We start from the raw sequence: 57,671 nt of genomic DNA on the forward strand, positions 1-57,671 counted from the left end.
CCGTGGGGCACTCTGTTCAATCGGCGATAGAATGAGCAATTAAACCTATTTTTTTCAGGTAGCTCGCCATGAAAAGCTATATCGTGAAAGTGGCCCTTCGGGGGGATCAGTCCTATGATCTGGCGTCGATTCAGACTGTCAGGCAGGACTTCTTTAGCGGCTTTTCACTATAGGGATTTCGGGAGCAACGGAACAATAAACGCCGTTAATCGGTCAATTTAAATAGCCAAAAATCAGGCGGTCAACTTACATCATGAATTGCTATTTTTAGCCATCCCTCTACGATAGCCAAATGACCTATACTCATCTTGGCTATCTTAAATGAAAATTGCTCGCATCTATCAAGAGTCAGCACATCTGAACAAGATTTAACCCGCCAGGCTGGGATTGAGAAGATGGCCGTGGCCAGTGGTTTTTATATCGCGGGCATTTACCGGGAAAAAGCATCGGGAGCCAGAGCTGACAGGCCAGAACTTCTCCGTATGATTGCCGATCTTCAGCCCGGCGATGTGGTGATAGCCGAAAAGATTGACCGTATCAGCCGACTCCCTCTCCCGGAAGCCGAAAAACTGATTGCTTCCATCAGAGATAAAGGAGCCCGGCTGGCCATTCCCGGCATCGTGGATTTGTCCGAACTGGTGGCTGAAAATGATGGTGTATCCCGCATTGTCCTTGAATCTGTCCAGGAACTGTTACTGAAAGTAGCCCTTCAGACTGCCCGCGACGACTACGAAATACGACGGGAAAGACAGCGACAGGGCGTCCAGCTCGCTAAAGTCGCAGGTAAGTATGCAGGCAGAAAGGCCGACCTCGTAACCCACAAACGTATCATTACCCTCCGGCAGTCAGGGTTAACCATTGAACGTACAGCAACACTGGCCGGATGTAGTATCAGTCAGGTCAAACGTGTCTGGGCAATCCATCAGTCACAAAAGAATTAATGATCCATGAGCATTCACTAAGGACAGTTTGATATGCCAGTAAATTTTCTTTCGGAAGAGCAGAGAACAAACTACGGTAATTATCATGGTGAAATGACAAAAGAAACATTAGCTCGCTATTTTCATCTTGATGATTTTGACAGGCTTAATATTTCTGAAAAGCGAGGTGAACATAACCGGCTGGGGTATGCAGTATTATTATGTATTGTTCGTTACCTCGGTCGCTTTCCTGATTTAACGGCAATAATACCTGGCGCTGTTATTGATTTTCTGGCAGAACAGTTACATATTGAAAGTGGTAGTGAACAGATTGATATTTACAACTACTGAGGTGATGTGATTAAACGCGCCGTTCGCTGACGCTTGGTAATCCCTTGTCCACTGGTTTTTTCCTCTCTTTCTCTCGCTGCGCGCGTCTTAATAACCTAATTTAACGAAAATGACACTTAATAATCAATAAGTAAATATGATGTTTTCTTTGTGTTCAACGAGATGATATTGTATAAAAAATGTTACAATTCTTGTCGTGCCAAAAAAGCTTTTCTTAATAGTATTTTTAGATAGTGTCGTCATAAGTAAATTCATGTAATAATAACCCTATATTACATGAATGGATGAACCATGAGCACGCCCGCACACCGCCGTCACGATATTTCCGATCATATTTGGAGTTTGCTTGAACCTCACCTACCGGGGCGTAAGGGGGCCTGGGGGCGTGTGGCTTATGATAATCGATTATTTATTAATGCCGTGTTCTGGATTTTACGGACAGGCGCACCCTGGCGAGATTTACCGCCTGATTATGGCGACTGGAAAATACGCATCGCCGTTTTTGTCGGTGGCGGGACAAAGGCGTATGGGAAGGACTGCTTGAAGAACTCATCTTTGAACCCGATTTCGAATGGCTGATGATTGACGCCAGTCATATTAAGGTTCGTCCCCATGCCGCAGGGGCAGCAGGAGGCAATCAGGATATGGGGTGCACAAAAGGGGGCTCAATACAAAGATACATCTGGCCGTGGATGCGCATGGTATGCCGATCAGAGCGTTTATTACAAGCGGTCCCACAGCGGATTGCCCATAAGCTGAGGCCTTGATTGACGGAATAGATGCAGAACATTTATTAGCGGATCGGGGTTATGACAGTAATACCGTTGTTGAACAAGCAAAAAAACAAGGCATGGCAGCGCAAATTCCCGGCCGAAAAAATCGCAAAGTGAAACGAGAATATGATCGGGACCTCTATCGACTCAGGCATTTAGTTGAAAATGCGTTTCTTCATCTTAAACGCTGGCGGGGTATAGCGACCCGTTATGCTAAAAAGAGTGCCTCATTTCTTGCTGCTGTTCAGATCCGCTGTCTTGTTCTTTGGTTAAACATCTTATGACGACATAATCTAGAGTCTCACCTTAAACAACATTTTTGGCGGGATGACTGATCAGGGTTTTCTCTCAAAGTTTACAGATCTGGGGGTTCTTCCGATGGACCCGTAAATCCGAAGAAATACGCGATAAAGTGATAGGCACGTTCATTGAGCGTGAATACTACCTTGTTTAACCGATCTAACTATTGGAAACATGACCGGAGTAGTCGCATCGGCATTGGAGCCGGAAAATTCAGGCCACTGCGGTAATTAAAATTGGTTTAACATGTTTTGAATTCTATTTCCTGAGACGTCCCCCGTTAGCGATATATTGACAGTGTGTTATTTATTTTTTAATAGGCCATTACCATGAACACTATCACACTGATTGGATAAAATCATGGATTATTTTTATTCATTGCTCTATTAATTTATGAAACGATTGAATCATAAATTAAAATAACGATAAACCATGTGAATACGCTATATATCACACTGAACTCACTGCTTATGAAAAGATTTTTTATCTTTAGAACTGTACTTTTTACTTTGATTACTTGCTATTTCTAGTTGGTTGTTCTCTAAGATCAGACCTTGGTGAATTGATTGCTACGCTAGATAAGCGAGTTTTCACTGCTAATACAGGGATTACTTAATCGAAAGACTAATGGCGAGAAAATCAGAATGAATGAAGCTTTGATAACCAATAAAAAAATGAGCGCATCTGTTCGTACACGCATTAAAATACCTATACATACACGTACTAGTAAATTAAAACTTAATGCCGAGATAGTCACATTCTCTAACCTTTGCGATATAGGTGAACATCTTGCAATCATCTTTGCTCCTCTCAGTGATGTACCATATGTTCGCGTACATTCTGAATGCCTGACAGGTGATGTTTTCGGCTCTGAACGTTGTGATTGCGGAGAGCAACTGGACGAAGCGATGACAATTCTGGGTGAGCAAGGAGGCATATTACTTTACCTCCGTCAAGAAGGACGGGGGATTGGATTATACAATAAACTAGATGCCTATCACTTACAGATTTCACAGGGACTTGATACATTTGCAGCTAATCAGGCCATTAATTTCCCTGACGACTTAAGAAATTTTCATGTTGCTGCAGAAATGCTACAGGCACTTGGTATCTCCGAGATAGCACTTATTACCAACAATCCTGACAAAGTTTCCCAGCTTAAGAAAAGTGGGATTCAAATTCACCATGTATTACCAACGGGCGTGTTTGTAAATAAGACCAATCAAAGCTATTTACGCGCAAAAATTGACAAACATTATCACACTATCAATCTTGGAAAGGAAGTCTAATGATAGCTCATTATTCACCGATTAGCGGAATTTCTGCCTACCGTGATAAATACGTCCTGACTGCAGGTTATGATAATCAAATTATTTTGTGGGATGCTAAAACTAAGCGCCCTGTTGCCCGTGCTATGCACGACCATCTGGCCAATCAGGGAGCCTTTTCACCCGATGGTAACTATGCTGTTACATCATCATCAGATTACAGTGCCCGACTCTGGACGATTCCTGATTTACGTTTAGTCGCAGTACTTGCTGACCATGATGATGATGTAGAAATGAGCGTATTCCATCCGCATAAGCCGATGATCGCTACTGCTTCACGGGATCATAATGTCCGAGTATATGATTTTAGCGGTAAACTGCTATATCTGTTCAAAGGTCATTCAGCCGATGTGATTTCTGTAGCCTGGATGTACAATGCTGATGAACTCGTCTCATCAAGTGATGATGGGACAATTAAACGTTGGTCGTTAGCAAAGAACGACCTTGTAGCAGATATTGACCTTAACGGCATCGAAACTGATACTATTGCCATTGCCACTGATGGGCATATTTTTGCTGGAAATGACGAGGGGGAAATCATTTCTATTGCGCCTGATGGTATGCAGGAGATCTTCACAGCACACAACGCTGGGGTGAAACGCCTGGTACTCGATCACCATCGAGGGCTGTTGGTTTCTCTGTCATATGACCGCACTATGCGGTTGTGGCAAGTTGATGTATCCGGCCAGTTAACGGAGTTAATCAGTGCAATATTTCCTCCCGAAGTATGGCCACGTTCATGCTCTTTTGAGGGAGATGATCACCTTGTCTTCGCCACTTTTCAGGCGAGCTATCGGCAGTACAACTGGAAAACCGGCCTTTGGGATACAGCAGAGTTGGCTCCGACACACGGGGTAAATGCTGCAGTTGTGATTGATGGTCAACAATGGGCGGTTGGTGATGCGGGTATTGTCTGGGTCAATCAGTGTGAACATACCCGAATCGGTAGCCTGTGCAACTTCCTTGTGCCTGTCGGTGACATGATTCTAACCGGAGGTCAACTTGGAAAAACCTTTGATGCCTGTAGTGGACGTGAACTGTATCAGCACCGTTCACCACTGAACTGCGGAGTGGCATTCAAGAATAATGGCACAGATTATGCCGTTATCGGAACTTATACCGGCGAAGGTATTGTTTTGCGTATCGACCGTTCTCCGGACAGGCATTTGCAAGTCACTCATATCACTGATTTACCGCTCCATGCGAATGCAGTTAAAGATCTCGCGATTTCAGATGATCTGCTTTTTTCCATTGCAGCGGATGCCTCAGCTACTTGGTATCGTCTGTCAACGCTTGAACCTCTGTACTCCCTAAAGCATGCCCATGAAAAGATTGCGAATGGCTGTACCGGTCTTGGTGAAGGCTATTTTGCTTCAGTCAGCCGTGATCTGAAATTACGGATATGGTCACCAAGTTATGAAGCTGATGTCATTGCTACGCCACACACTCACTCCATTAAATGTGTAACAGCAAGTGTTGAAGGTCGCTATGTTGCAACGGGCAGTTATAACGGCCGTATCTCTATTTATGATCGCCTAGACAATATCTGGGTGTTTAATGAACGGATTACAACATCAGGAGTGTCATCTCTCCGTTATGATGTGACCACACAACGGTTTATCGCAAGTTCCTACGACGGTAATGTTTACATTATCCCGTTCACTCCGCAGGATTACATATGAACAGTGATAATAAGCAGCACTACATTGATACGCAACGAGTTATTTCGCCTGTTGATAAGCTGAAACTGATGGCACGAGAGTATGAAAAAATACTACGTTCTGATTTTCTGGCGAGTTATCTCGAAAAACGGGATTCTTGGACAGAAGAAGCTGCAATGCAGCAGGCTAGTATTATTCTGCATAGCCAGCTGGCTCATAAATCTGACGTACTGGATATCGGAGCAGGACGCGGGCGGGATACTCAATATTTATTGTCGCAAGGCCATCATGTTACCGCTGTTGATCTCGTTGAACTGCCGGAGTGGTCATCACTGACACAACGTTTTGGTAATCAGGTGCAGTTCCATACCACTCCTGTGACAGAACTGACTGGCGAAGCGCTCTTTGATGGGGTGCTCGATAATGGTTGTCTGCACCATCAGCATCCTGATGAATACGCGATTTATCTCAAGCGGGTTCACACTCTATTGCGTCCAACTGGCATATTTACCCTCTCGGTATTTGAATCAGAGGGAACGGGGCGGTTGTATGTGAACCAAGCGCAGCGACTGTATCGAGAATTTACCGAGTCGGAACTGAAGAAATTATTACATGCTGCCCATTTTACGCTGGTCAGTGAACATCGAGTACCGCGTCCAGCAATGGGGCTGAACTATCTGGTTATTACAGCCGGAAAGTCAGGAAATTATCTGAGATAAAGCGACTTTTATGAAACCGATACTTACCGATAATCCTAATTATCTCAGTGATCGCGCAGCGATGGCTCTTCCCGATGATCGCTTTGTAGCACGGTTACCCGCAACTGTATTTTCGATGCACAGTGATCTGTTATCACTCAAGCCAGCGGAATGGGTAGAGATTATTCAGAATCCATCAGTTCCCTTCGGACGACGTTACGCAGCAGGTACTTTGCTCAGCTTCGCCGGAGATCCCCGAATTCGCCCGCTTGATCCTGACATGTGTGATGTCCCTGGTGCCAATGTCTGGCTTGGTACTGCATCAGAGCGGGTATCGCAAATTGTGTCTGAGTGGAAACATGTTGGTGTGCTTGAAGAGTGGATATATAAAGAATGCCCGCGTTACAACGTAACTATCGGGGCATTTCGTATGATGCGATATCCTATCACAAATTTTGAATATAGATTATTTCTTGAACATACTAATATGCCGTGGCTACCAACTTCATGGGCTTTCGGTATTTATCCAAATGAACGAGCAAATCATCCTGTGTGGTCTGTTCCGCCAGAAGCCGCAGAAGCCTACGCCAAGTGGTTGAGCAATGTAACGGGACGAAATTTCCGCTTACCGTCAGAAGCCGAATGGGAATACGCTGCCTCCGGTGGATCAGGTTCGGAATATCCATGGGGTAACGAATTCAACCCTGATGCCGCCAATACCGCTGATAACGGACCATTATCTACAACACCTGTCGGTTTGTTTCCTCTCGGACGCAGTTCGTTCGGTATCGACGATCTAGCCGGTAATGTTGAGGAATATGTCGCTGATAATTACTCGCCTTACCCGGGAGGCGATGTCATCAGTGATGATCTGGCTAATACACAAGGAAGTTACCGGATCGCCCGTGGCGGCAGTTTTACACGCTTTGGTGATTTAGCCCGCTGCGCACGTCGTCATGGCCGTTACCAGCGTGACATTTACGCAATGGGTTTCCGGCTCGTGGAATCATGATTAATGGCAACAAAAAAATCAACCTCTCAATAACTCAATGATAAATGAGGTATTTCAATGCTAGTACAGGTGAAAGAAACTATTTATGAGTCAGTAAACGATAAATCGGTACTCAATTCGGTGGTGGACTTAGTGAAATTGTCTGATCAATACCGCCAATCGGCTGTTCTACACTACGCTGTTGCCGAAAAAATATTTGATTTTACACAAAAAAAATGCACACCAGCTATGCTTGCCAGCCACTTCAACATGGTAGAAAGTAAAGTTGTTATTCTACTGAACGCCCTTGTTGCTCTTGGGCTGTTAAGCAAAGAAGGCGATACGTTTTTGAATACTGCCTTAACGATGCAATATTTAACCAGTGACAGCGCTGATTATATCGGTGCCATTATTGAACATCAGCATTTACAGTGGGATAACTGGCCCAGAATCGGCGAAATTTTGCGTAGCAAAACCTCTCTTAATTTTCAGCAAGAAAATCGTTTCAAACATGACAAACGCGCCCGCGATGCTTTTAATGATGCGATGGTACGCTTCAGTCAGCCAATGCGTGATGTGGTCAGTAACCTCAGTGTTTTTAGGAATGCCAATACTGTTATCGACCTTGCGGGAGGACACGGTACATACCTTGCGGAAATATTGCGTCATTATCCGCAACTGACAGGACAAATTTGGGATCTTCCCACTACCCGTAAAGCAGCTCAAAAAACGATAGCATATTATCAATTAAACGATCGGCTTGAATTTTGTGAAAAAAACTTGCTGGATCCCCTTAATTTCTCCGGTGAGCACGCTGACATTGTAATGTTAAATGACTGTCTTCATTATTTTGATGAACCAGAAGCGCTGGAGATTCTCCGCCAAGCCGCTGATCTGGTTAATCCAAAGGGAGCGCTCTTGATCCTGACTATGACAATGGATGAGAACCGAATCACTCCACCACTCTCGGCTGACTTCTCTCTCCACATGATGGTGAACACCAATCATGGTGAGCTACACCCGACACCGTGGATAATTCGAATCATGGAAGCAAATGGTCTATCTGTCAGTGAGCAATTTATTGGTCGCTATACCCTTCTCATCGGTCAACAATCTGCTAATGGGGGCTAAACAATGCTGATTTTCGAGCTGATTAATCTTGATATTAATGCTGCGGATGCAGAACAGGCCATCCGGATATTATCCGAACAATGTTCGGCAGCAGGCTACCAGTTAAACAAGGATGCATCGAATCATACTATTCCGGACGGAGTACTGATACTTTCAGATACGGTATCGAATACTCTCATCCCCCCACGGCTGGTAGAACTCAAACAGATCGCTGTTGCTCAGATCACTATAGGCCAAGCTGCGGAGAATACCTCTATAGTAAGCCATAGCAACAGCCTTTGCCAAACCTTCAATTATCCGCACATACTTAGTCTGGCAGCCATCAATGAAATGGATAATACGGTACCGGACTGGCTAGCGGGTTTCGCTACTTTTACTGCGTGTATCAAGATGTGGCGGCGTTTGCGCTTTCAGCCCGAACAGAGGAAATCAGGCGAACTACGTGTGAACCATATCAATATTCTTGCACAAGATCTTAATAAATCAGTTGATTTCTATCATCGAATTTTAGGCGCGTCCTATTGTTATAATTTGGGACCTAAAAAAGTGGTAATGGAACTAAATGGCTTCGATTTCTTTATCGAACAAGCGGATACCGTGGCCTACCCGCCGGGCTATCATTTTGGTGTCCGCAGCGATCCCGAAGGCGTCAGGTCGATAGCCAAAATCGTTGAAGCGGATAGTAGTATCAGGATCGTGAAAGGCAACGGTCCTGCACCAGGTTATCACTTAGGAATAGATCGCGTGCGCACAGCCTTCTACTTTGAAGATCCTGATGGTCTAGTTATCGAAATTTATTCACCTGAAATCGAAATGCTTGAGAGCAATCCTCACCTTATTTTTCAGCATTTCTGAATATAACCTTTTTCCGTTAACAAACAGACGAGGTAGTCCATGAGCTCTAACACTGCTCCTACTTGGGGAGAACTACTTTCCGGACGCAATGGCTTTCTTTCAATTGCCCTTGCGGGGGGGGTCGCATTACATGCGATCAATATCTATATTGCAACGACCATTCTACCATCCGTTGTACGAGATATTGGCGGGCTTGAGTATTACGCTTGGAATACCACGCTGTTTATGGTTGCATCGATCATTGGTGCACCATTATCCAAAAATGTACTGAGCCATTTCGGACCCCGGGCTGCTTACCTTATCGCTCTTGTCGTATTTTGTGTCGGAACAGCCATCTGTGCAGGTGCAAAAGACATGATATGGATGCTAGTTGGGCGCTTTATACAGGGCTTCGGCGGCGGTATTCTTTTTGCTCTTAGTTATGCCCTTATCCGTATTGTATTTGCCGAACAACTCTGGCCTAGAGCAATGGCGATGGTTTCCGGTATGTGGGGAATTGCCACCCTGTGCGGGCCGGCTATCGGTGGTATCTTCGCACATGCCGATACTTGGCGGCTCGCTTTTATCACTCTGTTACCTATTGCCGCTTTGCTTGCGATTATCGTTCTGATTCAGTTATCCGGCTATAAAAAATCCGAAACTCAGGCAGAGCGCGCCGCAATAGGCAAAATCTTGTTACTCGGAGTATCGGTGCTGATCATTTCTCTTGCGAGCTTATCTAAAGTCATGCTGACCAATATTGGTGGTGTCATTATTGGTCTTGTTATTGTTGCACTAATTGCTCGTTTTGATCGTGATGCGAAAATTAAATTGTTACCGTCCGGTGCTTATGATATTAAGTCACCTCTTGGTGCAATCTATGCCTGTATGAGCCTGCTTGTTATCGGTATGACAACTGAAATTTTCGTACCGTATTTTATGCAGACCATTCACGGTTACCAACCATTGATTGCCGGTTATGCGACAGCGCTGATGGCAGCGGGCTGGACAGTAGGCTCATTGTTCAGCTCCGGACGTAGCTCACAGGTAATACAACAGCTTGTCCGCTTTGGCCCGATTCTGGTTGTTCTAGCACTCATCGCGCTGTCAGTCATTATGCCATTACCATCTCTGTTTAGCCCAACAGCCGGCTTTATATTTATGTGTATCGCTCTCGCTACCGTTGGTTTGGGAATTGGTGCCACCTGGCCACATCTGCTCACTCAGGTATTTACCAGCGCCCCGGAGGGTCAGGAAGATCTGGCCTCAACATCAATCACTACTGTGCAACTGTTTGCGACAGCAATTGGTTCAGCTCTTGCTGGTATTGTTGCTAACCTTGCTGGATTTACTGATCCGGGTGGGCTGGAAGGAACGCAGAGCGCTGCGGTCTGGTTATTTGCTATCTTCGCTATAGCTCCAGTGATTGCCGCATTTGTCGTGCGCCGTGTTCGTGTTGCTTAAACGTTCTAGATACCGCGGAACAATTCATGAGGGAAATGTGGGTTTCATGAGTGGATTATGCCTGTTTAAAATATCACATGCTTTTGGCATTACTGGCTGGGCACCGACACTCCTTATCAATAACCTACATTCCTTCACCATGAAAAACGGTACTATCGGGCTCATGATGAATATGGTTCTACTCAAACAAGAGCTTTCCATTAATCCCTCTTCATTAAGCCAAACAATGTTGTCACGGCTAATATATAGAATCGCTCTGAGCATCATTATGGTATCAGACGCTGACTGCGGTTTTCATGTGAGCCAACGTTTACTTACTGTTTACGGAGGTCATTTCCTATCTGGAAATACGCACATGGCTTAATACTGGCGTAACCTGTTTTACGGTATGCACTTTTTTTATTACTGTGGACTTATGGTATGGCTATTGAATACATCATGAAGGTCTGCAACTAACCCTTGTCGCATTTTTATTATTCAATTTGAATCTGGACTAGCAGGAGGTATTCGATGAGCAGGAGTTTTCCCCTTCATGACGGTGATCATGCCGTGATTTTCGATGATGATATTGCTGTCAAACTCAATGGCTATGATCTGAGGCTTCTCGCAGGTCGTATTATTGCAATATGTGATAATCATTTTTTCGATCTGCAAAACTTGATTGCAGGTGGTGGAACTATTACACGAAACAGTGATCCGTATGACCTGCAGCGTAAGAACCTCATAGTACAGCATTACCAATTTGGTGGTCATGGCGAGCTAACATTCACTGATGCAGAAAAAATAGTCTCAATGATACCCATGCCTGCCACGGGGAGATCACATTCATTCTCTGTTCAGCCTGTACAACTGTGTCCCGATGATCATCGTTCTTTCTTGCCATTTGAAGAGACACGTAACGTGCCGAATATCGCGGCTGATGCGATACACAATGCCGCAACACAGCTGACACTTTCCCATTGGCCAGCCAACCGAACACCTGAGTGCTATGAAGCAAATCTCTCCACAGAAAGCGTTTTCCGCTTTTTGGCGGGTAATGAACGGCTTAATGATACTCAGTATGTCACAACTGATCACTTTGATTTGGACGGGTTGGCATCGGTCTATGCTCTGCTCGCCCCAGATCATGCGCAAAGTCATAAGCAACTTCTCATCAATATTGCACGATTCGGAGATTTCGCCAGTGGTCATAGCACAAAAGCGCGTCGGCTAGCATTTTCGCTGAACACGATTGCTGTACAAACAATTAACTCTACAAAAACATTACTCCATGAAAGTTCACGTATCGCTGCACTCTTCAGCACAATGTTACCCGCATTACGTGACTTGCTGGATGATGAAGTGCTCCCGGAGTTACTCTGGCATGAGGCTGAGCAGCAGTATCACAAGACAGAAAAATTACTTGATAATCAGGATATTATTATTGAACAATATCCTGAGATCGATCTTGCTCTGTTCCGGCTTCCGAAAGATACCGTTTCCGAACTTAATATATCGCAACGTTATTTCGGCCTTTCGCCCATTGCTTTCCATAACCGCACACTATTATCAACAATAGCGATTGTTGTTCAGAACGATATTGTGATTCAGCAACGTTATGAAGGTTGGGTCGCACTCACTTCCTCTGCCCCCCGCCCACGCCGCGATCTTGCTATTTTTGCGCGCTCTTTACAGGAGGCTGAAACAAGCAATTGTCGCTGGCACTATGATGGTGTACAACATATCATGCCCCGGCTGGGATATACCACTACGCAGCGAAGCTTCCTACCTGTTGAGAGGATCATCAGCGAGCTACAACATTTTCTCACAATTGCTCCGGCAGCTTGGTCACCGAGTGTATAGAGCAATATCTGAGTAGTTAGAGGATGAGAAAAACGCTCAATCATGGTAATTAATTTGTCAGTTATCAGGTAGTAAATAAATTAACGTTCTCGGAGAGACCATAAAATCTATGGTCACCTTCGTTTTTGCAACACTAATTTTGATGAATTTTGGGCTTACTTAAGTCTATCCGGTACCACTATAGGCAAGGAATCTTCGCCTCGATGAGTTCCGCGACTGATAAACCTTAAAAGTGTGCCGGCTTCAAGGAGCCAATTTTTATGCTAGGTTTCTCATTAGGCTGGTAGGCCGTTCATGTCATCAATTATCAGTCTTTGCAAAACCCAGTGGGGTACTAGTTGAATAGATTCACCATGACATCAGTTTCAGGCAACAAATACCGTGTGTTGTAATAGTCCACGCTATTAGGGCGAGTTTATTAGCTAGTGCACAGACCACAATATTAGAATGCTCTCGTTCAAGTTGCTGCTTAACCCAACCAGCCAGTTTGCCCTTTCTATGCTCGATATGCAGTATGATCGCTCGGGTACATAGTACCAACAGTTGCCGGAGTATCTTGTTACCCCGTTTACTGATCCCCAATAAAGTGTACTGCCGAGGGAAACAATCCCGTCGAAGCCGTAAGATCCTGGCTGTGTGCGTATTGCTTCCCATCTCCCAGAGATGGGGTCAACGCTAGGGATCGTTATCAGCCGTTGTCTTGTATCATCCTGAGCAATCTCCTGTGACAGAGCTGCTTAAATCTTGGTGATTTTAATGATAATGCGGCTCCTGTCGCATTAAAGGGAGATCAGGTAATATGTGACCTTTTGCAGAGTGAGCCGTGTCTTTAATTCGAAAAGTCTTCAAACGTTTACATTACCCCATTGATATCATCACTCAGTGGTCCGCCGGTACCTATCTTATGCGCTAAGCCTGCGCAATCTCGAAGAAATCTGAGCGCCGTATTGAGGTCGACCACGCCACTCTGTATCGCTGGGTTATCAAGCTTACCCCATTGCTGGGCAAAGCTTTTCATCGACATAAACGTCTTGTAGGTCGTCGCTGGCGCATGGACGAAACCTATATCAAAATTAAAGGACACTGGAAATATCTGTACCGAGCAGTCGATACGACCGGGCAAACTAGCAACTTTTTGCTGATGGCTAAGCGGGATGCTCCCGCCGCATTGCGCTTCTTTCGTAAGGCGATCCGCCATCACGGTGAGCCTGAGGTCGTGACTCTTGATAACAGCGGAGCGAATACCACCGCACTGGCGACGCTCGACGCCGACAGACCCAAAGAAGAAACCATCCTATCCGACAGAGTAAATACCTGAACAACTTAGTGGAGCAAGATCACCGCAATATCAAACGTCGGATACGGCCGATGTTAGGTTTTAAATCGTTTCGCCTGACTCAAACGATTTTAGCGGGGATAGAGCATCGTTTCGATGCTGCATAAAGAACAATACTCAAAATCAGAAGATAAAGCATTGTCACCGGCAGAGATGTTTTATCGATTAGCTGCATAAAATACAACCAACCCCACATTGACTCAGAGTTTCTCTGTTAATACGACAGAACCAACAGAAGTTCTGCTGGATTAGTTGGAACGCGCAAAAATCATCTATAGTTTCCAGATGGTTAGTTCCTTCTCGGGATTCTACCTATTAATCCGTAACTCCTTTCTTAGCAATTCCAATATGCTATTTACTTTAGGAAGCAATTGTCTTCCAATCGGCCATACTAAATTAAGTGGTAGACCGTCTGTGGTTAGCTCAGGCAAAATTATGATTAAGTCACCTCGTCTTATATCATCACGTACTAACCACGTAGCTAATTGTGCTATGCCATATCCAGCTTTAACCGCACCAACCTGAGCCTCGCCGCTCCCAACGATGATGCGTCCTTCCATTGTCTTACGTTCAACCAAACCAGTATTATTTTTTATCAACCAAGGACTCGTGCTTCCATCAGCTTTACCGTAAAGTACAGAATCATGAGAGAGTAACTCGCTTACTGACGTTGGTGTACCGTATTTTGCTAAATAGTCGAGGGAAGCACAAAAAACGAGACGTTCTCTACCAAGATAACTATGTCCCAGAGAAGCTGGCCACTGTTCCGCTCCTCCAATACGTACTGCCACATCTATTCCCTCATTTATCAAATCAACAAAACGATCAGTAAATGATACGTGAGGCAATAAATAGGGATGTTGTTCTGTAAACTGTAAAAGTAGTGGCAAAACATGTAAACGGCCAAACGCCTCTGGTACATCTAATCTCAATCGCCCTACAGGTTCTCTAAATTGAGTACTGAGAACAATTTCTGCTTCTTTTAAGTCAGTAAGCACACGTACACAAGTGCGGTAGAATGCACTTCCTGCATCAGTCAGAGCCAATCGGCGCGTTGTTCGTTCAAACAAACGAGTACCTAGCCGATCTTCTAAGCGTGCCACACTCTTGCTAATTGCAGAATTGGTCAAATTCAGCTGATGTCCAGCTGCAGTAAAACTACCTAAATCAGCCGTGATTACGAAAGCTTCTATACCTTTAAAACGTTCAAAAGGAGTCATATTCCCATTCCTATTATAGATTTAAATTCCATAATAGTATGAAAAAACAAATATAAGATTTATTTTTTTCAATAGACTAGGAGCAATAATTGATATTACGTTGGAGTCTTTTTTTAATGTCTTCTTATTCAACATCGGTCACAACAGAATCAGTTAGCCGTAGTGGTCTTTCTATTATTATTCTTGCAGTAGCAGGACAACTTGGAGAGCATAAAAATCTGTGGGGCACCCTGTTCAATCGGCGATAGAATGAGCAATTAAACCTGTTTTTCTCAGGTAGCTCGCCATGAAAATTTATGTCGTTAAAATCGCCCTTCGGGGGATCAGCCCAATGGTCTGGCGCCGATTCAGGCTATCAGGCGAGACATCTTTAGCCGCTTTTCATTATATTATTCAGATCGCGCAGGGATGGCAGGATGATCACCTTCACCAATTCCGTATTTATGCTAAAGATTACGGCATTTCCTACTCCGGCGGGATTGCATTTCCTGATAACCCTTACAAAATCACGCTGGATGACTTTGAATTTGATGCCGGTGACCGTTTTACCTACGAGTACAACTTTTTCGAGCACTGGTTTCACGATATCCGTATTGAAACTATTCTCGAAAACGCTAACCTGAAGTCACCCTTTTGTTTGGCCGGAAACAGAATGCCCGGGGCGGCGTTAGCCGATGAAGTTGATAAAAACCTGGCATTACTTGACGCGATTATTCATGCTGATGATACGACCACAGTCGGAGATATCCGTCCACTGGTTGAGGCACTTGATGCCGTCAGATTCAACCGTCCCAAGGTTAATTGCCAATTAAGCAGGCTCAACCTTGATTCACCGGAACTGGAACCCATCGTAATAGGGCTGTAGCGGATAGGGTGAGCGGCATCCATAAAGGTATACCTTTTCATCCGTGCTGAAAACAAGACCATAACACTCTATAAACCTCGAAAAAGTTAATTTTATAGAGTATTCTACAAATCTTTATCAGGTTTAAAGACTTTTGAGGTTAGTATGCTCTATGCCTATATTCGGGTGAGTTCGGTTGACCAACATGTTGAGCGCCAGAAAGAGGCGCTGTCTTCATCCGGTATTAAAATTGATAAAATGTATGTCGAACAGGCCAGTGCGAAAAACATCAACCGGCCACAACTTCAGGCTATGCTTCAACAGGTCAGAACCGGTGACACGATTGTTGTTCACTCCATCGATCGGTTATGCCGCAATATGATGGATATGTGTAGCCTGACCCTGCGTTTACGCCAGCAAGGTATTACACTGATATTCCTGAAAGAGCAGCTTACGTTTAGTGCTCACGAGAGCACGCCCATGCAAGAGCTGCAACTGCATATGATGTCGGCCTTCAGTCAGTTTGAACGGGCACTCATTCGAGAGAGGCAAAACGAAGGGATCGCCGCAAAAAAACAGCGCGGGGAACGAACGGGCAGGCCGCCTGCGGATATCAGTAAATTACCTCAAATAGACGCGTTAAGAGCAAAAGGTATCAAGTTAAAGCTGGCCTGCGATAACGTAGGATTAGGTGTTTCTACGTATTATAAATTGCGTCACCAGCTAGAAAACGGGGGAATACAGTAGCCACAACCCCGGGAGGACAGCATCATGCAATTCACAATCCAAATCGCGATGGTCGATAAATCGGGGCATCGCCATACTGAGAAGTTATTCACGATAGAAAAACAGTCCGACGCCCCCAATGACATTGGACTTTCCCTGTCTGAATCGAAATTACTTTTGAACGCTATCCAGCAATCAGTGATCCAGAAACAGGCAGCTGAATATTTGGATGAACATCGCACTTGTCCTTGCTGTCAGCGAAACCGGCGAATAAAAGGCAAACAAACAATCCAGTATCGAACCTTGTTTGGCATTATTCCCGTGGAGGGATTTCGGGTTTACCGGTGTGCGTGTGAAAAACATTCAACCCACACCGTTAGCCTGCTCAATCACTGGTGTGATACGCATACTCACCCGGAGCTCAGGTATATAGAAACCCGGTGGGCTTCATTGATGTCTTATGGATTGACCGCCAATCTGCTCAAAAATATTCTGCCGGTGGGTGAACGCTGTAATGCCGCCACAGTCAGAAACCACCTCTGCCAGACCGCTAAAAGACAAGAAGCCGAATTAGAGGGGTTGCCTGATTTTCTCCTCGGCGATCCCAGAGAATGGGAAAAATTACCCAAACCGGGAAAACCGATGGCGGTGGGTATTGATGGGGGGTACGTCAGAAACCGGGACGACAGAAAACATCATTTCGAAGTCATCGCCGGAAAATCATTCGCAACTAATGTTCCGACCAAACGTTTTGGTTTTGTGCAGTGTCTGGAAAATCATCCCTGAAGAAAACTCATTGCCCAGTTATCTTCACAGGGAATGCAGGCTAATCAACAAATTACTTTCTTATCAGATGGCGCTGATAACCTCAGGGATCTGCAATTTAATTTGTACCCTGAATCCCAGCACATGCTCGACTGGTTTCATATCACAATGCGCCTGACCGTCTTAAAACAATATGCCAAAGGGGTATCAAAAAACGCCCCTGAACTCGGTGCAGAATTATTAGACGTTTTAACCAGCACAAAATGGTATATCTGGCATGGGAATGTCAATAAGGCATTAGAATATTTGGATCATTGTGCCTTGATATGTGATGACGATACATTGCATTATGAAAACCATAAATCGCTGTTAAAACATCTTGATGAAATGTATACCTATATTGAAAATAACCGCATGATGATCCCGAATTATGGTGAAATGTACCGATATAGTGAACCGATCTCCTCGTCATTTGTTGAATCGGCAATCAATGAAGTTATCGCTAAACGGATGGTGAAAAAGCAGCAAATGCAATGGAGCCAACAAGGCGCACATTATTTACTCCAGACACGCACAGCGGTACTTAATAATGATTTAAAAGCCCGATTTGAGTATTGGTATCCGGGAATAAAGTTAGGTGAAGAAATGGAGCGCTATCTGACAGAAGCTGAAGCTATTGCGGCATAAGTGCCCCACACATTTTTATGGTCTCCTTATCGAGGGAATGGGCACAAAACCCGATCATGGATCATCTGATGCCATTTGTCGATTGGTAATAAAACAGAGTCCGATTTTGATTTTAAACGCGAATCGTTACAAGTAGGCTTTAGGATATAACTTAATGTAGTAGCTATCCAAATCGTCATTATCCAACTGAGCTATTAATCTAAAATCTTTAGATAGCCAAACCGCCAGAGCTGACGCGAAAATTAACATAGAGAATAATGTTAGTGAGAGTTCTAATTTACCAGAATCAACCATTAATGTAGATATGGCTACGCCTGCCGGAATTGGAAGAATACAAACGGCTAGAAAAATGGATTCAAAGGAGCTTCTTAAGTCAGCTGGAGTTGCTGAACAGCGGATTTTTGTTGTGTTTATATTATAAATAACCACCCCTGCGCCAGCAAATAACAACCCTAGGAACAAAGAGTAGATATTGTCAGCAATCAGTATTAGTAGCAAGCTGGCACCGACAGTAGCTATACTGAAAACAGTTGTAATTCTAACGCCAAATACATTATTTAATCTTTTACAAAAAAGAGCACTACCTAAAAACATACCTATGCCAAACATTGCCTCAGATAGACCTATTTCTAACGCGGTATAACCATACCTATCTATGATTAATATCGGGGTAATATACATCAATGTTGGCGTGAGAATGAAGTTTGACATGGCTGAAACCGTAACCATAACTCTTTCAACATTATTTATTGCTAATGCTTTAATAGCTGACCAACTTTTGTGGTTGGAGTTTTTAAAAGAAAGCTCATTTGTCTTAACTATTATGAATGCTAAACATGAAACGCCGATAGATACGATTAATATTCTAATTGTTTGTTCGGCTGAAAATGCGCTAATAACAAACCCTGATATGGCTGCACCCAAGATAGTGTTGATTGAATTTACAAAGCCTCTAATTCTAAAAGCCCTTTCAGTATCCTTTCCGGTATATAAGTTTGGGATAATGCTAGAGCCTATAGGTTGAATGGTTATGCTAAATAGAGATGTCGCTATATAAATAAGACCTAGCTGCAATGGCTCGACGCTACCACCAAATTCAAGGGTTATGAGGCATAAAAAACTTGCAGCTGAACAAAAAACGGGGACTGTTTTTTTTCTGAATCGGTCAGAAAATAACCCCATGAAAATAAGAGTTAAAACCTGTAGTAGCCAAGATATGGATATGAACCAACCGAGTTCAACCTTTAATTGGTAGTGTTGTATCATAACCCAAGCAAGTAATATGCCTATAGCACGACAAGATGATGTGAAGATAATGTCAGCCGATTGATATAAATAAAAGTTCTTATGCTTCATTATCGTTTCCACGCTGAAATTTTTTCCAAGTATCATCAAAAATCACAGCTGCGTTCATAGCCCTAGTAAAACCAGAAAAAATCGAGTTTTGTATTAAAATTTCCTCCATGTCCTCTCTCGTAAACCCAAGCCTATACGCGGCGTAACTCTGGAAAGATAACACCATAGCAATCTTTGAATTGTCGAACATTTTGTTCTAAATTAATGATTGCTTTGGTGTTGCTAGGGTCGGATTTTACCAACTTGTTAAAGAAACAAGATATTCTATATAAAACAAAAGTAGCATGATAAATTCCATTCATTGTTCTCAAACCAGTCCTGAGAGGTGATGGATACCTTTCTCTATCATCATTCAATACTATTTCATCAAGAGTCATTATAGACAGTAGAACCTGATGAGCAGACTCATGTATTATTTTGTCAACTAAAAAGTATACAGAAAACAGCAACACCATCATTTTCTGTGCTGGCTCAGCATTGACCTTCATTCATTATTAAAGAAGTGTGGGATAACAAAGATAAAGTTCAAGTTGTCAGCAAATATTCTTACCAGTACGACGCACCACGGCTTGTCATATAAACCGAGTCATCGATTGAGTGCAGTCGACTTCTGAAAATGACAATAACGTCGCCCCGGGAATTCTGTTTCCGGCCAGACAAAAAGGAGACGTTAGATTAGAATTTTCGAGAACCGTTTCAATACGGATATCATGCAGCCAATGCTCGAAAAAGTTGTATTCGTAGGTAAAGCGGTCACCGGCATCAAATTCAAAATCATCCAGTATAATTTTGTAGGGATTATCCGGAAAACCAATCCCACCAGAATAGGAAATACCATAATTTTTGCCATAAATACGGAATTGATGCAGGTGATCATCCTGCCATCCTTGCGCGATCTGAATGATATAGTGAAAAGCCGCTAAAGAAGTCCTGCCTGACAGTCTGAATCGACGCCAGATCATAGGACTGATCCCCCCGAAGGGCCACTTTCACGATATAGCTTTTCATGGCGAGCTACCTGAAAAAAATAGGTTTAATTGCTCATTCTATCGCCGATTGAACAGAGTGCCCCACGGTAATGAGATGGTTCCCCTCACCCTAACGGCAGTATATTAGCAGAGTGATTATCTTTGATAAGAGGCTACCATCATGAACACTATCGCACTGATTGGCATCGATCTCGGCAAGCATTCTTTTCATGTCCATTGTCAGGAGCAATCGGGAAAAGCCCTGCTACGTAAAAAATTCACCCGAACTAAATTGATGGAATTCTTAGCCGATTGCTCTCCGGCAACGGTTGTGATGGAAGCCTGTGCTGGCGCGCATTTCATGGCAAGACGGATTGCTGATTTGGGGCATGAGGCTAAGCTGATTTCACCGCAGTTTGTCCGTCCTTTTGTCAAAAGTAACAAGAATGATTTTATTGACGCGGAAGCCATCTGTGAAGCGGCCTCACGACCTTCAATGCGTTTTGTTCAGCCCAGAACGGAAGCCCAACAAGCCATGCGAGCGTTGCATCGTGTCCGGGAATCACTGGTCCGGGATAAAGTCAAAACCACCAACCAGATGCAGGCTTTCCTGCTTGAATTTGGTATCAACATGCCCAAGGGGATTGCCGTGATAAAACGGCTCTCTGCTGTGCTGGCTGAACATGAACTTCCCCCTTATTTGGTGCAGGTATTACTGCGGTTACAGGCACATTATCACTATCTGGTTGAGCAAATCACCGAGATTGAAACTGCCCTGTCACAGGAGGTTGCTCAGGATGATATCGGACAACGGCTGATGACGATCCCCGGCATTGGCCCCATCACGGCGAGTGTGCTTTCCTCACAACTGGGCGATGGAAAACAATATTCTCGCAGCCGGGATTTTGCGGCCTCGACGGGTTTGGTTCCCCGCCAGTACAGCACCGGGGGAAGGACGACCTTATTGGGTATCAGTAAACGGGGTAATAAGACGCTCCGGCAACTGTTGGTACTCTGCGCCCGGTCATTCATGCAACAGATTGAGCATCGGCAGGGAAAACTGGCTGACTGGGTTAAGCAGCAGCTTGAACGAAAGCACTCTAATATCGTGGCCTGTGCATTGGCTAATAAACTCGCCCGGATAGCGTGGGCCATTACGACACAACACACGGTATTTGTCGCCTAAAGCTGGCGTCATTGTGAACCTATTTAAATGTTACCCCACTGGTTTTGCGAAGACTGATTATTGATGACATGAACGGCCTACCGGCCTGATGAGAAACCTAACATAAAAAATGGCTCTTTCAAGCCGACACGGTTTTAAGGTTCATCAGGCGCGGAACTCATCAAGGCGCAGGCTCCTTGCCTACAGTGACGCCGGATAGATTTAAGCAAGCCAAAAATTCATCAAAAATTAGTGTTGCAAAAAAGAGGGGAACCATAGATTTTTATGGTCTCCACGGTATCAAGCAATTTTTGCCATGAGATTTTTCGGTTCGAGGCGACAGAACCGTCCGCCATCCAGACACAGACTTGAAAAACATTTTTGGCGAGGTCAATGCCAACGACTTTGATCGTATTCATGATAGGTTCTCTCCCGAAAAATTCAGTGTATCGGAAAGAAAGATGGCATTCTTTGCCGCTGAAAAAGGGGCCGTCCATCACATCACTACACTCCTAAGTGGAGCACTATTCGACAGCAGTAGTCACTACATAAGTGCCCCATACTTTTATGCTTTTGGTCTATATCGAAGCACCACCGTCTATGATGATATCTTGACCAACGATATAAGAAGTCTTATCTGATGCTAGCCAAACAGCAGCATGTGCAATTTCTTCAGTCGTTGCAACACGTTTTGATGGATTAGTTGCAGATATGCGGGCATCGCGACTTGCTCGATCTTCACCTGCCCGATAAGAAAGGGGTGTGTCAACAGGCCCTGGGCAAATACAATTCACTCGAATACCATACTGGATTGCTTCGAGTGCAGCTGTTCGTGTCAAACTGCTTACAGCGGCTTTTGAGGCTGCATAAGCCCCCATACCGGGTCGAACTAGTTTTGCTCCAACGTTGGACCCAATGTTAATAATCACCCCACTTCCTGATTGCTTCATTGTTTTTATTTCATGTTTAAGAGAGAGCCAGAGGCCAAAGACATTCGTATTTAAAACGCGAGCAAATGATTCTGAATCAAGCTCATCTATTGCTCCTGAGACTACGATCCCAGCCGCATTTACTGCGATATGCACTGTGCCAAGAGTCTCAAATATTGCCTTTATTGCGTTCTCATCTGTGACATCGACGGCTATAACTTGAACAGATTTTGCAGTTTGTGAAATGAGATCAGCTGTTCGCTCAAGTTCATCATGACGTCGTCCAAGTAGTATAAGGCTTGCTCCAGTAGCTGCGAATGCTATCGCGACACTGCGACCGATCCCTGATCCTGCGCCGGTAATTAGAACGGTTTTTCCTAAGAAATTTTCCATAATGCTACCTTTGTGTACGGTTGATTTTTCTGTAAAGTAGAATAGTATGAGATCTTCTATTATCAACTGGTTGATATAGATGGATTAGTCTTGAGATGAAATAAGGTTATATTCATTTTTAATTAAACCTAATGACGAATATAAAATTAAACATAAATTATACTCCTTGAGAATGCTGAAATATATTCAAAGGATCCCAATTTTTTTTTATTTTTGCCAATCGGCTGGCGTTTTTATGCCAATATAGTTGCTTATAATCAAATCCTGATCGATTCCATTCAGGAGACTGAAGGTCGGAATCAGCATACCCAATATAACACCCTTCAGTAGAATCATTATGTATGGGTACACCTCCTGTGTCTTTATAGGTTTCTGAGTAGATGTTTCGAATAAATAGAACATTTTCGTCATCATCCTCAGGGTTATCCCAGAATACGACATAATTGATTTTGATCTTTGACCTCCTCTGGAATGAAGCAGTCTCGAATGGATCTATCTTGTTTATTACTCCACCATAACTTGTGAGCATAATAACTGCAGTTGGATTATTGAAGTGATTATTATTCAAATGGTGGTAAATAGATTCTGTCTGTATTTCCGTAAATGCTTTCTTTAGATAAGCAGATTTTCCCTTAAACCTACGAGTGGTATCTGGAATGGTAAAATCTACCGTTTCGGTGGTTGCTTTAAGCCATGGAAGCGATCTACGTGTCCGAGTATATTTGTTGGCTTTTTGGGTTATAAATGCTTCAAATTCATCTAGAACGCTCTCTGCTCGCGGTAAGCTCTGATTGATTTGTGTCATCATCTCGAATCCTCCTGCAGCAAGGGGTTGCAATCGTAACTGGCTGAAAAGGGAAAGAGATGTATTATCTGTGCCTGTTATCATTATGAACCATTCGCAAAAGGCAGTAACTAGATGCTGAAAATCTTTGCGATTAAGATCATTCCATGACCATCGTATTGAACTTCGTATAACCGTTTTTGGAGCTACAGGAAGTAAGTCTTCTGGATTTCCGGTAGCACCTGGTGTTGCGAATAGATATCGCGTTACAAGGCCAAATTGACCGGGCCCTCCGCCTGTATGAGCCCACCAAAGATCGCGTTTTGCTCCAGTATCATGTCGTGAAACAGTTATAAGCTGTGCTCGTCCGTTCTCATCGATAACAATTACCTCAACTGCTTGTAGGTGATCAACTATGAGACCATCTTGTCGTGATAAGGCCCCATAACCACCACCAGAAACATGACCTCCCACTCCAACGCTCGGACATGTTCCGCCAGGGAGAGTGACTCCCCATCTGCGAAACAATGAACCATAGACTTCCCCAAGTAACGCTCCAGCACCGATTGAAAAAGAGTTAAATTTATTGTCAAATTTTATCTCTCTGAGTTCTCGAAGGTTTATCAGGGATTGAATGCCTCGTGTCGAAAAATCCTCGTACGCATGCCCTCCAGACCGAGATGCGAGACGATAATTTCCCACAGCCTCTTGAACAGCTTTTAGCACTTGTTCAGTGCTATTTGGCACGGTAATGATCTCTGGTGTACCAACCCACCGTGCATTTGCTCCACGGGCTAAATCGTCATACGTATGATCATTAGGGTAGATTTTTCTGGATCCTAGAACAGCTCTTTCCATAGAACCATGGGCTAGCCCCACATTACTAGTCATTGAGGCGATAACTACTCCGGCACCAATACCAAGAATTTCTCGTCTAGAGAAGCTCATAAAAAACCTCTATCTTTTAGTTTATCCACCAGTGTTGCTCGAGCCGTCTTCAACATTCTTGTGAAGTATTCGTCCTGATCGGAGAAAAGCTTTGAATTCTTGTATGCACAAACAGTCCAAGCTTTTGTAGTTTCAATCTTCATGCTATAGAGTAGATTGGTATTTTCGAAAATACTGAGGCGATTGATAATGGCAACCGTATCTGGGTCATCAATATGCTCAAAACGCACTATGCCGCTATTTTTATCTGCCATTACGTCTTGGATAATTGTTAATCCATTGCGAATAATCTTCCTTCTAAAAGAGGTCTCACTGTACTCCTTAACAATTTCGACATCCGATATAGAAGGAACATACTCCATTGGTCTACGAGCCTTCTCAATAAGAGCTGCCCATGCTGCGTCATAGGCCTCCTGAATCGTAGCCTTACTGATTGGGATAAGAGCAGTCCATGAAAGTAAAGTTTTTCTACTAAGCTCATCAGAGTGAACTATGTTATGGCTATTTTTTTTAATTATTTCCGTTGTCATTGCTTTTATTCCTGTTATGAGAATTTGGTTGCAGATATCTTTTTAATCCAATTCCAACTGATAATATACTCATAAGTATGATGAGAAGTGTTCCTGTACCAATAAGTTGAAATAAGCTATTTTCTTCACGAGATGGTGATACTATTCCAATAATGATGCCACCTATTGGAATAACAATAGAGAGTATTATCGAAGGCCCAAGCTCAAATGCAGCGTTACTTACGATTGCAGCAGATTCTAATGCTTCATTTTTCATCTTTCCGAAATATTCCGATGTAGCACATGAAAACGTAATAGAGATCGATATTGCCGAAACAATCATGGAGAGTAGGATTAAATATGATGTGGTTGCATTAGACAAAAACCAGATTGCACCTAAAAATACAATAACGGAAACTACAATTACAAAAGATGTATTATTGCTATTTTGTAATGACATCGAGATTTTAGAAAAGAGTACAGATGTGCCTATCAGTGCTATGGAGAATGGGATGAAATATAATGTTGCATTTAGTTCACTCCCTGGAATAGTCGATCGAATAAAAGCTGGAACGATAAAGAAGTAGCAAGCCAAGAGACCCGACACACAAAACATCCATGCTGTATAGTAGCTTCTTTTTTCGGAGAGAATAGCTTGTGGATGTATTAATCTCAATTGGTTATTATTTTTTTCTATATGTAGAAAATGATATAATAGTAACATAAAAATTATTCCAGCCACAAAAGCTGTATATATCCATTGCATTTTTACCAGAAAAAGCAATGAATAAAGACTAGTCACTGCCCCTACGAATGATAAGCCGTGAAGTGGAAAAGTGATTGTTTTTCTTTTTTTATCATTAAATGAGATTAATTTTAATAAAGAATAGCTAGTAACTAGCATTATGACACTTAGGAATACCCCGCCGTACTGCCATTGATAAAATGACAAAACGAATCCAGAAAGAATTACACCGAATAGTGCACCAAGCGGAGATACACTTCCCCATACAGGCATAAATCGATCAAAACGTTCTGCAAGTGTATATTTCAAAAGCAGCAAGAGGCATGGTGCGAGCAAAGCACTAAAGAAACCCTGTATGTATCGAAAAGTTGTGATCAATGTAATATCATTGCAAAATGATATTAAAAATCCAGAAACTGCCCACCCCAACGTAGCTAATCTAACTGCTTTCAGTGTACCTATCCAAGTAATAATAAATGGAGAAATAATTAGAAAGCTTCCGAATGATAAACCATAACTAGAAGTTGCAAGAGCTGTCGAATAATAGGATACAGACAATTGTAATGCGATTTTGTCAGCCATTGCGGAAAAAGTTGTTATACCAGCAATCAGTATCATTTGACTTAAGCAAATGAATAATGTCGTTACAATTGTACGACGTCTCATTCTATGTATCCTTAATTTATAATGTCATAATGGAAAAACTTTTAGATACGCAACCGTCAGGTGGAATCCTTTCTATTTAATTGTAAAAGTATATTTTTATTCAATACATATATCAGACACAAGTCTCAATGTGGATAAATTTTTATTACTGTTACAATAGGAGCTCTTACCTATATTTCCATAAAGACGATATTATGACACTTTTAGCTTCGCTATATTAATTAGAAAACAGTGCTTTGTCTGGACTTGCATACAACCAATCACAAGCTCGCCAAAAATCGGCTTCTTGTAGTGTTTTCAAATAATCGTCGCGATGTATGGCCGCAGAACCTGATGCATGATAAATATCGTCACACATTTTACGAGATAGTATTTGTACTGCAGCCGTTCGTGGTGAGCGACAAGCTTCATATTCAGCAAAACTGTGTTCAATTTGTGTTGGAAAATCCATGATCAATTGAGATAGTTTTACTGCATCCTCCAGGGCTAAAGCTGCGCCTTGAGCAAGATATTGTAAGGTTGGATGGGCAGCATCACCTACTAATGTTACACGACCATTCGACCATCCATGAGCTGGATCTCGATCACAGAGTACCCAACACTTCCAAGTTGTTTCACAAGTTAATAGCCTTTTTACTGTCGTATTCACTTGAGGGAAATGAGATAATAGAGTTGAAACGTCAACCTCCTCCCCAGAGATAGGTAATTGACTGTGGTCATTTACCGTTGCTGCAATGTTTAGGCGTTTACCAGACGAAATTGGATAGGCTACAATATGTCGATCAGCACCAGCCCAAAGTGTGACTCGGTTTTTACTAAGCTCAAAAGGCACTGCGTCAATCGGTAGAGTAGATCGAAATATTCGGTGGCCTGAAACCCTTGGCTCGGCATCACCTAGAAGGTTATGACGTATGGCAGATCGAATTCCATCGGCACCAATCAGCCAGTCCCCCGATAATGTCTTCCCTGTTGCGAGAGTCACTGTGATTCCGGTTGAGTTTTGTCTAAATTTAGATACTTGCGAACTTGTGATTATATCTATCCCAGGCAATGCCCTACAAGCAGTGAGTAAGGTATCATGTAGGTCTGCTCGATGCACAACCGCATACGGATAGCCAAAATTTCTGCGAAAAGCGGTTCCGGTTTCTAGCTGGGTAATTTCATTGCCTGATGTAAGATCACAAAGGTGAATGCTTTCTACAGATACAATCTTATCCGTAAGATTATTTAACAAACCAAGCTTATCAAGGGCACGAAATGCATTAGGAGCTAACTGGATTCCGGCACCAATTTCTCCAAGCTGAGGCGATTTCTCTAGAATGAGAATACGATGATTGGCTCGTGCTAGTGCCAAAGCAGTTGCTAATCCAGCGATTCCAGCACCAACTATAATTATCTTAGCCATGATTAGACTCCGGTTTTGTTCTAAAAACTTTACCTGTGATGTCGAAAACATTAGATAATTCTGAATTGTTCTCTATTTTTAACACAATAACTCCGCCTTTTTTCATTCCATTAATCTAGTAAATTAATATCGGACATATAATATTTAACTACACAACTTTTTCAGTAATTCTGACTAATAGATTTACTGGATGTATATTACATATTTTAAAATATGTAATGAACGGGAAGTTACTCATTCACTGTATGATAATTAAAAATGCTAAATACGTGAAATGGAATTTCATTCTCTAGTAAAAATTCAGAAAGGTTATTATCTTTTTTGTTTATCATTACATTATGAATAATACTAATAAAAATAAAAACCAAATAAATGTAATTAACAATTTGGTTACAGTGTATCTTTAAATGTTTATTATAGTCAATCTGATTTTGAAATAATCCCATCAAAAAAAATAACTTATAAAACATTAATTTACATAAAAAATAATTTATGCATAAATTACATAAATGTAATGGCAGTGTTTGTTTTTTGTTGACTTTTGAAATTTATTAATGTGGAATTATCGTTTATTTGGAATCAAATTTAATTTATTGCATAAGTAAAAAATAATAATTAAAGTTACTTATTTAATAAAAATATAATCATAGTTAACCAGCATTTAGATTGCGGTTGAGACATTTAAAATGACAAAAATACTTGACAATAACTCTAACTGGCAACAGCCAGACTGGGATGATAAGGGCATGCTTTCGCGTGTCAAAAATGAACTAAATAATTTTCCGGCATTAATAGCATTCGACGAAATTTGCAAATTGTATCAACAGCTAGAAATTGTTTACGCTGGGAAAGCAGTTATATTTCAGGCTGGTGATTGTGCAGAAAGGATTAGTGAATCTGGTGCAGCACATGTGCATCAAAAATTAGCCTTTCTTGAGCAAATGTCCCATGAGTTTTCTAAGTTAACAGGACTACAGACAGTGACTGTAGGTAGGATTGCTGGCCAATATACCAAACCGCGGTCGCAACATAGTGAAATTTACGATAACATCGTTCTTCCTGTATGGCGTGGTGATTCTGTCAATCGGCTCGAAGCAACTCTGGAAGCTAGGCGTAACGATCCAGAACGGATGTTGTTGAGCTACCATGCAGCCAAAGAAACACTAACGGAAATTAAATGTTATCCACTGAGGCAGCACGATAATAGTCAATCTATTTGGACTAGTCACGAAGCGTTGTTACTGGACTATGAAACAGCACAGATCCGAACCACGCCACATGGAGGAGAATATCTGGCAAGTACTCATTGGCCTTGGATTGGTATTCGCACTTTAGCACCTGATAGCCCGCATGTTACCATGCTCACTCATATAGTTAATCCCATTGCCTGTAAAGTCGATGCAACCGTAACCCCTGCGTTCATTACTGCACTATGCCGACAACTGAACCCTCAGCGTATTCCTGGTCGCCTGACTTTCATTACGCGGTTTGGTCATCAGTATATTCATCAGTTGGGAGCCTTGATTGATGCCGTTGAGGAAACTGCCACTCCAGTTTTATGGATGTGCGATCCGATGCATGGCAACACACGTAAAACGCCAGACGGTAATAAACGCCGTGATCTCAATGAGATGATGGAAGAAATCACCGGATTTCTACATCAGGTGAAATCACGCAATGCCTGCGCCGCTGGACTACACCTTGAGGCTACACCACATCCTGTTGTTGAATGTTTTTGTGATAATAACCAACCCAATGAGTATGAGCTTAAGCAAATTACTTGTGATCCACGCCTAAACATGGTGCAAACACAGACTTTATTAAACCACTGGAAAGAGCTACAGAAAAATGACATTTAACAAGCAATATATCGCCGTTATTACCGGTGCGTGCGGAGGAATTGGCGAGGCAGTTGCTCGTTCTCTAGCGAAGGAAGGTGTTTCACTGGCGCTATTGGATAACCAATCCTGCCTACTACAAGCACTGATTATTACACTTAGAAACGAGTATACGCAACCTATTATAGGGTTTACCGTTAATGTTGCCGACAACAATAGCGTTGCAGAAACCTTTACTGCAATTAACGACCAGATGGGACCAGTAGGTTACTTGGTCAATGGCGCTGGTGTATTGTGTCACGCCAGTGTGTCCGATACAAGTCCTCAAGATTGGGCTAATACCTTTGCGGTCAATGCAACCGGTGTATTCAACGTCAGCCGTCATGCAGCCAACCTAATGATGGAACAGAGTAAAGGGAGTATTGTGACTATAGCCTCAAATGCGGCGCGCGTGCCACGAGCCACCATGGCCGCATACTGCGCGTCAAAAGCAGCAGCTCAGGCATTTACCTATGCGCTGGGGCTGGAAGTCGCTCCATATGGCATTCGCTGCAATGTTGTTGCCCCTGGTTCTACTGACACACCGATGTTGCGCAGTATGTGGCACAAAGAAAGTGACCGACAAAATACTCTTAATGGCAACTTGCAACAATTCCGCATCGGCATTCCGTTGAACAAAGTTGCAACAGTGGAAGATATTGCCTCTGCTGTTTGTTACTACCTGTGTGAAGAATCAGGGCAAACAACTTTGTCTACATTACTGGTCGACGGCGGTGCTGCACTCGGTAGCTGCTAATTGTGGAAAAAAACAAAATGGAAAAAATACAGCCTTACTCATTACCAACAGAACATCAATTACCAATATCTGCGGCTAACTGGAGACCTGAGCGTAACCGTATCGCGCTGCTTATTCATGATATGCAGCACTATTTCCTCAATTTTTTTACTGAAGGCACGTCGCCAGTAGCGCAGATCATCGATAATACACACCGTTTGTTAAGTACCGCCCGCCATCTGCAAATCCCAGTGTTTTATTCTGCTCAGCCCGGGGATATGACACCTCAGCAAAGGGGACTGCTACAAAGTATTTGGGGGCCTGGTATGCGGGCCAGCCAAGATCACAAACAAATTATTTCACAATTGACTCCAATGGAAAATGAGTTAGTGCTAACTAAGTGGCGTTATAGTGCATTTTTTAACTCCCCGTTGTTACCTACCTTGCGTAACCTTAATCGAGATCAACTTATCATTTGTGGTGTTTATGCCCATATTGGTTGCTTGTGTACTGCTCAGGAAGCTTATTCTAATGATATTGAAACATTTTTCATTGCTGATTCTGTAGCCGATTTTTCCAAAGAAAAACATCATCTAGCGTTGGAGATTGCCGCTGAAACTAGCTCCGTTGTGTTATCTACCCAGCAATTTATTGGTGCTTTAGTATAAAAATACTCACGGTATTATAGGAGATGATGATGTTATCTACCCGTGCAGCAATACTTTCCGCTAGTAATATCAGTGAGCTTTCAGTATTTTTGGAAAATATTGATAGACCATTTGCTTGTATCTATCGCCCTCAAGTTAACTCAACTGATGGAGTATTATTCCTCGAAGGAAATATCGAACTATTCCCTTCTCTGTCAGACTTAGAACTAGATGCTCCGGTATCCGAGGTTAACACCAACAGTGAAGTACAACAGATAACGCAATTGGTACTGTTACCTTTTAATCAATTAAAGGAAAAAGGCTATGCTTGCATTGACGATCTTGAACCAGTGATAGTGATGAATATTACTCGACAATCTCATTATCCAGTTGATCAATTTGTGGCTGCCATCAGTGATTGTGATATCCACCCTCAGAATCTTAATTTTGATCTTGATGATCAGGCGTATAGTGACACTGTCGACACTATCATCAATCAGGAAATTAGCGCAGGAGAAGGCAGTAACTTCGTTATTTCACGCAGCTTAGAAGGCGATATCACTGATTTTAGCTCTGCCCATGCTTTGAATTTATTTAAACGGCTGATGAAGTCGGAGTTCGGCTCTTACTGGACATGGATAGTTTATACTGGCAGCCGTTATTTTATTGGAAGCACACCTGAACAGCATATTCAAGTTAATGAACAGTGTGTGGCGATGAATCCTATCAGCGGTACGTTAAGATACCCAGATACTGCATATTTAGAGCATGCTCTGTATGATTTTTTACAGGATAAAAAAGAGTGCGATGAGTTATTTATGGTTGTTGATGAAGAGCTCAAAATGATGAGTAAGATTTGCCAACGTGACATTAACGTCTCAGGACCGAAATTAAAGGCGATGTCGCATATTGCTCATACCGAATACTTTATTAATGGCAAATCCGATTACAGCTTGAAAGAAATCATTAGGCACTCCCTGTTTGCGCCAACTGTCACCGGTAGCCCAATCGAAAGCGCCTGTAAGGTCATAGCTCGACGTGAACAACGCGGACGAGGTTATTACAGCGGAGTCGTGGCTATTACTGGTACCTATAGTGGACAACGCTACCTTGATTCCGCAATAGTGATCCGTACTGCTGACATTACCACACAGGGGCACTTCCGTCTGACAGCTGGTTCGACCATCGTCAGAGACTCTATACCACATAATGAAGCTAGCGAAACGCGCGCCAAATTACAGGGGTTAATACATTCATTTTTTGATACCGCAGCTGACCGGTCGCAAATAAAACTACCTGCTAAGTTACTGGGACAAGCCGAACAGCTCTTAGCACAACGCAATGAAAAAGTATCTAATTTTTGGCTGGGAAATGTGCAACAAAGTCAGAATGTAGTCCTAACCCATAATACTATTGCATTGATAGATATGGAGGATACCTTTACCGAAATGATAGCCTATCAGTTGCGAAGCGTGGGCTACACCGTTACCATAGTACCTTGGTATGACAGCCAGCAAAGATTACCTCAGATCAATAGCGATATAGTATTCATCGGTCCAGGGCCAGGCGATCCTACACATCTGAATCTCGAAAAAATCCGGGTTGCAAGGCAAATTATTGCGCAACAATTACGAACCCGACGTTCTCTAATTGGAACCTGTTTAGGACATCAGCTTATTTGCGCTGAGCTTGGCATCCCAATTATGCGCTTACCTAAAAATCGTCAGGGTAGTCAATATCAAGTATCGATTCAGGGAAAAAATTATTATGTCGGTTTCTATAATAGTTTTTCAGCTATGCATCATGAATCTAGCTGGCATAGTACAATATATGATAAAACTATCCATTTTGAACGACTTGTTTCCAATGAAATCATTGCATTATCGTCATCTAATGTTAGCTCAATTCAATTTCATAACGAGTCATTTTTAACACAAGACGCTTTTTCTATTTATCAGTGGCTTATACAAAATTCTTTAAGAAAAACATCACCACTACAAAAAGTTAGTGCGATTTAGCAGTGTTTTCAAAATAAACTGAAATAAGATTATCGGATAATCCCTGCTAATACGGTCTATGCACCTCTGAAAATTTTAAACCTTAGAATAGGACGGGATTATCGTTTTATATTGGAGACCATAAAATCTATGGTTCCCCTCTTTTTTGCAACACTAATTTTTGATGAATTTTTGGCTTGCTTAAATCTATCCGGCGTCACTGTAGGCAAGGAGCCTGCGCCTTGATGAGTTCCGCGCCTGATGAACCTTAAAACCGTGTCGGCTTGAAAGAGCCATTTTTTATGTTAGGTTTCTCATCAGGCCGGTAGGCCGTTCATGTCATCAATAATCAGTCTTCGCAAAACCAGTGGGGTAACATTTAAATAGGTTCACAATGACGCCAGCTTTAGGCGACAAATACCGTGTGTTGTGTCGTAATGGCCCACGCTATCCGGGCGAGTTTATTAGCCAATGCACAGGCCACGATATTAGAGTGCTTTCGTTCAAGCTGCTGCTTAACCCAGTCAGCCAGTTTTCCCTGCCGATGCTCAATCTGTTGCATGAATGACCGGGCGCAGAGTACCAACAGTTGCCGGAGCGTCTTATTACCCCGTTTACTGATACCCAATAAGGTCGTCCTTCCCCCGGTGCTGTACTGGCGGGGAACCAAACCCGTCGAGGCCGCAAAATCCCGGCTGCGAGAATATTGTTTTCCATCGCCCAGTTGTGAGGAAAGCACACTCGCCGTGATGGGGCCAATGCCGGGGATCGTCATCAGCCGTTGTCCGATATCATCCTGAGCAACCTCCTGTGACAGGGCAGTTTCAATCTCGGTGATTTGCTCAACCAGATAGTGATAATGTGCCTGTAACCGCAGTAATACCTGCACCAAATAAGGGGGAAGTTCATGTTCAGCCAGCACAGCAGAGAGCCGTTTTATCACGGCAATCCCCTTGGGCATGTTGATACCAAATTCAAGCAGGAAAGCCTGCATCTGGTTGGTGGTTTTGACTTTATCCCGGACCAGTGATTCCCGGACACGATGCAACGCTCGCATGGCTTGTTGGGCTTCCGTTCTGGGCTGAACAAAACGCATTGAAGGTCGTGAGGCCGCTTCACAGATGGCTTCCGCGTCAATAAAATCATTCTTGTTACTTTTGACAAAAGGACGGACAAACTGCGGTGAAATCAGCTTAGCCTCATGCCCCAAATCAGCAATCCGTCTTGCCATGAAATGCGCGCCAGCACAGGCTTCCATCACAACCGTTGCCGGAGAGCAATCGGCTAAGAATTCCATCAATTTAGTTCGGGTGAATTTTTTACGTAGCAGGGCTTTTCCCGATTGCTCCTGACAATGGACATGAAAAGAATGCTTGCCGAGATCGATGCCAATCAGTGCGATAGTGTTCATGATGGTAGCCTCTTATCAAAGATAATCACTCTGCTAATATACTGCCGTTAGGGTGAGGGGAACCATCTTGTTTCTTTAACAAGTTGGTAAAATCCGACCCTAGCAACACCAAAGCAATCATTAATTTAGAACAAAATGTTCGACAATTCAAAGATTGCTATGGTGTTATCTTTCCAGAGTTACGCCGCGTATAGGCTTGGGTTTACGAGAGAGGATATGGAGGAAATTTTAATACAAAACTCGATTTTTTCTGGTTTTACTAGGGCTATGAACGCAGCTGTGATTTTTGATGATACTTGGAAAAAATTTCAGCGTGGAAACGATAATGAAGCATAAGAACTTTTATTTATATCAATCGGCTGACATTATCTTCACATCATCTTGTCGTGCTATAGGCATATTACTTGCTTGGGTTATGATACAACACTACCAATTAAAGGTTGAACTCGGTTGGTTCATATCCATATCTTGGCTACTACAGGTTTTAACTCTTATTTTCATGGGGTTATTTTCTGACCGATTCAGAAAAAAAACAGTCCCCGTTTTTTGTTCAGCTGCAAGTTTTTTATGCCTCATAACCCTTGAATTTGGTGGTAGCGTCGAGCCATTGCAGCTAGGTCTTATTTATATAGCGACATCTCTATTTGGAGAGCGTAAAAAAGTGTGGGGCACTTTTTTAGCTCACTATAATTAAGCAATTAAGCGTATTTATTAGATAGCGGTGAGAATCACCCAATCGCCACAATTCCCCGTAACCTGAGTTGTTAAACTATTTTATCCAGCTCTCACCAAATCCATGCCCCACACTTTTTTACGCTCTCCTCTATTTGGTTGGAGAGCATAAAAATGTGTGGGGCACTTATGCCGCAATAGCTTCAGCTTCTGTCAAATAGCGCTCCATTTCTTCACCTAACTTTATTCCCGGATACCAATACTCAAATCGGGCTTTTAAATCATTATTAAGTACCGCTGTGCGTGTCTGGAGTAAATAATGTGCGCCTTGTTGGCTCCATTGCATTTGCTGCTTTTTCACCATACCTTTATGGATACCGATCACCCTATCCGCTACAGCCCTATCACGATGGGTTCAAGTTCCGGTGAATCAAGATTGAGCCGACTTAATTGGCGATTAATCTTTCGGCGGTTGAATCTGACGGCATCAAGTGCCTCAACCAATGGACGGATATCTCCGACTGTGGTCGTATCATCAGCATGAATAATCGCGTCAAGTAATGCCAGGTTTTTATCAACTTCATCGGCTAACGTCGCCCCGGGCATTCGGTTTCCGGCCAGACAAAAGGGAGACGTTAGATTAGAATTTTCGAGAATAGTTTCAATACGGATATCGTGAAGCCAGTGCTCAAAAAAATTGTATTCATAAGTAAAGCGATCACCGGCATCAAATTCAAAGTCATCCAGCGCGATTTTGTAAGGGTTATCAGAAAATGCAATCCCGCCGGAGTACGAAATGCCGTAATTTTTACCATAAATACGGAATTGATGCAGGTGATCATCCTGCCATCCTTGCGCGATCTGAATGATATAGTGAAAAGCCGCTAAAGAAGTCCTGCCTGACAGCCTGAATCGACGCCAGAGCATAGGACTGATTCCCCGAAGGGCAATTTTCACGATATAATTTTTCATGGTGAGGTGTCTGATAAAATGATGTTCCTTTGCTCATTCTATCGTCTATTTAACACAGTGCCCCAAGGTAATGAGCAACTGTCTTTCGCTTTAAACCGTGTGGAAAGATTCATCCCACGGTTTATTTGTTTTTATCATTGCATTGAGAATGACCAGTAACTTACGCATACAAGCAACGATAGCGACTTTATTTGGCTTGCCGGCTTCGGTTAATCTCTTGTAGAAAGCGCAGAGAACGGGGTTAAATCTAATGGCTGTTAACGTAGCCATATAAAGCATTCGACGCACCATTGCTCTTCCTCCAAAAATTGTTCGTTTTCCCCGGAAGAACCCAGAATCCCGATTAAACGGTGCAACGCCAACCAAGGCACTAATTTCACGGCGGGTTAACTTACCCAACTCCGGGACATCGGCGATCAAAGTGGCTATTGTGGCAGGACCAACGCCTTTTACTGTCGATAATAAATCGAGTTTGGAACGATGATAGGCCTTGATGTGGTTAGATAACGCCGATTCAATGACCTTAAGTTGTTCTTGTATAAAGCTGATCATTAAAGTGATGCTTTCTCGAATTTCTGGATGGCAGCTTCCTAATCTTTGGCGCTCCGAGACGGAAAGTGTGACTAATTGGCGACGACGTGTGATCATGGCTTGCAGCACTTGTTGCTGAGCAGAGGGCAACACTCTGATTATTTTATCCCGATCTGTTTGTTGAGATAAAACCAGAGCTAACTGTGCCAGCATTTGAGCATCTATTTTATCGGTTTTGGCTAGATATCCCATTGCCTTAGCAAAATCACGGGCTTGTCGGGGATTGACGACAGCAACAGCCAGCCCTCTGGCCTGCAAAACACAAGCAACGGGCATCTCATAACCGCCGGTTGCTTCTAATACAACTAAATCAATCTCATAGTTAGCCAAAGTAGATGCTAGTTGATCATGGCCTTCAGGGGTATTTGGGAATGTCATGACAATTCCCTGTGCACTAAGCGCAATTTCGAGTGAAGCTTTGGCAACATCAATACCGACACAAATCGTTTCAGTCATGGTTCTTCGGCTCCCATTCTTGCCAATGCGAATTTAGTTTCAAGCAACTGTTCGGGTTTCTCGAAGAAAAGTAACAATCATGCGTCGAAAGCTCATTAACGGGCTTAATCCCTTGATGGTTGTCTGACTGCATGATTGTTGCCAATCTCACTTAACCAGCATAAACCAGATTAAAGATACAAAATGGTTCCCCTCACCCTAACGGCAGTATATTAGCAGAGTGATTATCTTTGATAAGAGGCTACCATCATGAACACTATCGCACTGATTGGCATCGATCTCGGCAAGCATTCTTTTCATGTCCATTGTCAGGAGCAATCGGGAAAAGCCCTGCTACGTAAAAAATTCACCCGAACTAAATTGATGGAATTCTTAGCCGATTGCTCTCCGGCAACGGTTGTGATGGAAGCCTGTGCTGGCGCGCATTTCATGGCAAGACGGATTGCTGATTTGGGGCATGAGGCTAAGCTGATTTCACCGCAGTTTGTCCGTCCTTTTGTCAAAAGTAACAAGAATGATTTTATTGACGCGGAAGCCATCTGTGAAGCGGCCTCACGACCTTCAATGCGTTTTGTTCAGCCCAGAACGGAAGCCCAACAAGCCATGCGAGCGTTGCATCGTGTCCGGGAATCACTGGTCCGGGATAAAGTCAAAACCACCAACCAGATGCAGGCTTTCCTGCTTGAATTTGGTATCAACATGCCCAAGGGGATTGCCGTGATAAAACGGCTCTCTGCTGTGCTGGCTGAACATGAACTTCCCCCTTATTTGGTGCAGGTATTACTGCGGTTACAGGCACATTATCACTATCTGGTTGAGCAAATCACCGAGATTGAAACTGCCCTGTCACAGGAGGTTGCTCAGGATGATATCGGACAACGGCTGATGACGATCCCCGGCATTGGCCCCATCACGGCGAGTGTGCTTTCCTCACAACTGGGCGATGGAAAACAATATTCTCGCAGCCGGGATTTTGCGGCCTCGACGGGTTTGGTTCCCCGCCAGTACAGCACCGGGGGAAGGACGACCTTATTGGGTATCAGTAAACGGGGTAATAAGACGCTCCGGCAACTGTTGGTACTCTGCGCCCGGTCATTCATGCAACAGATTGAGCATCGGCAGGGAAAACTGGCTGACTGGGTTAAGCAGCAGCTTGAACGAAAGCACTCTAATATCGTGGCCTGTGCATTGGCTAATAAACTCGCCCGGATAGCGTGAGCCATTACGACACAACACACGGTATTTGTCGCCTAAAGCTGGCGTCATTGTGAACCTATTTAAATGTTACCCCACTGGTTTTGCGAAGACTGATTATTGATGACATGAACGGCCTACCGGCCTGATGAGAAACCTAACATAAAAAATGGCTCTTTCAAGCCGACACGGTTTCAAGCCGACACGGTTTTAAGGTTCATCAGGCGCGGAACTCATCGAGGCGCAGGCTCCTTGCCTACAGTGACGCCGGATAGATTTAAGCAAGCCAAAAATTCATCAAAAATTAGTGTTGCAAAAAAGAGGGGAACCATAGATTTTTATGGTCTCCAAGATTATTCATTATCAATTTAAAAAAAATTCCTTCCTTGGAAATACTCACAGTGAGTGTTGAGAATATGTTTTTAGGTTCTAGAATTCTTAGGTATCAAATCCAAAATTTGGTGTTTACACTTTGGTAATTTGACTATCTCTCCATTCCTTAGGATTGAAGGGAAGATGCAATGCTCTCCATTTATTTTAATCGAGCAATCCATACCACCATAAAGATAGCTATAACAGCAATAGCAGTAGCCACGTAACCTATACTGTCCAAGCCCCATTGTGTGATAGCTACCCCACCAATGATTGCACCCAGCCCTGTTCCTGCATTGGCAGCAGAGACATTCAAAGTGCCTGCCAAAGCTTGAGCATGTGAAGCTGATTTCATAACACGTACCTGACAGATGGGAAATAATGCGGTGTAAGCAATACCCCACAGCGCTAAAGATATTCCGAGCAGGAACAAAGAACTAGCCAGTGGTACACTGAAGGCCATTCCTATAGCTAAGAGTAACGTGAATATCACAGTAATTTTTAGTGGATTACGATCAACAAATCGACCACCTAGCCAATTTCCAATCAAACCGATAGCACCAAAGCCCATTAACCACCATCCGACATATGCCGGCTGAACTCCGACAATGCGCTCTAATGTATCAGCTAAATAGGTGTAAGCAGTGAACATAGCGGTAAAAATAACAACAGATAACAATACGTTAGCTACAAACCGAGGATCTTTTAGAATACGTGTTTGTTCCTTAATTTTCATCTTCTCTGGTCGTGCAACAGTAGGCATGAAGATAAACATGAGAATTGCCATTAAAAGAGACAAGCCTGCTAATCCCCAGAACGTGCTTCGCCAACCAATAGAATCTGATGCAAGGGTACCTAATGGAATACCGAATAATAGTGCTGCTGAGATACCTAAGTAAACTTGTGAAACCGCTCGGCCTGCACGTTTAGGACCAACAATTTGCCCAGCAGTTTCACTGGCTGTTCCCCAAAATACGGGTAGCATCAAAGCAGGAATAAAACGGGCAATAGCAAGTATCCAAATATTTGGAGCAACTGCGGCCAGAGCATTGGAAGCCGAAAATATTAGCAAAATTGCTATAAATAAACATTTGCGTTCTATATGAGATAATAATGCGGTCAATACGGGTCCAAACAGCATGACTGTAAAAGCAAATAATGTAACAAGTTGTCCTGCTACTGAAATTGAGACATTTAAATCACGAGACAATGCAGGAAGAAGCCCAACTATTAGATATTCTGTAGTGACAATAACGAAAGCTGCTATTGCAAGAATAATAATAGAAAGGCCACTACGGCTAACTGATTCTGTTGTGACTGATGTTGAATAAGAAGACATTAAAAAAGACTCCAACGTAATATCAATTATTGCCCCTAGTCTATTGAAAAAAATAAATCTTATATTTGTTTTTTTTTCATACTATTATGGAATTTAAATCTATAATAGGAATGGGAATATGACTCCTTTTGAACGTTTTTCTACCGCACTTGTGTACGTGTGCTACTGACTTAAAAGAAGCAGAAATTGTTCTCAGTACTCAATTTAACGCGATGCTCGACTTTAACACCCTATAACATTAGCTTGTTGAAGCCATTCGTGTTGACTTTTACCTTGTTTAAAATTGGCAAAAATACCCAGTGTGTGAGAAAGTAGCTTTCTGGTTATTCGATTACTCAAATGCCATAAATCCCGCGCCCAACACTTCTTGATAGCAAATTGCCCAACGAGTTGACCAATGACGGTTTCAATTAATAAGCGCCGTTTGGCATTAATGCGCTTTCTCGTTTCTCTGGGGACGGGGTCATCCATATTGGCACGCACCGGGAGTTATCATTTCAATACCCCTGCCTTCATTTCCTGTTTAAATTCAACGCCTAAATAGCCTTTATCACCCAGAAAATAGCCTTTTATCGAGCCAATCACATCCCAGGTTGCTTCACGCTCACTGACATTGGCGGGTGTCAGGGTAAATCCGGTTACCACGCCGATTTCGTCTATCATGAGATACCCTTTGAAGCCGTAGTCAGCTTCGTGTTTGGCGGCGCAGTACCCATAATCGGCTTGTCCTTTGAAGTTGGCACTGCCTTTCGCTCTTTTGAATCCACAGATGGGCAGCGGAAATCTGTCGATAATATGTACCGGCCTGTCGAGTCCGCCTAATAACCTCGCCAGTTTTTCTTGTAGCTTTTGTTTAACAACCCAAAGATTTGAAATCTGTTTAGCGAAATTGGCGCGTTACCCCAGCCCCGGGAACCCCTCGCACCAGTGGTTACGAAAATAAATCCAAATGCCTTTATCCGTTGAAAAACCTAAGAATTCACCCACAACTTCCATCGTGATGGCTTCTGCATCGCTCAGTTTAGGCGAATATCCCCGGCTTCTGAGTCGTGTGCCTTGCTGTAACTGCGTTAAATTATCGTCTACCCAACAAAACACCCAAATGATAAAATCTTGCTGTGACATAGCCTTTGTTCCTTTATTTCTCTCAGTTTGGCGACTTAAAGTTATAAAGGAGCGGCTATGTCATTTCAACTCACCATAAAAGTCGAGCATCGCGTTATGACTACGTTATTACACATCGATTCCAGTGCACGCCATGGCAGTTCTGACGAAATTTCCCACGGCTCGCATACACGTCGGTTAACTTCTCGTTTCGTACAACAGTGGATTGCATTGCATCCCGAAACAAAAGTGCTCTACCGGATGTAGATCAGGAAGCACCATCACCTGTTACGGGAAAATAGATACATGCCGCTTTCACACCCGAACATGTTCGTGAAGATTGGATGAGAGAGGAGCTTAGGATGAGTGATATATTAGTGGACGAAGTGATACGCGCTGATCTTATTGTAGCTGGCGTACCAATGTATAACTTTGAGCCTCCTGCACAATTCAAGTCCTATATCGACAACATAGTGCGGGTAGGGCGTACATTCGGATTTGATAGAAGCCGGAATGGTGAACCTTATTGGCCCCTGTTGGCAGGTGCTGGAAAACGCTTGGTCATCCTCTCTTCACGGGGTGATTACGGGTACCAACTGGGCAGTCGCCTCGGCAATCATAACCACGTAGAAAGAGCTGTTCGCACCGCTTTTGCATACATTGGTGTGACGGATGTTCATGAAGCAGCCATTGAGTACGATGAGTTTGCCGATCATAGATTAGCCCATTCAATCAAACAGGCGGAGGCGGTTGTAGATGATCTTGTTTCTATGTTAGTCAACCGCTCTACTTAATCTAAGTTAGCGATCAACCCTTTTTCGGTGATACAGGGGTCAGTTTGGATACCGAAAATTATTGTACGTTAAACTCATTTTTTGAGCACAAGAACGTTGCACAGAAGCCTAAACTTACACACCTCTATGCAACGTAGTTCGTGATCAATCGATTAATGAAACAATGCCTTCAAGAATTTCTATAAGTTCAATTTTGTCACTATTGCCATCTCTATAAGTAGAGCATTTTATGATTTTTTTCGCGTCACATGTATCAGTGAAAATAACCTGAATCCCTGTCTCATCTCTTCAAAGATAGTTTTCAATTTCACATTTACGTGTGGCAAAAAACATGTTTCCGGCCTCTTCCACTTCCTTTTTCGTTTCTCTATCGAAAGAATGTAAGTTGCCTGTTAGGTTGATTTGAAAGTGACAATAAAGCCTTCATCAGCATAATTTGATAATTAGAGTGCTGTGATGTTTCTGGCTCTTCTATAGCGTAAATAACATTGCGCTGGGTCCCTGATACTGCTTTCTCAGCTTCTGTTCTAAAAAATTAAGCAAAATAAGTCGCCTTACACCGCTTCCTCTTTTATTTATTGGAATTCCATTCTCACCATCGAGTGTAAATCTAAATGTCCATTTGGGTTTTTCTTTAAACCGCGGAGTGAGTTCATTCGCAAGCTCTGGTGCCATTTCTCGCAGTTTATCAAGAGTCCTCCCAGCAACATTTAATACACTGTCCTGGATTTCTTGTTCAAGAGCTGTATTCCCTTGCAAAGCAGCCTGAGCATCTTTAACAGCTTGTTGTAATGGTTTTTTTGCTTCAGAGTTACCATCGCTACTCTCCCTGTCGGCCTTGAAAAGAATAAAGGTTGGTAGTTGTTCAAGAATCCGCTCCCATATTGACTTAGTTTCTGTCCCTAATCCTTTATCCACATCAAGTAAAATTTCAGCACATTCATATGGCATAGCAGCATCTCCTTCGCCCGATCGGCGAACTGATCCCCCGTCGATGCTCTCAAATAAGCTCTTATGAACATTTTTTCACCGTGTTATCGCATATAGGTTATGGCGTGAGGGTCCCCCCCCTTATGCGACAACCACTTTTGTTAAAAATACCCCACTGAATAATTTATGAGGAAAACTATATGGCAAGAAGGCAGATTCTTTCGCTGTCGGAAAGAGAATCATTACTGGCATTACCAGACTATGAGTTAACGCTGACTCGAATGGCGTATTTCAGTGAACATGATCTGGCGCTTATCAGTGCTCACCGTAAACCCGCCAGTCGGTTTGGTTCTGCCGTCCTTCTTTACTATCTGAAAAATGTCGGTTTTGCCCCGGATAAAAAAATCCCCCCATCTGAAGTGCTGTTGAAGCATATCGCCATCAGGCTAAAACTCACCAGGGATCTCTGGCCAGCTTACCTTTCCGGCAGGGATACCACGCGACGCGAACATTTAACCGAACTGTACAGCTATCTTGGCGTAAAAGCATTCACCAACAAATACAGCAGGGCTGTGTGACACACCTGCTGCCAATGGCGACGCGCACCGTCTGGCCGAAGAACTGCTGGTTTATCTCCGGCGGAACAACGTAATGATCCCCGCGATTGATGTCGTGGAGCGAACCTGTGCGGAGGCTATGGCTGGCGGCGATAAAATTGTGTTTCAGACTCTTAATGCCCCGTTAACCCCGGTTCACAGGGATGCACTGGAGAGTTTACTTGAGTTATCAGATAGGCTGACATGGCTTCTGAAACCCCCGGGTAAAATCAATGGTAAGAACGTGCTGCAACATCTTGATCGGCTGAGCAGCATTGAATCGCTGGCACTGCCGGAGGGTCTCGATCGTACCATTCACCAGAATCGGTTGCTGAAACTGACGCGGGAAGGCCGAAAGATGAGCAGTCGGGATTTGACCCGATTTTCAGCAGCCCGACGTCTGCGATCTCCCTGTGGAATACCGTTTATATGGAAAGGGTGGTCTTGAACTGGCAAACCAGTGTCCAGTTTCACCAGATGCACCCCTTTCTCTGCGGCCTTATATTCCAGTTTTGTGATGAACCCAGACCATCCGGCATCGCCGATAGCACGTGCCAGATGATGATTTTTCATCATATTTGCTGCTTTCAGTGTCTCCGCAATGACCGCTTGGCTTTCGTCAACAATTGTGCGGGAGAGTTTATGCTGGAAATCAGCACGGGTATTGGCTACCCGTTCATGTACACCCGCAAGCTGTATACGGGCTTTGCGACGGTTCGCACTCCCCTTTTTCTTACGGGACAACGCTTTCTGTTTACGTCGCAGGTTGCGACTGGCATTGATGAGATGGCGGGGATTCGGGGTTTTTATGGTCAAGATCATACTTTGTCTGTAGCTCCGGAGGGGCAACGATTGAAACGCTCAGAGCCTATGTTCAAAGCCAGACAACGCCTGATAAAGCCCTACGGGCTTCTCGCCTTATATCCCCGCCCGCATTGGGCATAAGTATCTACACAAAATCGTTATAATGTGGCATAAATTAGCCGCATGGCTTAAATCTTACTATCGCCGGCGCTATCAGACGCCGGTCAAACAACATATGACACCTTCTACTCCGCTTGCCAGTGCAGTCAAAGATATTGCCTGTGCACAGAAAACGACTTTTGCCACGACCCAGGCTGTCTGGCGATTTCTTAATCATGACCTAATTGCCTTTAGTCAGCTTAATCAGCTTCTGATTACCCTCGCCCAGCAGGGGATTGCCTCCCGTCCCCATTGCTGTGCGCTTGTGGTTCATGATTGGTCACGCCTACAGTTCTTCTCACATCGTGGAAAGCGACACCGCTTGCAAATGACACATGCTACAGATGTGGGGTATGAACGACAAAGCCGTTTGCGGGTTGATGCCGCCTCCGGCCTGCCTGTTGTGCCCTTGGCACAAACACTGACAGACAATCTGACGCGTCACTCAACGTTCTCGGATGATACGGGTGAGAAGCAAACACATCTAGATGCACTGACAGCAGATATTTTCCGGATAGAAGCGCTGGATGTCGGCAAAACGCGCGTTCATCTCATTGACCGCGAGGGAGACTCCATTGCCCATATGCGGGAACTAGATAGCCGAAGTCTGCGCTGGCTCATTCGGGGTAAGGAAGGCCATCGTGTTGAATATCAAGGCAGGAGCCGGAAGCTGGGCGAGGTAGCGGATGAACTGGCGTTTACAAAGGTCAAGCAAGTTGATTACAAAGGGAAAAAAGCACACCTGTCGCTCAGTGAAACGGCGGTGAATATCACGCGGGCCGCAAAACCCAAGCGAATCGATAACGAAACAGGCCGCCGAGTTAAGGTGGTGCCGGGAAACGCCCTGACAGTCAAACTCGTGGTGGCACGACGGGATGATGACGCAGGACAGATGCTGTGTCGCTGGACATGATTAACGAATGTAGGCACAGACATCAGCCGTGATGAAATCGCGCAATGGTATGACTGGCGATGGAATATTGAGTCATTTTTTAAACGGATAAAAGGGGCAGGATATGATATTGAGTCATGGCTCCAACGCAGTGCAAAAGCGATGCTGAGGCGATTATTGATAGTGAGCATGGCGTGTGTTCTGGTATGGCGTTTGCAGCGGTCAGAAGGCGAGGCGAATGCGCGAGCGCGGGCATGGGTGTGCCGTTTATCGGGGAGACAACAGAAACGAGGAAAGCGGGAAAGTGCACCGGCACTCCTGGTAGGGACAAGCATTTGACTGAATGCCCTGATGCTGTTATCAGAACACACACCCGAAGAACTGCCCCAGATGGCGCAAATCATTTTAGGCCAGTTCAGCGATGTGTAGATACCTATGCCGCATTGGGCGAGGGTTTACGGCGGATTTTGCTAAGGCTGACGAACGAATGTTTTCTGTTCAAAAATAATTTTTATTTAGTGAAAAAAAGATCGTTTTCTAAGTATACAAATACAAGTATTCGGATTTTATAAATCAATACTAGTTATTTTGTATATTTATGCTTTATAAACTTCAAGTTGCAATCTATAAAACCATTCAAAGCCCTATATCTCCCCACGCCATAGGAAGATATAAAATGCATCTTGAAGTTGAATCAGTATAAATATTTCATGCGTCAGCTCTGCTATATGAGCGCGATAGTTAGCACCATTTTCATATTTTTATAAATTATGCACAAACTGCCGAAAAAGCTTCAGCAATATTTCGTGCATTACTATGATTCACCCCAGCCATACAAATTCTCCCGGAACCAATTAAATAGATACCAAACTTTTTGCGAAGATGCTCTATCTGGGTTCTATTAAAACCAGTATAACTAAACATACCTTGTTGTTTAAGTAAGTAATCAAAATTTCTTTCTGGTAATGAAATTTTCAATTCATTCACTAATAATATTCTCATTTCTTTAATACGCTGGCACATTTGATTGACTTCTTTTAGCCACAAATTTTTTAGTTCTTCATCTCCTAGTACATTGGCAACGATATGTGCACCGAAACTAGGAGGGCTGGAGTATATACGGCGTATATTTGCTTTTAATTGTCCTAAAACATTTTCACATGACTTCGAATCATTACAAATGATAGACAATCCACCAACTCGCTCACCATATAAAGAAAAAATTTTCGAAAATGAATTACTAATGAGGCATGGTAATTCCGCATTTGCCATACTTGTAATAGGGTAAACATCTTCCTTCATATCATGTGCAAGACCTTGATAAGCAATATCAAAAAAAGGAATTAATCTTCTTTCTTTTATAACTTTAATCACTAAATCCCACTGGCTATTAGTTAAATCTACCCCCGTCGGATTATGGCAGCAAGGATGCATCAGAATAATGCTCTTCGATGGCAGTTTTTTGAACACTTCTAGCATTTCATCAAATTTTACTCCTTTTGTGACATCATCAAAATAAGGGTAATAATTAACTTTTATACCTGCGCCGGAAAAGATTGCAGCATGGTTTTCCCATGTCGGATCACTACACCACACTTCAGAATCAGGAAAATAATAGTGTAAAAAATCAGCTCCTATTTTTAATGCTCCTGAACCACCAATAGTTTGAATAGTCGCTATACGTTTTTGTTGTAATAACGAATGATCATGACCAAATAGTAATTCTTGAATAGCCAATCTATAAGAAGATAGACCTTCCATTGGAAGATAAAGAGATGCCGATTTTGGTAATGAATATATTTTTTCCTTCGCAATTTCTACAGATTTAAATAATGGAACTTCACCCTTTTCATCATAGTACAATCCAATTCCTAAATTTGTTTTTTCTGTTTTAGTATCCAATTTAAATTCATCCATTAATGAAATAATTGGATCGCCCGAATATGCATCAACACTTTGAAACATTATATCTAATTCCTTTTTAATTTTTTATATACTGAAATTTAATAATCTTGATATGTTTTTTTTAAATATTGCAATTAACTGTTCAAATTTATAGCTTCTCATTTATCAATGAAACAATATAAATCCACCAATAATATAAAAATTAGTGACTAGGTGAAATTTTATTGTTGTTCATATATATTTAAAAACAAATTCAATTAAAAATCCATACTACGGTAATTATTAATTTAATAAAATACCCAAAGATAATACAGTCATACCAGTAAATCTAAAAAAATCATATTAATCAATATGTTATATTGAATAAAAGGAAGGTTTTTCTCATTTCAGAGAGCCTATGTTGTAAAATATTTACGTGTGTGTAAACTTATAAAAACAAATTAAAAACAATAACACAACCACCATGCATTTATTTTTAATATTTTATGAAATATATTAAAAAACGAAAACCAATGACTAACTTTACTAGAGTGATACTCATACCTCTAATTCAATACATTCATCTATTTAAAAGGAAAAACAAGGAAGATAATATGAATGGTAAATCCTCAATCTCAAAAGTATTAGCGATAACTTTTACATTAATTGCAGGAACACATTGCTCAACTAGCTGGGCTAAAGAACCAACTGCTACAATTATAACAGCAGAAGAGGGAGAGCAATTGACTAGGCGCTGGGGGTATCCACTAACAATTAAGGTTGATCCTATTACTACTGGAGCAAAAAATTTTTCTGTTGGCACTGAGGACATCCCCCCAGGAAAAGCTATTCCTCGCCATAGGCATACTCATTCAGAAGAACTAATAATCGTACAATCAGGTTCTGTAATTGCACATATAGGTAATGAAAAAGCGTGCTCTAGGTGCAGGAGGAATGGCATATGCCCCGGGAAATACATGGATGGGATTCGAGAATAGAGGTAACACAACTGCTACCGTAATATGGATCTTCCCCACTCCTGGTTTTGAGGAATACGTTAGAGCAACATCTGTTCCTGCTGGTAGCACTATAACTCCGTTTTCAGCTAGTGAACTGGCTGAAATTCGCCAAAAATATAAGGCTCACATAGAATTAGAAGGGGGGGATTTGAACAACTATCCTACTGACGTCAAAAATGACGCACAAAAAAAATAATTTCATGCTAGCGTGAAAATGATAGTTTAGATTTTTCTCATACTAATTGGGATTTACATCAAATTTTGATCTTTAAGTATATTAAACTGATGTCAAATCATAATTAATGGCCATACCTTACTCTTATAGGTATGATTAATTACAGCATAAGTCAGTCTATTTGTACTTTAAAGTACAAATAGACTGACTTAAACTATTAAAAATATAATTTTAACTTATAAATATTCAGCCTTTTTCTCAGGAGAAAACCATGACTGATCTTTTTGAAAATCCTATGGGTTTAGATGGGTTTGAGTTTATTGAATTTTCATCACCAGAATCAAATTTACTTGAACGTACTTTCGAATTATTAGGGTTTACTGAAGTAGCACGACATCGTTCTAAAAATGTTTCTTTGTACCGTCAAGGGGATATTAATTTCATTATCAATAGAGAGCCTAAAAGTGCTGCTGCTTATTTTGCTTCTGAACATGGCCCAGGAGCCTGTGGTTTGGCTTTCCGCGTAAAAAATGCTCAGCAAGCTTATAATAGAGCCTTGGAATTAGGGGCTCAACCTGTCGAAATTTCTACCGGTCCTATGGAACTACGTCTACCAGCAATCAGAGGAATTGGTGGTACGGTATTATATTTAATAGACAGCTCTAAAGATAAAATATCAATATATGATATTGACTTTCAATACTTAGATGGTGTTGATAAATATCCTAAAGGTCATGGTTTCATCGAAGTTGACCATTTAACCCATAATGTCTATCGAGGTCGTATGACATTTTGGGCAAATTTTTATGAGAATTTATTTAATTTTCGTGAAATTAGATATTTTGATATCAAAGGTGAATATACAGGATTAGTTTCTAAAGCTATGACAGCTCCCGATGGCAAGATTCGGATTCCTCTTAATGAAGAATCTGATAAAGGCTCAGGTCAAATAGAGGAATTTTTAATCAAGTTTAATGGTGAAGGAATACAGCATATAGCTTTACTTACTAATGATATTTTCCATAGTGTGGATAAATTAATTGAGGCAGGAGTGCCACTCATGAAAGCCCCCCCAGAAAGTTATTATAAAATGCTTAATGAACGCATACCTAATAACGGTGAAGATCCCAATCAGCTTCAAACTAGAGGGATTTTGTTGGATGGATCGGCTGAAAATGGAAGCCCTCGTCTACTACTACAAATATTCTCTGCTAATTTATTAGGCCCTGTGTTTTTTGAATTTATTCAACGTAAGGGAGATCAAGGATTCGGAGAAGGAAATTTTAAAGCATTATTTGAATCTATCGAGCGAGATCAGATTGAACGGGGCATTATAGCCGCCTAATACTCAAAATTCCTCGTTAATATTCATGTGTGATCAAGTTAATTGATCACACATGCTATTTCTCCCCCTCGTTATTCAAGCTGAGCACCTGGCGCACCGTGACATTCCCACCGGATTTATTGCGACATAATTGATCTGCTAGCTGAATGACAACAAAATCGTTCGGCCCGGATACTCAACTTTCCAAGAAATCATCAGTAAAGCGCTGGTTAATGAACGGCAGCATCTGGCTGATATTTTATCCAACGCATTACAAACAGAGACCCGGGAAGAGCTGGATGCGCTATTGGTGAAAGACGATGCATTATCGGAATTGACAGCTTTAAAACAGGATGCCAAAAGTTTTCGCTGGCGACAGATGCTTAAAGAATGGGAGAAAAGAACCCCGATAACACCGTTATATTGGGTCGCTAAATCACTGTTACCACAGTTCGGCATATCACAGCAAAATCTGTTGTACTTCGCCAGTCTGATCTCATTTTATACTATTTATAATCTGCGCAACCTGAAAAAAGAACAAACCTGGCTATACCTGCTGTGTTATATCTGGCTACGTTACCGGCAACTGTCTGATAATCTGATCAGTACCCTTATCTGGCATATGAGGCAAACAGAAGAACGATGCGGTGCAGAAGCGAAAAAAAATTTTGAAGCCGCTCAGCTACGCCGCCAACAGGATAATCAAAAATTGGGACGTGTACTCGCTTTGTTTGTTGATGATAACGTACCCGATAATCGGTTTTTCGGTGATGTGCGTCAGCAAGCCTGGAAAATTATGTCCAGAGACAGCCTGCAACAGGCAGCTTTACAAATGAGCAGTAGATACTCAGATCAATCTCATTCGCTGTCATTTGCGGCCCTGCTCTGTACGCTGGATTTTTCCAGTGTGATGGCTGACTGTCCGTGGTTAGCTGCCCTTGTCTGGATTAAGGAAGTCTTCTCCCGGCAACAACGTTTAACCCAACGTCCGTTGACGGAATACCCAACAGTAACCCTGCCGAAACGACTGCGTTCGTGGTTGTTAATCCTGGATGAAAAAGGTCACCCTGTCGTATTACAGGCAGACCGTTACGAATTCTGGCTCTACCGACAACTCAGAAAACAGAAAACGGTTTGAATCGGGGGTATTATATCTTGATGACAGTCTGCAACACCGGCATCTTTCTGTTTCTGACGAACTGGTTTCCATGGAAGATAAAGACAATATTCCGGATAAAATAGACATTCCTTTTTTGCGTCATCCAATAGAACAACAACTGGAAACCTTGACCAATGAGTTGCCTCTTCAGTAGATAGCATGCAACTGTGAGCTTAAACAAGGAAAACTGCCCCATCTGGAGTTTGATAAATCCACTCAAAAATTGAGCTGGCACAAAAGCAAGAGTACTGAAAAACCCGACAATGGACAGTAATTCTATGCTCAGCTGCCTTTCAGTGAATTAACTGATGTATTTTGCTTTGTTAACCAACAATGCCATCAAGGAGAGTTACCTGTGTTTCCTTATTATTCTCTGGAGCTGGGCACATTGTATGCCGCCGTTGACGGACAAAAATTCAGTGTTGAACACCCAATGATAAAGGCACGCGGTTCAAAAAAATATTTCGGACGCGGTAAAGGCGTAGTGGCTTATACCATGCTGTGTAACCACATTCCGTTGAATGGTTATCTTATCGGTGCTCATGAATCCGAAGCCCATCACGTTTTTGATATCTGGTACAGAAATACTGCCGGGATCACTCCCACAACGATCACCGGTGACATGCACAGCGTCAGCAAAGCTAATTTTGCCATTCTGCATTGGTTTGGATTACGTTTTGAACCCGCTTCACTTCAGTGGGAGAAATGCAGAAAAAACCCTATTGTGCCGATAACCTTGAGCGGTATAAAACGTGCCTGATTCAGCCCGTAGGGCAAATAATCAATAGGGCATTATTGATGAAAAATCCCATTTAGATCAGATAGTGGCTACGCTCGGATTCAAGGCAATAACACAAGGAGCGTTAATCCGTAAGCTGTGTACTTACACTACAAAAAATCCGACGAGGAAAACCTTATTCGAGTTTGATAAGCTAATCCGCAGCCTTTATATTCTGCGCTATCTTCGAAACCCACAAATCTTCAGACACAGCCATCGTTCACAAAATCGTATTGAATCTTATCACCAGTTACGTTCTGCTATGCAAAGTTGGCGGAAAAGAAGAACTGACAGGTCAGAATGACATTGAAATTGAGATCAGCAATCAGTGTGACTGGTTACTGGCCAGTGTGATCATTTACTACAACTCCGCGTTGTTATCACGGCTGATGCAGAAATCGGAAGACAGTCTGGGCGATATAGAAAAAGCGGGGAGACTTATCAGTAAAAATATCGCCTGTGGCATGGCAACATATTTTGCTGAATGGTCATTATTTCTTTAATAGTAAAGGGAAAAAGATTGATCTGGATGCGATTCTCGAAGATTTGAAATTAACCTGACAAAATTTTGGACGGTTCCGGCTTACAACTCCAAACCCTCATGAATTGTGTGATAGATAAATCGAGAACATCCAAAGGAATTCCATCCCTAGCTAAGATTGAAAATCCTAACAGAAAGCTATCAAACATTACAGCCATTACCATAGGATCTATTTCGCTCGTTAACTCACCGTTATCTATGGCTCGCTGGATACAAGAAATAAAACCTTGCCGTACTTGTCTTCTCGCATCAATCAGTAATTTTTGGATATGCTCGTGCTCCGGAGAGCAAACACTAGCTGACAGTACCAACAAACATCCCGGAGGATGACTACATTCCGTCTGCATTTTTGCTGAACGACGTAGAGTCAACTCAATAGCATCTTTAGGAGAAAGCGTTTGATCCCAAAGACTCATGGTTGCTTGTCCATATGTATTAATATAGCGGGTTACTACCTCTTTAAATAATTCCTCTTTGGAATCAAAGGCTGCATAGAAACTAGGAGCAGAGATGCCACCCATCCCAGCCTTGAGTTGGCTTAGAGACGTCGATTCATAGCCATGTTCCCAGAACATTAACATTGCTTGATGGATTGCTTCATCACGGTCAAAAGTACGAGGCCGCCCTATTTTAGCCATTACTATTACCTCTCTAAAAATAAATTTTTATACTAGTCAATATATAAGTTCTTGGCAAGATAAACTTTTTTTCTCCATTAATTGATCGAGTCGACCAAATGATAAAGTCTAATCACCCCCGTATGTTGCAATACTCATTTTGATAAAATTTTGGCTTACTTAAATCTATCTGGCATCACTACGGGTAAGGATACCCACACTTGATAAACCTAAAGCTTCAATGAGCTATTATCTTTATCAGTCTTCGCAAGATCTGGGGTAAATATCACAATGACGTCAGTTTCAGGCAATAAATACCGTGTATCACATGTAATGCCCACACTATCTGAGCGAGTTTATCAGCCAATGCACAGGCCATAATATTAGAGTGCTTTCGTTCAAGTTGTGGCTGAACTCTGTCAACCAGTTTGCCCTTTCTATACTCGATATGCAGGTACATAGCATTAACAGTTGCCGGAGTGCCTTACTACCACGTTTACTGATCCCCAATAAGGTTGTCTTTTCCCCAATACTGTAGTGGCGGGGGGAAACAATCCAGTCGAAGCTGCAAAATCCCGGCTGTGTGCGTATTGGGGTTTTCGCCCAATTCAGAGAAAAGTTCCACGGATGAAAATAAATAATTTAATTTCAATGTATTAAAATAAAATTCATTCTATGAATTTAAGCTATCTCGATACTTTCGATATTGTGTGTCTAGAACAACTCAGCAAATCGACAATACAATATAGCTATAGCTTTTATGTTCCCTGAGAAGACCTTCGATTTTTTAGTATAGCTTCTTGTCTATTGGCCGGCCTTTGTATTTACTTTCCTGCTTGGCTTTCTTTATCCTCTGAGCCTGACGATGACGCCGGTCTTCATAGTTTTTTCGAGCAACGGCCGCAAGCATATCAAGCATCATATTGTTTAGCGCAGTCAGCATACGTTCAGTGAATTCGTCTGTCTTTTTCATGAATTGGTGGCTGGTTTGAAGAGCAAGAGAAACAACCTTCAGTCCCTTATGGTTAATTGTGGGCTCGCGTTTATAATCCAGCGGACTCGCATTTATCCGATTTTTTGGCTCAAATTAATTTGCAAATGAATTTCATCATATCTGCAGTCCAACCGCCAACATTCTGTCGCGCAACTCTGCCGTGCGAACCGGATCGAGCTGATGGTTAAATAATGCCCTTATTTCAGCGGGCTTAGCATCAAATTGTTCTACCATATCTTTTAGACGATAACCATGGCGCGTCAGCGTTGGCTCCAAATTATCAAGTTGTCGTGAGAGCACCGATTCTATCAGCGTTGCCGTTATGAGTTTTTCACCAGTTTGATAACCGGTTTCCATAACCAACGTCAGATACAACTGAACCTGTAATGGGGTATGGAGTTTCATTGCCAGTAAATCAATGGCATCTGTCGTCAGTATTTCTTGCGTTTTCCCTTTTCCCATGCAATAGCCAGTTTTACTGCAATGAAGGTGGGAAAATGGTATTCGAGTTCAGTGATATCAAAAGGCTGATGTTGCAGTTCGAGTGGGTTTTCTACCTCACTGGTCAGTAGCTGGATATCGTTTCCCAACAGGGCACTGACAGGCAAATTCAGCTGGCTAGCCAGCGCACGGATACGATCAGACCTTTCAGCCACCATCTCATCGTCAAACAATCCCCACAGAATAATCACTTTTTCGCCCGCCATGTCAGGTTCAACTTCCCAAGATACGCCGTCAACCGTGACTCGGGCATCGATACCCACTCTGCGTGATTCCGGCTCTTAGGCGAAACGGCAGTACTGATCCCAGGCACACATCAAGATACAACAGGGAATCTCTAAAAACTCTTCCATGAAAAATAAGATCAATTTTGTCCCTATCCGTAATGACGTTGACATTATTCTGTATAGCGCTTTCTGACTTTTTCAAGGATTAAAAGGCATGCATGCCCGATTTTCCAAAATAAACCAAACGGTGTAAATCATAGCAGGTTGCCATTAATGTCATCCTGAAATTGGCACGCAATTGACCTATCGTCCGGATGAATTTTTCTCCCATCTGACTGAGTGAGCCAAAGATATGTTCTACCCGGGTTCGGGTGCCCGCGATTTTTTTGTTACGTCCTTTCTGGCAGTTTGATAACGGCTTATTTCGTGACGCTTTTCTCTGAATATGCACACGATAGCCTTGTTCCTTCAACGCCTCCTCACGCTGATGGCTGGCATATCCCTTGTCAGCATAAATATCCCGGCTCGTATTGGCTTTGTCCAAAACGGCGGCTGTCATGGACGGAGGCGGTTCCTGGGGCGGTCTGACGAGTGACTTTGTACTTGGCATCGACATTAACCGTGAGTTTGTAACCAAAATCACTGTTTCCGTATTTTTTCGCCCGGGTGGCATCCGTATCTTTCTGGCATCGTTTATTTGCCGTCCAGTTATCCGAGGTTTTCCCCTGACGGATTTGTTCATTTTCTGCTTTCTTATTAATAATCTGACTATCCTGGCGGACTTTAACGACCAAACAGTCCGGATAAACAAGGGAGCTATCCAGTGGGCGATTCTGACACTTCATGAACTGTTCTTTCAGGCATCGGTGACTTTGGCAATCAACGCGGGTGACACATCCGCATTGCACAGCTTTTTAAAAGCACTGGCGATATTATGGATCGTCATGCCTCTGGAGTATAAAGCTAATATTTGCTCGTCCATACCGGTAATACGTGTTTGATTTTTGGGTTTAAACGTGCTTTTCCGGTCACAGGGAATTTGCAATTCTAGTGTTCCTTCATTCATCAGGAACGTTTTAGACGAGTAGCCAATTCCGCTTTCAGCGCAGTTTCGACCGTCAGTTTCTTGAAGAAACGGGAGAACTGACTTAAATCTTCAGGAGTCTTAAGATTTTTAGCCAACTCAGTCGCCAGTACTCGTAACTGTTTTTTTCCATTTTGTCACCTTTGAGTTGATGAATTAAACATAATTAAAACAGGCAATTACAAAAATTCATGGAAAGGGCCTTAAAATGGGGACATATAGATATCATCATTCAATTCGCTATCCAAATAATCATCTTTCATGTACTGCTCCTACTTCAAATTAGATAATCCGTAAATGATAATTTCATCATGTAAATAAAAATTTAACACGCTGTTAATTTTTTTTGTTAATTTTTTTGGGGAAATAATATATTATGTACCGATAAATATATTAAAGAGATATCCTTTCTCAAGGAATAATACAGGTGAAAAATAGAACGCTTGGAAGTATTTTCATTGTCGCTGGTACAACAATTGGAGCAGGAATGCTAGCGATGCCGTTAGCTACCTCAGAAATTGGTTTCTTTACTAGCCTTACTATTTTGGTTAGTTTATGGGTGTTAATGAATTATACAGCATTATTATTAGTTGAAGTCTATCAATATAACTCTTCCGATATTGGACTAGGAACGCTTGCCTCAATTTATTTGGGTCGCGCTGGAAAGATCATTACAGGAGGAAGTATGACCTTTCTCATGTATGCTTTAATCGCTGCTTATATTTGTGGAGCAGGTGAGTTGTTGATTAGTAATCTAAACAAATGGCTAGGTATTTCTTTTCCAATGTTTTTAGGAAGTATTTTGTTTACTTTAACCATGGGAAGTATCGTTTGTATTGGAACTAACTCAGTTGATTTTATAAATAGAATCGTTTTTAGTATTAAATTAGTCTTTTTTATTTTAACATTAGCATTGATAACACCTTATGTCCATCATGTAAATCTATTGTCTATGCCGATAGAAAAAGGAATTATTTTTTCATCGATTCCTGTTATTTTTACATCATTTGGCTTTCATGGATGCATTCCTAGTATTGTACGTTATATGAATGGAGATATAAAAAAACTGCGTAGAATATTCATAATAGGTAGTGCAATTCCACTAACATCATATATCATGTGGCAGTTTGCGATGCTTGGAAGCCTAGAATCAAAAATTTTTTCTGATATTTTATCTGAAAAATCTGGATTAGATGGATTATTACGTTCTATTCACAGGGTTATTATATCGGAAAAATCAGAATTTTTTATACAAATGTTCGCCAACTTGGCTTTGATTACTTCATTTTTGGGTGTGGCATTAGGACTTTTCGATTTTTTGGCAGATTTTTTCAAGCGTCAAAATAACATATCTGGTCGTTTGCAAACTGGATTAATTACATTTTTTCCACCATTATTATTTTCATGCCTCTATCCGAATGGTTTCGTAATGGCTTTAAGTTATGCATCTGTAGTTTTATCTATTTTAGCTTTGTTATTACCAAGTCTGTTGGCATTTAAAGTACGTAAAAAAAATGTATACCAGTATCGAGTTTTTGGTGGTGTACCTGTGTTAGTTTCAGTTTTTTTTCTGGGCATATTGATTATTGCAATTCAATTGGGAGTTATGACCGGAATCTTTCCTGAGGTTGGTTAAAAATAATGTTCGCTATTACTATTTTTTAGAAAAATAACGTAATTCTCAACTTTCATGGTCAGGGAAAAAGCATGAATTCTCATTTATAGTTCCATTCTTTAAGCCCTGCCGTTAATACTTTATCCAGATAATTGATGTCCATACTCACAATCCGCCGTTTTCGTCGAATGCTGGTTTTTTTCGTTGTCTCTGTGCGGAGCATATTCAGGCTCAGATGGCGAATACAGGCGAGTGTTTCTGCCGAATCATCCCGGCACATCTTCACGTATCGAAACGTCAAGTACCCAGTATAATTGAGATTCGATATCCTAATGTCTCCGAACCGTTTTTGCAAAATCGGTCGAATTCAGTGCTGCTGAACTAATGTAACCTGAATTCCATTTAAGCCATCACTGAAAAATCTTCCTCTGAGTAGAGGATATTAATTGATGGCTTTTTCAATTTAAGGCA

43 protein-coding genes and 20 pseudogenes (1 of these 63 only partly in view) are annotated in these 57,671 nt (G+C 42.4%); 33 read left to right on the top strand and 30 right to left on the bottom strand.

Annotation, left to right across the window (positions count from 1 at the left end):
* Positions 1-321 precede the first annotated feature (321 nt).
* The 11 genes and pseudogenes from AAC853_RS00410 to AAC853_RS00460 all read left to right on the top strand — a co-directional run bounded on the left by AAC853_RS00410 (position 322) and on the right by AAC853_RS00460 (position 12,293).
* Positions 322-941, top strand: a pseudogene (locus tag AAC853_RS00410) (recombinase family protein).
* Positions 942-974: 33 nt separating this feature from the next.
* The gene (locus AAC853_RS00415) at positions 975-1,271 is read left to right on the top strand and encodes a DUF4158 domain-containing protein (protein WP_340613297.1); all 297 of its coding nucleotides are present in this window, start codon (positions 975-977) and stop codon (positions 1,269-1,271) included.
* A 291-nt stretch (positions 1,272-1,562) separates the two neighbouring features.
* Positions 1,563-2,328, top strand: a pseudogene (locus AAC853_RS00420) (IS5 family transposase).
* 660 nt (positions 2,329-2,988) lie between these two features.
* On the top strand, positions 2,989-3,633 hold the full coding sequence (locus AAC853_RS00425) for a GTP cyclohydrolase II (RefSeq protein ID WP_340613298.1): 645 nt from the start codon (positions 2,989-2,991) through the stop codon (positions 3,631-3,633).
* Positions 3,633-5,354, top strand: coding sequence for a WD40 repeat domain-containing protein (locus tag AAC853_RS00430; RefSeq protein WP_340613300.1), 1,722 nt, complete (start codon positions 3,633-3,635; stop codon positions 5,352-5,354). Before AAC853_RS00425 ends, AAC853_RS00430 begins: the two co-directional genes overlap by 1 nt.
* The gene (locus AAC853_RS00435) at positions 5,351-6,052 is read left to right on the top strand and encodes a class I SAM-dependent methyltransferase (protein ID WP_340613301.1); all 702 of its coding nucleotides are present in this window, start codon (positions 5,351-5,353) and stop codon (positions 6,050-6,052) included. Before AAC853_RS00430 ends, AAC853_RS00435 begins: the two co-directional genes overlap by 4 nt.
* A 10-nt stretch (positions 6,053-6,062) precedes the next feature.
* Positions 6,063-7,043 (top strand): formylglycine-generating enzyme family protein, encoded by a 981-nt coding sequence (locus AAC853_RS00440; protein ID WP_340613302.1) that lies wholly within the window; start codon positions 6,063-6,065, stop codon positions 7,041-7,043.
* A 57-nt stretch (positions 7,044-7,100) separates the two neighbouring features.
* Positions 7,101-8,153, top strand: coding sequence for a methyltransferase (locus AAC853_RS00445; RefSeq protein WP_340613304.1), 1,053 nt, complete (start codon positions 7,101-7,103; stop codon positions 8,151-8,153).
* A gap of 3 nt (positions 8,154-8,156) precedes the next feature.
* On the top strand, positions 8,157-9,008 hold the full coding sequence (locus AAC853_RS00450; RefSeq protein WP_340613305.1) for a VOC family protein: 852 nt from the start codon (positions 8,157-8,159) through the stop codon (positions 9,006-9,008).
* A gap of 39 nt (positions 9,009-9,047) precedes the next feature.
* Positions 9,048-10,451: an MFS transporter gene (locus tag AAC853_RS00455; RefSeq protein ID WP_340613306.1), complete on the top strand. Its 1,404-nt coding sequence runs from the start codon at positions 9,048-9,050 to the stop codon at positions 10,449-10,451.
* A gap of 510 nt (positions 10,452-10,961) precedes the next feature.
* Positions 10,962-12,293 carry a DUF6687 family protein gene (locus AAC853_RS00460; RefSeq protein WP_340613307.1) on the top strand — a complete coding sequence of 444 codons (1,332 nt, stop codon included), beginning with the start codon at positions 10,962-10,964 and terminating at the stop codon, positions 12,291-12,293.
* A 348-nt stretch (positions 12,294-12,641) separates the two neighbouring features.
* Here the strand turns inward: AAC853_RS00460 and AAC853_RS00465 are convergent.
* A pseudogene (locus AAC853_RS00465) lies at positions 12,642-13,024 on the bottom strand (IS110 family transposase); the annotation flags it as partial.
* A gap of 92 nt (positions 13,025-13,116) precedes the next feature.
* On the opposite strand from AAC853_RS00465, the pseudogene AAC853_RS00470 reads away from it, so the two are divergent.
* A pseudogene (locus tag AAC853_RS00470) lies at positions 13,117-13,806 on the top strand (IS6 family transposase).
* 131 nt (positions 13,807-13,937) lie between these two features.
* On the opposite strand, the gene AAC853_RS00475 reads toward AAC853_RS00470, so the two are convergent.
* The gene (locus AAC853_RS00475; RefSeq protein WP_340613308.1) at positions 13,938-14,849 is read right to left on the bottom strand and encodes a LysR family transcriptional regulator; all 912 of its coding nucleotides are present in this window, start codon (positions 14,847-14,849) and stop codon (positions 13,938-13,940) included.
* A 286-nt stretch (positions 14,850-15,135) separates the two neighbouring features.
* Between AAC853_RS00475 and AAC853_RS00480 the strand changes: the two genes are divergently transcribed.
* The 3 genes and pseudogenes from AAC853_RS00480 to AAC853_RS00490 all read left to right on the top strand — a co-directional run bounded on the left by AAC853_RS00480 (position 15,136) and on the right by AAC853_RS00490 (position 17,871).
* Positions 15,136-15,714, top strand: a complete 579-nt coding sequence (locus tag AAC853_RS00480) for a plasmid pRiA4b ORF-3 family protein (protein WP_340613309.1) — start codon at positions 15,136-15,138, stop codon at positions 15,712-15,714.
* 144 nt (positions 15,715-15,858) lie between these two features.
* Positions 15,859-16,440 carry a recombinase family protein gene (locus AAC853_RS00485; RefSeq protein WP_340613310.1) on the top strand — a complete coding sequence of 194 codons (582 nt, stop codon included), beginning with the start codon at positions 15,859-15,861 and terminating at the stop codon, positions 16,438-16,440.
* 24 nt (positions 16,441-16,464) lie between these two features.
* Positions 16,465-17,871, top strand: a pseudogene (locus AAC853_RS00490) (ISKra4 family transposase).
* A 126-nt stretch (positions 17,872-17,997) separates the two neighbouring features.
* Here the strand turns inward: AAC853_RS00490 and AAC853_RS00495 are convergent.
* From AAC853_RS00495 to AAC853_RS00500, 3 genes are all read right to left on the bottom strand, one after another.
* Positions 17,998-19,227, bottom strand: a complete 1,230-nt coding sequence (locus AAC853_RS00495) for an MFS transporter (protein WP_340613312.1) — start codon at positions 19,225-19,227, stop codon at positions 17,998-18,000.
* Positions 19,228-19,358: 131 nt separating this feature from the next.
* Entirely contained in the window at positions 19,359-19,715 is a 357-nt protein-coding gene (locus AAC853_RS17680; protein WP_422824150.1) for an aKG-HExxH-type peptide beta-hydroxylase, read from the bottom strand.
* A gap of 84 nt (positions 19,716-19,799) precedes the next feature.
* The gene (locus tag AAC853_RS00500) at positions 19,800-20,189 is read right to left on the bottom strand and encodes a plasmid pRiA4b ORF-3 family protein (RefSeq protein WP_340613313.1); all 390 of its coding nucleotides are present in this window, start codon (positions 20,187-20,189) and stop codon (positions 19,800-19,802) included.
* Between the two features lie 187 nt (positions 20,190-20,376).
* Between AAC853_RS00500 and AAC853_RS00505 the strand changes: the two genes are divergently transcribed.
* A complete protein-coding gene (locus AAC853_RS00505; RefSeq protein WP_340613296.1) occupies positions 20,377-21,381 on the top strand; it encodes an IS110 family RNA-guided transposase in 1,005 nt (334 codons plus the stop codon).
* A 272-nt stretch (positions 21,382-21,653) separates the two neighbouring features.
* Here the strand turns inward: AAC853_RS00505 and AAC853_RS00510 are convergent.
* The 6 genes and pseudogenes from AAC853_RS00510 to AAC853_RS00535 all read right to left on the bottom strand — a co-directional run.
* Positions 21,654-21,779 (bottom strand): annotated as a pseudogene (locus tag AAC853_RS00510) (IS110 family transposase); the annotation flags it as partial.
* A gap of 159 nt (positions 21,780-21,938) precedes the next feature.
* A complete protein-coding gene (locus AAC853_RS00515; protein ID WP_340613315.1) occupies positions 21,939-22,682 on the bottom strand; it encodes an SDR family NAD(P)-dependent oxidoreductase in 744 nt (247 codons plus the stop codon).
* Between the two features lie 157 nt (positions 22,683-22,839).
* Positions 22,840-24,414, bottom strand: a complete 1,575-nt coding sequence (locus AAC853_RS00520) for an FAD-binding protein (protein WP_340613316.1) — start codon at positions 24,412-24,414, stop codon at positions 22,840-22,842.
* Positions 24,411-24,944, bottom strand: a complete 534-nt coding sequence (locus AAC853_RS00525) for an AtaL-like protein (RefSeq protein WP_340613317.1) — start codon at positions 24,942-24,944, stop codon at positions 24,411-24,413. Before AAC853_RS00525 ends, AAC853_RS00520 begins: the two co-directional genes overlap by 4 nt.
* A complete protein-coding gene (locus AAC853_RS00530; RefSeq protein WP_340613319.1) occupies positions 24,925-26,334 on the bottom strand; it encodes an MFS transporter in 1,410 nt (469 codons plus the stop codon). The genes AAC853_RS00525 and AAC853_RS00530 overlap by 20 nt, the downstream gene beginning before the upstream one ends.
* Before the next feature lie 217 nt (positions 26,335-26,551).
* Complete coding sequence (locus tag AAC853_RS00535) at positions 26,552-27,739, bottom strand: FAD-dependent oxidoreductase (RefSeq protein ID WP_340613320.1); 1,188 nt, start codon at positions 27,737-27,739, stop codon at positions 26,552-26,554.
* Between the two features lie 686 nt (positions 27,740-28,425).
* Between AAC853_RS00535 and AAC853_RS00540 the strand changes: the two genes are divergently transcribed.
* The 4 genes from AAC853_RS00540 to AAC853_RS00555 are packed head-to-tail and all read left to right on the top strand — an operon-like array spanning position 28,426 to position 33,017.
* Positions 28,426-29,598: a 3-deoxy-7-phosphoheptulonate synthase gene (locus AAC853_RS00540; RefSeq protein ID WP_340613322.1), complete on the top strand. Its 1,173-nt coding sequence runs from the start codon at positions 28,426-28,428 to the stop codon at positions 29,596-29,598.
* Complete coding sequence (locus AAC853_RS00545) at positions 29,588-30,373, top strand: SDR family NAD(P)-dependent oxidoreductase (protein ID WP_340613324.1); 786 nt, start codon at positions 29,588-29,590, stop codon at positions 30,371-30,373. Before AAC853_RS00540 ends, AAC853_RS00545 begins: the two co-directional genes overlap by 11 nt.
* A gap of 17 nt (positions 30,374-30,390) precedes the next feature.
* On the top strand, positions 30,391-31,020 hold the full coding sequence (locus AAC853_RS00550; RefSeq protein WP_340613325.1) for an isochorismatase family protein: 630 nt from the start codon (positions 30,391-30,393) through the stop codon (positions 31,018-31,020).
* A gap of 29 nt (positions 31,021-31,049) precedes the next feature.
* Positions 31,050-33,017, top strand: coding sequence for an anthranilate synthase family protein (locus AAC853_RS00555; RefSeq protein WP_340613327.1), 1,968 nt, complete (start codon positions 31,050-31,052; stop codon positions 33,015-33,017).
* Between the two features lie 385 nt (positions 33,018-33,402).
* On the opposite strand, the gene AAC853_RS00560 is transcribed toward AAC853_RS00555, so the two are convergent.
* Complete coding sequence (locus AAC853_RS00560) at positions 33,403-34,407, bottom strand: IS110 family RNA-guided transposase (RefSeq protein WP_340613296.1); 1,005 nt, start codon at positions 34,405-34,407, stop codon at positions 33,403-33,405.
* A gap of 325 nt (positions 34,408-34,732) precedes the next feature.
* Between AAC853_RS00560 and AAC853_RS00565 the strand changes: the two genes are divergently transcribed.
* Positions 34,733-35,101 (top strand): MFS transporter, encoded by a 369-nt coding sequence (locus AAC853_RS00565; protein ID WP_340613328.1) that lies wholly within the window; start codon positions 34,733-34,735, stop codon positions 35,099-35,101.
* Positions 35,102-35,266: 165 nt separating this feature from the next.
* Here the strand turns inward: AAC853_RS00565 and AAC853_RS00570 are convergent.
* The 3 genes and pseudogenes from AAC853_RS00570 to AAC853_RS00580 form a co-directional block, all read right to left on the bottom strand.
* Positions 35,267-35,455 (bottom strand): annotated as a pseudogene (locus tag AAC853_RS00570) (ISKra4 family transposase); the annotation flags it as partial.
* Between the two features lie 17 nt (positions 35,456-35,472).
* Complete coding sequence (locus tag AAC853_RS00575) at positions 35,473-36,051, bottom strand: plasmid pRiA4b ORF-3 family protein (protein ID WP_340613329.1); 579 nt, start codon at positions 36,049-36,051, stop codon at positions 35,473-35,475.
* Between the two features lie 90 nt (positions 36,052-36,141).
* Positions 36,142-37,098, bottom strand: coding sequence for an IS110 family RNA-guided transposase (locus AAC853_RS00580; protein WP_340613330.1), 957 nt, complete (start codon positions 37,096-37,098; stop codon positions 36,142-36,144).
* A 249-nt stretch (positions 37,099-37,347) separates the two neighbouring features.
* Between AAC853_RS00580 and AAC853_RS00585 the strand changes: the two genes are divergently transcribed.
* Complete coding sequence (locus AAC853_RS00585; protein WP_340613332.1) at positions 37,348-38,316, top strand: IS110 family RNA-guided transposase; 969 nt, start codon at positions 37,348-37,350, stop codon at positions 38,314-38,316.
* A 508-nt stretch (positions 38,317-38,824) separates the two neighbouring features.
* Here the strand turns inward: AAC853_RS00585 and AAC853_RS00590 are convergent.
* Both AAC853_RS00590 and AAC853_RS17685 read right to left on the bottom strand, forming a co-directional pair.
* Positions 38,825-40,003 (bottom strand): MFS transporter, encoded by a 1,179-nt coding sequence (locus AAC853_RS00590; protein WP_340613333.1) that lies wholly within the window; start codon positions 40,001-40,003, stop codon positions 38,825-38,827.
* 222 nt (positions 40,004-40,225) lie between these two features.
* Positions 40,226-41,128, bottom strand: a pseudogene (locus tag AAC853_RS17685) (IS982 family transposase).
* Between the two features lie 57 nt (positions 41,129-41,185).
* Between AAC853_RS17685 and AAC853_RS00610 the strand changes: the two are divergent.
* Positions 41,186-41,374, top strand: coding sequence for a hypothetical protein (locus AAC853_RS00610; protein ID WP_340613338.1), 189 nt, complete (start codon positions 41,186-41,188; stop codon positions 41,372-41,374).
* Positions 41,375-41,469: 95 nt separating this feature from the next.
* On the top strand, positions 41,470-41,901 hold the full coding sequence (locus AAC853_RS00615) for an FMN-dependent NADH-azoreductase (RefSeq protein ID WP_340613340.1): 432 nt from the start codon (positions 41,470-41,472) through the stop codon (positions 41,899-41,901).
* A gap of 144 nt (positions 41,902-42,045) precedes the next feature.
* Here the strand turns inward: AAC853_RS00615 and AAC853_RS17950 are convergent.
* The 3 pseudogenes from AAC853_RS17950 to AAC853_RS00625 all read right to left on the bottom strand — a co-directional run.
* Positions 42,046-42,264 (bottom strand): annotated as a pseudogene (locus tag AAC853_RS17950) (OLD family endonuclease); the annotation flags it as partial.
* A gap of 4 nt (positions 42,265-42,268) precedes the next feature.
* Positions 42,269-42,852: pseudogene (locus AAC853_RS00620) on the bottom strand (AAA family ATPase).
* A 2-nt stretch (positions 42,853-42,854) separates the two neighbouring features.
* Positions 42,855-42,923, bottom strand: a pseudogene (locus AAC853_RS00625) (recombinase family protein); the annotation flags it as partial.
* Between the two features lie 108 nt (positions 42,924-43,031).
* Between AAC853_RS00625 and AAC853_RS00630 the strand changes: the two are divergent.
* Positions 43,032-43,827, top strand: a pseudogene (locus tag AAC853_RS00630) (DUF4158 domain-containing protein); the annotation flags it as partial.
* A gap of 42 nt (positions 43,828-43,869) precedes the next feature.
* On the opposite strand, the pseudogene AAC853_RS00635 reads toward AAC853_RS00630, so the two are convergent.
* Positions 43,870-44,234: pseudogene (locus tag AAC853_RS00635) on the bottom strand (RNA-guided endonuclease TnpB family protein); the annotation flags it as partial.
* Here AAC853_RS00635 and AAC853_RS00640 point away from each other — a divergent pair.
* The 3 genes and pseudogenes from AAC853_RS00640 to AAC853_RS00650 all read left to right on the top strand — a co-directional run.
* Positions 44,225-44,323: pseudogene (locus tag AAC853_RS00640) on the top strand (transposase); the annotation flags it as partial. The pseudogenes AAC853_RS00635 and AAC853_RS00640 overlap by 10 nt on opposite strands.
* Before the next feature lie 71 nt (positions 44,324-44,394).
* Positions 44,395-45,303, top strand: coding sequence for a hypothetical protein (locus AAC853_RS00645; RefSeq protein ID WP_340613341.1), 909 nt, complete (start codon positions 44,395-44,397; stop codon positions 45,301-45,303).
* Between the two features lie 162 nt (positions 45,304-45,465).
* Positions 45,466-45,621 carry a hypothetical protein gene (locus tag AAC853_RS00650; protein WP_340613342.1) on the top strand — a complete coding sequence of 52 codons (156 nt, stop codon included), beginning with the start codon at positions 45,466-45,468 and terminating at the stop codon, positions 45,619-45,621.
* Between the two features lie 429 nt (positions 45,622-46,050).
* On the opposite strand, the gene AAC853_RS00655 is transcribed toward AAC853_RS00650, so the two are convergent.
* Complete coding sequence (locus AAC853_RS00655) at positions 46,051-47,247, bottom strand: amino acid aminotransferase (RefSeq protein WP_340613343.1); 1,197 nt, start codon at positions 47,245-47,247, stop codon at positions 46,051-46,053.
* 533 nt (positions 47,248-47,780) lie between these two features.
* Between AAC853_RS00655 and AAC853_RS00660 the strand changes: the two genes are divergently transcribed.
* The 4 genes and pseudogenes from AAC853_RS00660 to AAC853_RS00675 all read left to right on the top strand — a co-directional run.
* Positions 47,781-48,164 (top strand): cupin domain-containing protein, encoded by a 384-nt coding sequence (locus tag AAC853_RS00660; RefSeq protein WP_340613344.1) that lies wholly within the window; start codon positions 47,781-47,783, stop codon positions 48,162-48,164.
* Complete coding sequence (locus tag AAC853_RS00665; protein WP_340613345.1) at positions 48,148-48,381, top strand: hypothetical protein; 234 nt, start codon at positions 48,148-48,150, stop codon at positions 48,379-48,381. The genes AAC853_RS00660 and AAC853_RS00665 overlap by 17 nt, the downstream gene beginning before the upstream one ends.
* A gap of 250 nt (positions 48,382-48,631) precedes the next feature.
* On the top strand, positions 48,632-49,705 hold the full coding sequence (gene hppD, locus AAC853_RS00670) for a 4-hydroxyphenylpyruvate dioxygenase (protein ID WP_340613347.1): 1,074 nt from the start codon (positions 48,632-48,634) through the stop codon (positions 49,703-49,705).
* Between the two features lie 58 nt (positions 49,706-49,763).
* A pseudogene (locus tag AAC853_RS00675) lies at positions 49,764-52,182 on the top strand (Tn3 family transposase); the annotation flags it as partial.
* Here AAC853_RS00675 and AAC853_RS00680 read toward each other — a convergent pair.
* The 6 genes and pseudogenes from AAC853_RS00680 to AAC853_RS00705 form a co-directional block, all read right to left on the bottom strand.
* Positions 52,174-52,800: a TetR/AcrR family transcriptional regulator gene (locus tag AAC853_RS00680; protein WP_340613348.1), complete on the bottom strand. Its 627-nt coding sequence runs from the start codon at positions 52,798-52,800 to the stop codon at positions 52,174-52,176. The pseudogene AAC853_RS00675 and the gene AAC853_RS00680 overlap by 9 nt on opposite strands.
* A 265-nt stretch (positions 52,801-53,065) precedes the next feature.
* Positions 53,066-53,387: pseudogene (locus tag AAC853_RS00685) on the bottom strand (transposase); the annotation flags it as partial.
* A gap of 179 nt (positions 53,388-53,566) precedes the next feature.
* Positions 53,567-53,752 carry a recombinase family protein gene (locus AAC853_RS00690; protein ID WP_340613350.1) on the bottom strand — a complete coding sequence of 62 codons (186 nt, stop codon included), beginning with the start codon at positions 53,750-53,752 and terminating at the stop codon, positions 53,567-53,569.
* Positions 53,753-53,887: 135 nt separating this feature from the next.
* Positions 53,888-54,232: pseudogene (locus AAC853_RS00695) on the bottom strand (ExeA family protein); the annotation flags it as partial.
* Between the two features lie 199 nt (positions 54,233-54,431).
* A pseudogene (locus tag AAC853_RS00700) lies at positions 54,432-54,591 on the bottom strand (hypothetical protein); the annotation flags it as partial.
* Positions 54,592-54,706: 115 nt separating this feature from the next.
* Positions 54,707-55,695: pseudogene (locus AAC853_RS00705) on the bottom strand (transposase).
* 317 nt (positions 55,696-56,012) lie between these two features.
* Here AAC853_RS00705 and tyrP point away from each other — a divergent pair.
* Complete coding sequence (gene tyrP / locus AAC853_RS00710; RefSeq protein WP_340613351.1) at positions 56,013-57,221, top strand: tyrosine transporter TyrP; 1,209 nt, start codon at positions 56,013-56,015, stop codon at positions 57,219-57,221.
* Between the two features lie 79 nt (positions 57,222-57,300).
* Here tyrP and AAC853_RS00715 read toward each other — a convergent pair whose 3' ends face one another.
* On the bottom strand, positions 57,301-57,480 hold the full coding sequence (locus AAC853_RS00715; protein WP_340613352.1) for a hypothetical protein: 180 nt from the start codon (positions 57,478-57,480) through the stop codon (positions 57,301-57,303).
* A 122-nt stretch (positions 57,481-57,602) separates the two neighbouring features.
* Positions 57,603-57,671, bottom strand: a pseudogene (locus AAC853_RS00720) (transposase); its annotated part runs 249 nt beyond the window's last position; the annotation flags it as partial.

It is taken from the genome of Xenorhabdus thailandensis, assembly GCF_037996785.1.
Classification (GTDB): domain Bacteria; phylum Pseudomonadota; class Gammaproteobacteria; order Enterobacterales; family Enterobacteriaceae; genus Xenorhabdus; species Xenorhabdus griffiniae.

Bases quoted from the DNA above. Each gene is read 5' to 3' on its own strand.
- AAC853_RS00550 (WP_340613325.1), top strand. From the start codon at position 30,391: ATGGAAAAAATACAGCCTTACTCATTACCAACAGAACATCAATTACCA.
- AAC853_RS00475 (WP_340613308.1), bottom strand. From the start codon at position 14,849: ATGACTCCTTTTGAACGTTTTAAAGGTATAGAAGCTTTCGTAATCACG.
- AAC853_RS00515 (WP_340613315.1), bottom strand. From the start codon at position 22,682: ATGGAAAATTTCTTAGGAAAAACCGTTCTAATTACCGGCGCAGGATCA.
- AAC853_RS00690 (WP_340613350.1), bottom strand. From the start codon at position 53,752: ATGAAAAAGACAGACGAATTCACTGAACGTATGCTGACTGCGCTAAAC.
- AAC853_RS00565 (WP_340613328.1), top strand. From the start codon at position 34,733: ATGAAGCATAAGAACTTTTATTTATATCAATCGGCTGACATTATCTTC.
- AAC853_RS00430 (WP_340613300.1), top strand. From the start codon at position 3,633: ATGATAGCTCATTATTCACCGATTAGCGGAATTTCTGCCTACCGTGAT.
- AAC853_RS00555 (WP_340613327.1), top strand. From the start codon at position 31,050: ATGTTATCTACCCGTGCAGCAATACTTTCCGCTAGTAATATCAGTGAG.
- AAC853_RS00715 (WP_340613352.1), bottom strand. From the start codon at position 57,480: ATGTGCCGGGATGATTCGGCAGAAACACTCGCCTGTATTCGCCATCTG.
- AAC853_RS00525 (WP_340613317.1), bottom strand. From the start codon at position 24,944: ATGACAACGGAAATAATTAAAAAAAATAGCCATAACATAGTTCACTCT.
- AAC853_RS00545 (WP_340613324.1), top strand. From the start codon at position 29,588: ATGACATTTAACAAGCAATATATCGCCGTTATTACCGGTGCGTGCGGA.
- AAC853_RS00655 (WP_340613343.1), bottom strand. From the start codon at position 47,247: ATGTTTCAAAGTGTTGATGCATATTCGGGCGATCCAATTATTTCATTA.
- AAC853_RS00455 (WP_340613306.1), top strand. From the start codon at position 9,048: ATGAGCTCTAACACTGCTCCTACTTGGGGAGAACTACTTTCCGGACGC.
- AAC853_RS00440 (WP_340613302.1), top strand. From the start codon at position 6,063: ATGAAACCGATACTTACCGATAATCCTAATTATCTCAGTGATCGCGCA.
- AAC853_RS00580 (WP_340613330.1), bottom strand. From the start codon at position 37,098: ATGACTGAAACGATTTGTGTCGGTATTGATGTTGCCAAAGCTTCACTC.
- AAC853_RS00500 (WP_340613313.1), bottom strand. From the start codon at position 20,189: ATGATCTGGCGTCGATTCAGACTGTCAGGCAGGACTTCTTTAGCGGCT.
- AAC853_RS00535 (WP_340613320.1), bottom strand. From the start codon at position 27,739: ATGGCTAAGATAATTATAGTTGGTGCTGGAATCGCTGGATTAGCAACT.
- AAC853_RS00645 (WP_340613341.1), top strand. From the start codon at position 44,395: ATGTGGCATAAATTAGCCGCATGGCTTAAATCTTACTATCGCCGGCGC.
- AAC853_RS00460 (WP_340613307.1), top strand. From the start codon at position 10,962: ATGAGCAGGAGTTTTCCCCTTCATGACGGTGATCATGCCGTGATTTTC.
- AAC853_RS00540 (WP_340613322.1), top strand. From the start codon at position 28,426: ATGACAAAAATACTTGACAATAACTCTAACTGGCAACAGCCAGACTGG.
- AAC853_RS00485 (WP_340613310.1), top strand. From the start codon at position 15,859: ATGCTCTATGCCTATATTCGGGTGAGTTCGGTTGACCAACATGTTGAG.
- AAC853_RS00480 (WP_340613309.1), top strand. From the start codon at position 15,136: ATGAAAATTTATGTCGTTAAAATCGCCCTTCGGGGGATCAGCCCAATG.
- AAC853_RS00450 (WP_340613305.1), top strand. From the start codon at position 8,157: ATGCTGATTTTCGAGCTGATTAATCTTGATATTAATGCTGCGGATGCA.
- AAC853_RS00665 (WP_340613345.1), top strand. From the start codon at position 48,148: ATGGGATTCGAGAATAGAGGTAACACAACTGCTACCGTAATATGGATC.
- AAC853_RS00590 (WP_340613333.1), bottom strand. From the start codon at position 40,003: ATGTCTTCTTATTCAACATCAGTCACAACAGAATCAGTTAGCCGTAGT.
- AAC853_RS00425 (WP_340613298.1), top strand. From the start codon at position 2,989: ATGAATGAAGCTTTGATAACCAATAAAAAAATGAGCGCATCTGTTCGT.
- AAC853_RS00660 (WP_340613344.1), top strand. From the start codon at position 47,781: ATGAATGGTAAATCCTCAATCTCAAAAGTATTAGCGATAACTTTTACA.
- AAC853_RS00615 (WP_340613340.1), top strand. From the start codon at position 41,470: ATGAGTGATATATTAGTGGACGAAGTGATACGCGCTGATCTTATTGTA.
- AAC853_RS00505 (WP_340613296.1), top strand. From the start codon at position 20,377: ATGAACACTATCGCACTGATTGGCATCGATCTCGGCAAGCATTCTTTT.
- AAC853_RS00530 (WP_340613319.1), bottom strand. From the start codon at position 26,334: ATGAGACGTCGTACAATTGTAACGACATTATTCATTTGCTTAAGTCAA.
- AAC853_RS00610 (WP_340613338.1), top strand. From the start codon at position 41,186: ATGTCATTTCAACTCACCATAAAAGTCGAGCATCGCGTTATGACTACG.
- AAC853_RS00585 (WP_340613332.1), top strand. From the start codon at position 37,348: ATGAACACTATCGCACTGATTGGCATCGATCTCGGCAAGCATTCTTTT.
- AAC853_RS00680 (WP_340613348.1), bottom strand. From the start codon at position 52,800: ATGGCTAAAATAGGGCGGCCTCGTACTTTTGACCGTGATGAAGCAATC.
- hppD (WP_340613347.1), top strand. From the start codon at position 48,632: ATGACTGATCTTTTTGAAAATCCTATGGGTTTAGATGGGTTTGAGTTT.
- AAC853_RS00520 (WP_340613316.1), bottom strand. From the start codon at position 24,414: ATGAGCTTCTCTAGACGAGAAATTCTTGGTATTGGTGCCGGAGTAGTT.
- AAC853_RS17680 (WP_422824150.1), bottom strand. From the start codon at position 19,715: ATGAAGGTCAATGCTGAGCCAGCACAGAAAATGATGGTGTTGCTGTTT.
- AAC853_RS00560 (WP_340613296.1), bottom strand. From the start codon at position 34,407: ATGAACACTATCGCACTGATTGGCATCGATCTCGGCAAGCATTCTTTT.
- AAC853_RS00495 (WP_340613312.1), bottom strand. From the start codon at position 19,227: ATGAAGCATAAGAACTTTTATTTATATCAATCGGCTGACATTATCTTC.
- AAC853_RS00415 (WP_340613297.1), top strand. From the start codon at position 975: ATGCCAGTAAATTTTCTTTCGGAAGAGCAGAGAACAAACTACGGTAAT.
- AAC853_RS00575 (WP_340613329.1), bottom strand. From the start codon at position 36,051: ATGAAAAATTATATCGTGAAAATTGCCCTTCGGGGAATCAGTCCTATG.
- AAC853_RS00445 (WP_340613304.1), top strand. From the start codon at position 7,101: ATGCTAGTACAGGTGAAAGAAACTATTTATGAGTCAGTAAACGATAAA.
- AAC853_RS00435 (WP_340613301.1), top strand. From the start codon at position 5,351: ATGAACAGTGATAATAAGCAGCACTACATTGATACGCAACGAGTTATT.